The following is a 57,671-nucleotide window of genomic DNA, read 5'->3' as shown; positions in this document are numbered from 1 at the left end:
AATTAATAATGGAATTGCTCTTTGCAAAAATCATCATTGGGCATTTGATAGGGGTTGGTTTACTGTAGATAAACAATACAAAATCATAGTTAGTAATGATTTAGTAGAAGTATCTCCCCATGTTAAACCTATGAAAGATTTTCATGGTGAAACAATACTTCTACCAAATACAGAGCAACACTTTCCAGAACTAGAAGCACTGCAATGGCATCGCCAAAATATATTTCAAGCATAATTACAGGATAGGTGGAAGTCCTACCGCTTTCGGTTCAACAAGCTTGCCATCAAAACTTATAGTTTTATCTTCCACAGTCCTAGCATCCGCCAAAGCTTTACGAAGTTCAGCACGTTCCATCTGTTCCTGAATTCCACCCAGGATGTAAACCAATAACTTCGCCGCTAAATCTCGTCCAGCAACCTGCACCCGCTTTTTATTTGGGTCATACAAAACCCCATACCAGAGAGATTGGGGATATTCCATACCACTAAAGCCGCCTTGTTGGTCGAACTTCCGCAGCTTCTTAAAAATATCTGCTAGGGAAAAACCTTTTTTAAATACCAAAATTCCTAAAGCTTGCGCTAATGCAACTTGAGCAACCGGACGGAAAAGCATATTTCCTTCACCTCCATCTTTCTCAAAGCTAAAGCGCCGCAAAGCTGGTGTATCCTCGTGTTCTAAAATTTTATAACTTGAAAGACTAGCTAAATTATCAAATAGCTTGCTAAATTCCTGAATTCCCTGCTCAAGTTCTTCATCTTCTGGACGCATGGGTATTAGACCTTTCTCCAAGGGTTTCCAGTGGGGGAACTTTTGAGCCAAATATCGCTCAGACATATCTTGTAGAGCTTGCAATGTCGTCAAAACTGTAGAATTGGAAGCCACTGTTGCACTATTCCAATTAACGCGGGGATTGCGTTCTTGTCGTTGTTCTAATAGTGGATGTGTAACTGCAATTTTTCTAGCAACGATCGCAAAACCATCATCCTCATTCAACTGTGTTAGTTGCCCTTTAGTCAACGGTGCAGCCATCAGGTTGACATGAACAAAAATCGATCTTACCCTCCGCCTCGCCTGGGTGCGAGTTTCCCCAGCCGCTACCGCACAGATAAACTCAATACCAATTTTTTCCTTGGGTAAATTTTGCAAGTAAGCAAGGTCTACTTGGTACTTTTCTATCAAATCATTGACTGTAATAAAACTGTCATCAGCACCTTTATCTTTTTTATATCGCTGGAGTTTACGAGTTTTGATTAACTCCATCAACCCCTGAACCCCCATTAATCTGTGTTGCCCATCTAGTGCATAAATAGTTACATCATCCTCAGAAATATTTAGCAGACCTACCTTACCGTCTTTATCTAGGGGTATAAAATCAGTCGTAGACTTTGTAGCGCGTCCTTCACTATCCCACTCAGCAGCTTTGGGATTATCCACCCACGGTTGATTAATCACCACTAGCACCGGCGGAAACTTATGATTGTCTCTAGCCGCTAAATACTGGACTAGCGGTGCTTGACGTGACCAATCAAGCGGACGTTGCTGAATTTCATCAATACTATCTGCGTCAATCTCGACATTATCAGTTTCAGGATTGTACTTTTTTTGAAACAAAGGTAAGCCAGAGGCGAAGTGAACCCGACCTGCGAACCATTCCAATGTAACAGAGCTAACATAAGCCTCAGTACCACCCATCTCGGTTTTTTGAACGAGAATCTGATCTTTTCTCCCTAAAAACTTCTCTAGGAGTAATGCTAGTACCTGCTTTTCCTTGTTTTCCCGTTCCAGGTATTCTCTAGCAATGTCAGCAGTGGGGTCAGATGCGCTATCTTTCATGTTAATTTTAAAAACAGAATAGGATTATGTCGTTTAATTATCCAAAAATTTGGATATTAGTAGTAAAGTTTTTAAAAACTTTTCTTCAGCCCAGGTCGGTGGGTTTTGTCTATATAGCCGCGAATTCTATTCGCCCGAATATTACGCCAGGTTTCCAGAGAGAAGGAGAAATGACTACAGCACAACAAGCAGAAAATAAAGGTCAGCAAACACGTACTGTAGCAGAGTTAGTGGAATACATCCAAGCTCTCACCACTGAAATTCAAGAATTGTATTGTTTAGACCAGATACCTTGGGTAGTAGGCTATTCCGGTGGTAAAGATAGTACTGCCACTTTACAGCTTATCTGGAATGCGATCGCAGCACTACCAATTGAAAAGCGAAAAAAGACTATTCATGTTATTACAACTGACACACTGGTAGAAAACCCTGTAGTCTCTGTTTGGGTACGCAAATCCTTAGAAAGGATGAAAGTTGCTGCTCAAGAACAGAAAATGCCCATTGAACCACATTTATTACACCCAGAAATCAAAGAGACATTCTGGGTAAGCTTGATTGGTAAAGGTTATCCAACGCCGCGAGGAAAATTTCGTTGGTGTACAGACCGTCTAAAAATTCATCCTTCTAACCACTTTATACGTGATGTGGTTAGAGTAAATGGGGAAGTTATTCTTGTTTTAGGTACGCGCAAGGCTGAAAGTGTCAAACGTGCTATCTCAATGGAAAAGCATCAAGCAGGTAGCCTTAAAGATCGTCTTATTTCTGATTCAAGTTCACATACATCTCTGCTTTACCATAGTGCAAGCTTGCCTAATTCTTTAATTTATAGCCCTATTGAAGACTGGCGTACTGATGAAGTTTGGATTTACCTAAATCAATGGCAAAACCCTTGGGGATATAGCAACAAAGATTTGTTCACTATGTATCGAGGTGCTACAGCAGATAATGAATGTCCACTAGTTGTTGATACTTCGACTGCTAGCTGTGGTGATTCTCGATTTGGGTGCTGGGTTTGCACAATTGTTAGTAAAGATAAATCAATGGAGGCAATGATTCAAAATGATGAAGAAAAAGAATGGATGCAGCCTCTATTAGATATCCGTAATGAATTAGATAATAGAGATGACCGCGATAAAAGAGACTTCCGTCGCATCTGGGGAGAAGTCCAACTTTTTGAACGCCATGTAGATGGTGAAACCTCTATTGAACCAATTCACGGCCCCTATACTAAATTTTGGCGGGAACATTGGCTCAGACGATTATTAGAAGCGCAAACAAAAACTCGTCGTACAGCGCCAGAAAATATGCGCGACATCACCCTAATTACTCTAGAAGAAATGAGTGAAATTCGCCGCATTTGGCTAGAAGAAAAACACGAATTTGATGATAGCTTACCCCGGATTTATCAAGAAGTGACTGGTGAAGAATTTCAAGATCCCCGTCCTGGTGCTGACTATAGCTTACTAGGTCGTGATGAGTGGATAGTATTAGAAGAAATCTGTGAAGGTGACGCGATGCACTTGGAACTCATGGCGAAATTGTTAGACACAGAACGCCAGTATCGCAAAAAGACTCGTCGCGTGGGAATATACGAAACCCTAGAAAAATGTTTTAATACAAGTTCCCGTTCCCCAGAAGATGCGATTAAAAATGCTCGTTTGAAACGCGAGTTAAGCGAAGCAGTTAGTCAAGGTGATGTTGCAAAAGTCAAGCAGATGACTTTGGGCGATGTTGCACCAATCAATGAAGTAGATGAAGGTAAAAGTGAAAGCGATGAAGAGGTAACTTGGGCAAGTATGAAATTCAAAAAGGAAAACTCAGAATAATAGAAGATGGGAGTCAACAAACTACTTAAAGAACGCTTGACAAAGTTTGATCATTTTAAAACAAGCGAGGTTCTATGATTCAAGCCATACACAAATTAGTAACTTTTGAAGATTTTGCAGCTTGGCGGCCTGAAGGTGGAAGATACGAATTACATGATGGCGTGATTGTTGAAATAGCTCAACCAGTAGGAGATCATGAGGATGTTGTTGGTTTTTTGGCGCTAAATATATCTATCGAAATTGGGCGACAAAAACTTCCTTACTTCATTCCAAAAACTGTATTAGTCAAGCCATTTGAAGGTGAATCAGCTTATTCACCAGATATTTTAATAATCAATCGACCAAATTTAGTGAATGAGCCTTTCTGGAAAAAAGAATCAACTGTATCTCAAGCTACATCTATTCCCTTAGTTATTGAAGTTGTTAGTACTAATTGGCGAGATGATTACTACAAAAAATTAGCTGATTATGAGGCTATAGGTATTCCCGAATATTGGATTATAGATTACGCGGCTATAGGTGCTAGGAAGTTTATTGGTAATCCTAAACTGCCTACTATATCCATTTATGAATTAATTGATAGTGAGTACCAAGTTACTCAATTTAAAGGCGATACCCATATTGTCTCCCCTACTTTCCCAGAATTGAATTTAACCGCCGAACAGATTTTTCAAGCTGGAGGTGTGCAAATCTAGCCACGCTTACCAACACCGAGACAGATGCAATCGCATTTCTTAACAGTTAGTGATGGTATTATCTATATTTCATAGACAATATTTTTTCTCAATGCATCAGACAAAATCATCTAATTAATTTTATCTGATTCCTTTGATCGCAAAGTTTCTGCTTCTGCGATCGCCGTTGAACTCATGTTAATCTTAGGATGTTTTAAAAGTCGTGATTGATTTATCAAATATTTTACCCCACCCTAACCCTCCCCTTATAAAGGGGAGGGAACTTGATTTTCTTGTTTCCCCCCTTTATAAGGGGGGATTAAGGGGGGTAAAAAATCACACCATATAACTTTTCAAACACACTCTTAAAAATCAATGATATTTCTTGAACTCGTATTACAAAACTTTGGCCCCTATAGTGGAAAACAAGTAATCAACCTTAACCCAAAAATTGATGAGGAAACCTCACACCCAATTATCTTATTAGGTGGGATGAATGGCGGCGGAAAAACTACCCTTATGGATGCCATTCGTCTCGCTCTTTATGGCCCCCGCGCCCAATGTTCTACCCGTGGGAATTTAAGTTATAGCGATTTTCTCAATCAATGTGTCAACAACAAAATAGATCCAGTTGCAGACACCCGGATTGAATTACTTTTTGAACATATTGAAAACGATAAACCAATAAAATACCGTGTTGTACGTAGTTGGACAAAAAATCCTAAAGACGGGAAAGATACATTAGGTATTTTAGGTGACAGTGATACCTGGCCTGATGCTTTAGTTAATATTTGGGATGAATATATTGAAAATCTCCTGCCATTAGGTATTTCTAACTTATTTCTCTTTGATGGTGAACAGGTTAAAGAACTCGCAGAACAGGAAACACCACCACCAGTTGTAGTAGATGCAATTCGCGGACTTTTAGGTTTAGAGTTAGCAGATCGTTTAGCAGTTGATTTAGATATTTTAGTTAACCGTAAACTTAAAGAAGTTGGTAATAGTAAAGATTTAGCAAACCTAGAGGAAATTGAAACTAGGTTAACCCAACAGCAAGAAGATTATCAAACAACAGAAGAAAAGCTAGAAACTCTCAAAAATCAGGTAGAAGATTTAGAACAAAAGCAGCAAGAAGCCTTTGATAAATTCATTTCTGAAGGTGGGAAGATTGCCGCAGAACGCAATCAACTAGAACTACAACAGGATACAAAAACTGCGGAAATCGAACAAGTACGTCAATCGATGTGTGAATTGGCGGCTGATGTTTTACCTCTGGCATTAATTCCCAATTTGCTTAATCAGGTGCAAGCACAGGGAGAAAAGGAATTTCGCCATCAACAGGTAGAAATTTCTAAAGATTTGTTAATTGAGCGAGATCAGCGCTTACTCGCTTGGCTAAATCAAGGGGAAATTTCTCCGATTCAAGTTGAAAAAATTCAATCTTTTCTAGTCCAAGATGTAGATAATTTATATGCCAAGACTATCCAAATAGAAGCACCTTGGCTATTAGCTGATGATGAAAGCTTAAGTCAGCTAGATAATCTCATATATCACTTACAAAATTCTAAACTTTCTGCAAAAGAGAAATTAGGTATTCTCAAAAATAAAGAAGAAGAAATTCATACTCTAGAAAGACAAGTGCAAACAGCAGCAGCACCCGAAGATTATACAAAGCTGCGTCAAGCACTAGAAACGGCACAAAATCAAGTTGTTGAAGCTAAAGCAAATTATGAAACAATCCGTCGCCGTTTAGCTGAATTAGAAACTGTTATTGCTAAGTCTAAAAAAGAACTAAATGATTATACTGTAGAAAATATTAAACATAAAAATAGCGAACATATTATTACCTCAGCAGCAAAAGTTCAAGAAACGCTCAAGACTTTTCGGGAAAAATTAACTCTGCGAAAACTCAATAAATTAGAGGAGGAAGTTAAAAACTGCTTCCTTTATCTTCTCCACAAATCAGACTTAGTGCATCGCATCACCATTGATACTAAAACTTTTAGCCTTTTGCTTTACGATTTAAATGGTAAACCTGTGCCTAAACATCGTCTCTCGGCTGGCGAAAAACAACTACTTGCGATCGCATTCCTCTGGGGTTTAGCCAAAGTCTCTGGACACCGCTTACCAGTAGCAATCGATACGCCACTAGGTAGACTAGACTCCTCACACCGCAGCAACTTAGTTGAACGTTACTTTCCATCCGCCAGCCACCAAGTGATTTTGTTATCTACGGATACTGAGATTGGCAAAAAAGAAGTAGAAACACTGCGAGAAAACGAAGCGATCGCCCGCGAATATCTCCTCAAATACGACTCGTCCACCCGCCAAACAACTATTCAACCAGGCTACTTTTGGTAATTCGTAATTCGTAATTCGTAATTCGTAATTATTTACCTTTGAGTCGTTTGGTGGAAGCAACTAGAATTTTGCCAATTTCATTTGCCTCTTGGAGAAGTAGTTGAAATTTGTGTCTATCCACTAATTCGGATTCAATTAATATTTCCAACCAGTATTGTGTTTCTCTTGCTTCTTTCAAAGCGATTTCTAATTTATTGATAAAATCTCTATTAGATTGGGCAGACTGTGCTTCTCGAACATTTGCACTAATCGAAGTACCGGAACGAAGTAATTGTTTAGAGAGAATTCTATAAACACCAGGTTTTTCATCTAAAAAGCAACAAGCTTTAACAATTCTTACTGCAAAACTTCTTGTCCGATCAGTAATGCTACTATTAGTTACCATATTTCTCTTTTAAATCTTAATATCTATGTTTCCCCCATCTAAAATAAAAATTACAGTATCAGTCTAAATCAATTACGAATTACGAATTACGAATTACGAATTATTATGGAATCCCCAATCGAAAGAATAAAACTGTCTCAAACAGCCAAAGACCAACTTACCAAACTTAAGCGCAGCACCAAAATCGATCAATGGAATATCCTATGCCGTTGGGCGTTTTGTCGTTCCCTCGCAGAAGCAACCACACCCTCCCCCGTCCCAATTCCCCAGGATAGTAATGTCGAAATGAGTTGGCGCGTTTTTGGTGGCGAAATGTCTGATATACTCCTCCTCGCCCTCAAGCAACGCTGTCATAATGACGGTTATTCTATTGACAAAGAAACCCTTGCTACCCAATTTCGGTTACATTTGCATCGCGGAATTGGCTACTTAGCAGGCGATCCAAATATCAAGAAAATTGAAGATTTAATTGAACTTGCTGTTAAACCTTGAAAGAATATTAGCTGCTAACTGTCTTAATTACGAATTACGAATTACGAATTACGAATTAGTATTATGCCTGAAGCGCTAGAAATTGAGCGTCATAGAGCTGCGATCGCTCGCACTGACATATCTCGCCCCGTGCGATTGGCAATAGAATGGGCAATCCTGAATCCAGACACCACTTTTTTTGATTACGGTTGCGGCTACGGTGGTGATGTCCAGCGAGTTAAAAATTTAGGTTACACCAGTACAGGCTGGGACCCTTACTACTATCCCGATATCCCACGCACCCCCGCCGATGTGGTCAACTTGGGCTATGTCCTCAACGTCATTGAAGACTCAGAGGAACGCCGTCAAAGCCTAATCCAAGCTTGGGAACTCACCGGGAAAGTTTTAATTGTCGCGGCTCAAATACTAATTAACGCTCCCAGCAAAACCCAACTTGCTTACAATGATGGCATTGTGACGCGCCGCAATACTTTCCAGAAATATTACGAACAACAAGAACTCAAAACTTATATTGATGAAGTCCTAAATGTAGATGCAGTGCCGATCGCACTAGGAGTCTATTTTGTTTTTCGAGATGAAGCGGAAAAAGAAAGTTACAAAGCTATCCGCTTTTTTTCTAGCACTTCTACACCGCGAGTCCGCATCCCCACTAAGCGGTTTGAAGATTATCAAGAACAGCTGCAACCACTCATGGCTTTTTTTACCAAGCGCGGTAGACTACCTGTGAAAGGCGAATTGGAAAATGAGCAAGAATTACTGAGGGAATTTGGTAACTTTCGCCGCGCCTTTGGTGTAATTTTACAAGCAACTGATGAAGCAGAATGGGATGCGATCGCTTATCGTCGTTCTCTGGATATCCAAGTTTATCTCGCCCTGACTCACTTTGATAAACGTCCCGCATGGCAAAAACTAGCTCCAGAAATGCGTCACGATATCAAAGCCTTTTTTAGTAGCTACGAGGAAGCGTGCCTTGTAGCCGACCAAAAACTTTTCAGCTTAGGTAAATCTGGAGTAATTCAAACTGCGTGTGAAAAAAGCAAAATAGGTAAACACACACGCGGTGCGCTTTACGTCCATGTTTCAGCATTAGCAGCACTCGATCCCTTGCTACGAATTTGTGAAGGCTGCGCTAGCCGCACCATTGGGCGTGTAGATGGGGCTACATTAATAAAATATCACACTGATAAGCCGCAAATATCCTACCTGTTTTACCCCGACTTCGATACTAATCCCCACCCGGCGTTAAAAGCCAGCATAGGTATTGACTTAAAAACCCTATTCATCACTCACCGAGACTACGAAACTAGGGCAAATCCGCCGATTTTGCACCGAAAGGAAACATTTGTTACCAGCGACTACCCACGCTACGAAGAATTTGCTAAACTCACCCAACAAGAAGAGAAATTAGGATTGCTCAAGGGTAAAAGCGATATCGGCACTCGTGAAGGTTGGGAAAAATGCCTCACTGCACACAGAGTCGAAATCAGAGGGCATCAGGTTTATTCAATTTAAGAAAGTTAAGAAAACGCTGACCTATAAGGTTATCCTGAATTTGTATTTAACCCAAGTAAATCTTGGTAGTTTGTCATATTTGCGATAAATTACACAGCAGCTGTAGCAAATTTCAATCCCCGATCGGGATTATATAAGGAACTGCTGCCGCTCGGATAATTCAAACCTTTATAGGTAATAGTTACATGATATGCTTTTACATTTCCTCGTTGGATTTTATTGATATTTCCTCAAAAGAGGCAAAAAGTTGAGAATATGAGGAAAATTAAATCGCTGCTGGGAGTTTTCGGTAGTCGCAAGATGGCGGCTTTATTATTTTTAGGTTTTTCATCGGGTTTACCATTATTGTTAATTGGTAATACCTTAAAAGCTTGGATGACCGTAGAAAAGGTAGACTTAGCCGCTATTGGTTGGTTTAGCCTTGCTAGTTTGCCTTATTCCTTGAAGTTTCTGTGGTCGCCGTTCCTGGACAGATTCAGCTTACCAATTTTGGGACGAAGACGGGGTTGGTTAATTTTGACGCAGATTGCTTTGATTATAGCGATCGCAGTTATGGCTTTTCAACAACCCAAACAAGCATTACAGCTACTAGCAATCAACGCTATAGTCATCGCCTTTATCAGTGCAACTCAAGATATCGCTGCTGATGCCTACCGTACCGACGTTTTAGAAAAACTAGAAATGGGGGCTGGTGCAGCAGTTTTTATCTTAGGTTATCGAATTGCCCTGTTAATCGCAGGTGCTTTAGCTTTGATACTTGCTGACAAACTGCCTTGGTCATCGGTTTACTTGTTTATGGCAGGAACGATGGTAATTGGTATTCTTGCCACCTTGTTCGCACCAGAACCCCAGGAAATTAGCCCTCCAAGTTCTCTTGCTGATGCTGTCATCTTGCCGTTTCAGGAATTTTTTCAGCGTCAAGGGATTATCAAAGCTATTTTAATGCTTGCATTCATCACTCTATACAAGCTAGGCGATGCTTTGTTGAGCAATATGACCACGCCTTTTTTGCTGCAAACTGGTTTTACCAAAACCGACATTGGGGCAATTCAAGTGGGGATGGGGTTAATTGCGACGATTGTTGGCGCTTTAGCAGGTGGTTCAATTTTGAGTGCTATTGGCATCAATAGATCGCTTTGGGTTTTTGGTATTCTACAAGCAGTAAGTAATTTAGCTTACTTTTTTCTAGCATATATCGGTCAAAACTACCAAGCTATGGTACTTGCCATCAACGTAGAACAATTTTGTGGTGGATTGGGGACAGCAGCCTTTGTTGCCTTTTTGATGAGTCTTTGTAACCAGAGGTTTTCCGCAACCCAATATGCTTTGTTATCCAGCTTAATGGCTGTCAGTCGTGATATTCTGGCGGCCCCTGGAGGCGCGATCGCCCAAAGCACGGGTTGGCCTATATTTTTCTTAATTACCATCGCCGCCGCTGTACCAGGACTATTCCTATTGCCAGTATTTGCCCCCTGGAACCCTCAGCCAGTGGCAGTATCCAGACCAGGACTTGAGGACGAAGAAGAGGATATATGGGGAATCAAGTAGTTATTGCTGTCGGCACATTCATCCTCTTACTGACTGGTTTATTACTTGGCTATGTTCTCTCGCAGTTAGTTCTAGGATTTTTAGCATTTAACCTCTTAACTTTTTTTGGAACACTCAGCCTAATTTTAATTTTTGGTACGCTTTATTACGTTTTATTTTGGCAATTGCGAAGAGAACAATCCCGGCCATCAACTCCATCAACCATCAATCAAGGGATACCAACCCAGGTAGAGGAGGGTTTATCTGATAGCTATCTCAAAAACAGGCTAATAGCTAAATTATCTGGTGACACTGCCGCAGCCGAACGGTTAATTGAACAGGCAAAGGAAACTTATCCTGGGATGCCGGAGAACTGGTATTGCGAAAGAGTACTTGATGACTTGGAAAGCGATCGCCAGAGGGAGTAGGGGAAGCAGGGGAGGCAGGGGAGCAGGGGGGCAGGGGAGCAGGGGAGCAGGGGAGCAGAGAAGAATAATTAATCCCTAATGCCCAATTCCCAATGCCCCATTCCCATCTACAAAAAATTGCTAAAATCAATCAAGAATACTTCACAAATCTTTAGCTAGGTTCTCATAAAAGTTTCTAGCTTCTTGCAATTAAAATATGGCTATTTTTCGTCAATACATCGCCCCACTGCTTGTAGTACTAGTATTTGTTTTTGCCCTAGTGGCAGTCAGCGCCCGGATATTTTTACCATCCGATATGGCAGCACCCGCACCAATTGAAGAGGTACAGGTAACTTCTCAACCTACTCCAACTGATTTACCTCCAGCAACACATAACGCGATCTAGCTAAGTCAATAAATATCAGTAGTGTCTGAGCAACTATTACCTGGATACATTATTCGCCGTGGCTCCCTTTTAGAGCGATCGCTGCTGCTCAAATTCATGCAGCGAACTTACCAGGATCTCTTTCCCAACGAGGATTTTTCCCACTTAGAGCAAACAGTTAAGCAATACTTTTCTAGCGATACGCCCTTGTGGTGGGTAGAAGAGGAGGGGGAGCAGGGAGAAGGGAGCAGGGAGCAGGGAGAGCAGGGGGAGATGAGGGAGACAAGAAGAATAAGCAATGCCCCATGCCCCATTCCCAATGCCCAATTCCCAACGCCCAATTCCCCCATAGCCTGCCTCTGGGTTGGCAATGCCATAGATCAAGTACATGGGAACCGTCATGCTCACATCTTTATTCTCTACGTTGTACCAGAACATCGGCGGCGGGGTATTGGTACAGCCTTGATGCGATATGTGGAAAATTGGGCTATTCAAAGAGGCGATCGCCAGATTGGACTGCAAGTATTTCAATCAAACAAACCCGCATTGAATCTTTATAATCAGTTAGGCTATCAAACCCAATCCCTATGGATGGTAAAATTCCTGAGTGCAGAAAAATAAACTCAAGGATAGCGATAATATACTGTTGCATCTGAGTTATGGAGGTTCTCGTTTGCATAAAACTCAACGAGGAAGAAAGGAAAATGTATAAGAACCCAACTAATATATATAAATATAAAGATAAAGCTTTAACTTATTAGCGCGGGGGATTATGTGTTAATCCCTTTTCGGGATTGAAATCAAATTATGTATGACGAAGACGATCTAAGCCTACTGGATATTGAGGAGGAGCTAGAAAGCCCCTTAGATAAAATAGAGCCACTAACTGCCGAATCAGTTGTGGCCAAGCCCGATCCAGAAGTGATGCTAGCCTTGCTGGAAAATCCCCAGCCCCAGCAAAGAATGTTAGCAGCACGTGCTTTTTGTGATATAGAAGATGCCCGTGCTACCCCCCATCTGATTCGCCTGTTAACTGATACCTGTCCCTTGGTGCGGGTAAGTGCAGCTTATGGCATCGGACGCAATCCCAGTTTTGAAGCAGTGAGTCCGTTAATTGCTCAACTAAACAGTGATTGGAATGGCTATGTGCGTAAAGGTGTAGTTTGGGCTTTAGGAAACTGTCGCGATCGCCGTTCTTTAGCACCTTTAGCAAACGCTCTCAGAACCGACATTTCCGCAGTGCGTTTGTGGGCTGCTAGCGCCTTAGCACAAATGGCAGAAGTCGGTTATGAAGCAGTGATAGGCGCAATACCACCATTAATTGAAGCCTTAGTCCAAGATCCCGTGGCAGCAGTGCGGAGTAACAGTGCTTGGGCAATTGGTCAACTGTGCCGCGAATTGCCTTCTAATGTAGTTTATGCCACAGCGATCGATGCCCTAATTCAAGCCTTTGCCGAAGACCAAGATTTGGGAGTCCGAGAAGACGCCAAAGCCTCACTGTTAGGAGTGGGCGATCCCCGTGGCTTGCAGTTGATTGAAACCCTGGAACAAGAAGGGTGGTTTTGATTTGGGCATTGGGCATTGGGCATTGGGCATTGGGTATTAATCACTTGAATTCCAATTCCTAACTCCCAACTTCTAACTCCTAACTCAGCCCTTACTGTCCTTCAGCTACAGGTTTGACCAAATTTAAGTCATAAGGGCGCTCAGTATCATCCTCACCCAAATATTCACCATTTTGAATTTCCAGAATAACTAGCGGAATATGCCCAGGATTATCTACTTTATGTAGTGTTGCAGCCGGGACATAAGTTGATTCGTTTCGATTCAGTAATATTTCCGTATCGCCACAAGTCACCTTCGCCACGCCGGAAACTACAACCCAATGTTCATTGCGGTGATAATGAATTTGTGGTTTAATTCCGTGCCTGGGCTTAATTTCCACACGACTAATTCTATAAGTTTCTCCCTCCTCGATTACCTCTACCTCACCCCAATATCGTGTACCTGAATGTGGAGACAATTCGTTGATATTTGACTGGGTATTATTTTCATTGGGAGTCATAATTAATTTCTCAACCAGATAAGTATTAGTATTTATCAGTAATTTACCGTAAACGAGATAAACCTGGGTAGGGAGATGCAGTCACAACGTCTCTATTGATGACAACTGCTCTAACTTTACTTGAGGCAACAGATTCTATTCGTGAATTTTTAAATGTTTGAAGGCGTGAATTGTTCACTCCCCCGTATACTGAATCCGATAAATCCGATTATTGGCTTCTTCTGTTAGTAGTAAACTGCCATCTGGCAACACCAGTAAACCTACAGGCCGTCCCCAAGTGGTTGGTACAGAAGGATTTAGCAAAAATCCTGTGAGAAAGTCTTCGTAGTAGCCAAGCGATCGCCCTTTAGCATCAAAGGGAACAAATACAATTTTATAACCAGTGCCGCGATCGCGATTCCAAGAACCACGAAAAGCAGCAAAAGCACCGTTCTGGTATTTTTTGGGATACGTTTTACCATCATAAAACTGCAAACCCAATGCTGCGGAGTGCGCCTGAAACAGCACATCTGGCGTTTGAGTTCGGGCTACTAAATCAGGACGTTTACTTTTGTTATCCGTCTTTTGCCGCGGATCGAGGTTGTTTGGTGTTAGATAAGCATAGGGCCAGCCGTAAAATGCCCCTTGTTTAACACGTGTTAGATAGTCTGGCACCAAATCATCACCAATTCCATCCCGTTCGTTAACAGTGGTATAAAGTTCCTTAGTTACAGGATGAAAGTCTAAACCAACAGGGTTACGCAAGCCGGAAGCGAAAGTTTGCTGCTGGGAACCATCTAAATTCATCACCTGTATCGAAGCCCGTGGTAGGGGTTCTTCATCTACATTGGTTCCCGATCCAACTGAAATATATAATTTATTGCGATCGGGCGAGACAACGACATTGCGCGTCCAATGGTTGTTATAACCTTGAGCGGGCAAATCGGCAATTTTTTCCCCTTTACCTGTAATTTTGTTTTGCTCTTTCGTATAGGGAAAACGCACTACAGCATCTGTGTTTCCCAGAAAAAAGGAATTACCTGCAAAAGCCATTCCAAAGGGTCTATTGAGTCCGTTATCACTACTAGCAAAGGTTTCTCGAACGTCAGCGACACCATCGCCGTTGCTGTCACGCAATAGACGAATCCGATTTTGCCCGGTTTCAGTTACTAAAACATCACCATTGGGGGTTAAAGCTAACCAGCGTGGGGCATCTAAACCTTCAGCAAAGACATTTACTGTGAAGCCTGGTGGTACACGCAGCACCGGATTTTCTGGAATAGGCACAACTTCAGGCCGCTTCGAGGCGCTTTCGGTTGCAAAGGGTGCTGGTAAATTCTTTAGATTGATTCGGATGGGTGTAGGTGAAAGTACTTCAGTACGGACAATATTTTTTGGCTGTGTAGGATTCGGTGTCAGTTGGGTAGAAGGTACGGATTTTTGAGGGGTGGGATTATCTGAGTTAGCGCGAGTCTGGTTACAGGCTGCTGCCAAAATCATTAAAAAAACTGGCAGCAAAAAACGCGCAGGAACTTTCATGGTGGTAGACACTATACACAATGTTCCTACTCTAGACCTGAGGCTTAATAATTGTCGCCAGTCAAAAGTTTGATTTTTCTTAGTTGTCAACCTATTAATAATTCAAAAATAAAGCACTAGTAACTAGATTCTATTCCCGATGACCAATGCTCAATGTTTACACATACAAACATTTATTAGTGAACAAAAAATTTTCAAATTCTGCTGCTGGTAAGGGACGACTAAATAGAAAACCTTGCATAGAGTTACATTTGTATTGGCGTAAAAAACCTAGTTCTGGTTCTGTCTCTACACCTTCAGCCACTACATCTAAATTGAGATTGTGAGCCATCTGAATTAATGCCTTAGCGATGGCTGACTTTTGGGAATCATTAGCAACATTATGGATAAAATAACGATCTATTTTTAATGTATTAATTGGTAAGTTTTTCAGATAAATCAAAGAAGAGTAACCCGTACCAAAATCATCGATCGCAATTTTTATACCCAAAGATTGCAATTTGCTCATAGTAGCGATCGCACTATTGACATCTTGCATAATCATACTTTCAGTGAGTTCTAGTTCTAGGTCATGTGGTTCTATATTATTCACGGATATAAAATTAACTATATTATGAATGAAATCTGGCTGATTAAATTCAATGGCTGACAGATTTACAGCAACAATCAATGAATCAATTCCAGCATCACGCCAGCTTTTAATTTGTTCGCATACCCTTTTTAATACCCATTTACCAATTGGAACAATTAAACCTGTAGACTCTGCTAACGGAATAAATTCTGTTGGATAAATCATTCCTAACTCTGGACTTTGCCAGCGTAATAAACTTTCAGCACCTACTATTTTTCCAGATGTAATATCGACTATTGGTTGATAATAAATTTCAAATTCTTGAAAATTATGTTGTTTTATAGCTCGGTGTAAGCTAATTTCTAACAACTGTATTTTTGGAGACAAGTTATTAATGACAGTCTGAGAAGATAAATACCTTTTTAAAGTAGCGTATTTTTCCAACCTGTTCATAATGGCACTTAATAACTCAGCTCGAGTGAATGGCTTAGTTATATAGTCATCTGCACCCATATCCATACCTTGGCGGAAGTCAGATTTAGCAGATTTGGCAGTGAGAAAGATGAAGGGAATGGTTGCCGTAGATGGTTCTTGACGTAATGCTGTGAGCACACCATAACCGTCAATTTCTGGCATCATCATATCACAAAGAATTAAATCAGGAACTTCGGAGATAGCCAAATTTACCCCGATTCTGCCATTAGCCGCAGCAATAGTTTCAAAATCCTCAGCTTCTAGCAAATCTAAAATGTTTTCCCGGACTGCTTCTTCATCTTCTATTATTAATATTTTTGGCATAAATTACCTCATATTTCTATTTGTTTTCCGACATTATCCAGTAATACTTATTACAAAAAAATGTTTTTTATAATTTAAGTATTTTAACTTTGTAGATATCTCCACAATTTTTTAAAATTGTCATTTTTAATCTAGCATCTAGTATATTAACACCATTGATAGCGCGATAAAATGATTTAAGAATATTTCCTATGTTTTCTTGGAAAATACAAATTTGCCAATCTTTAATTTCAAATAAGGTTTGTCTATATTGGCTAAGTAAATTCAACTTGAAATTGCTATCACCAGAGAAAAATTTAATATAAATTGAAAACAAGTTAATCAAGATGTGTGCCAAAAGTTTTTCATTGATGCAGCAGGTTACAAATTTATATTTACTGATGAAAACAATCAAGCGCCGATAGCCCAGATTCATCTGTATTTGTTCTGGCGATTGTCGGCTGTATTCAACCAAATTGAAGTATGTTGGTCTATACTCTAATTTTCCTACTTCTAACTGGCCAATAATCAACACATCATTCAACATTTCAGTCATGATTATGTGATATTTGGGCTTCTTTGTCTGCATGACCCTATTAGACTTACGGTAAAAGTCCAAATCTCCCTCATAAAGTTCAATGAAGTGAGTGTATTTGCTTGTCGTAGCTTTACGTACTATAGCGCGTACTAGTAACCATTGGGGCTTGAGTAATTGTCTCTCAACGAAAATCTGATGTTCTACCTCCAAGGAACCAATACTAGCATTACCTCTAGTTTTCTCTGTTTTTTGTGCCAGTGCTTGACAGATATAGATGCTTTTAGGAGTAATATTACCGACAATGTTACGTTGCTTATCTACAACTTGAAGTAGTTCCAACTGATGCTGGCACAACCGTGATAGCACTGAGACTATCTTTGAAAATTCTGACATGTTAAATGTCATAACTAAGGTATGCATAACTTCAAAAGTATTGGCTGTTTTCAAGCTAGTTTCAGAAGCTATAAACAGTACCATATCATGCTTGCTGAAGTACCCTACTACCTACGAAGATGAAAAAACAAGATACTTTTACCCTGTGCTATACCAGTGCGTAAGCGTAGTCAATTGTATAAATAGCATCTACTTTAATAGTGATGTTTTTAACACAACCATCAGGAGCAAACAGTCAATTCTTAACTCTAAGCTTTGTAGGCTGATGAGCTGAGGTAAAGTTTGCATAGATTTTCACGATAGCTATCATCAAATAATAGTTATCTAAAGCTGCTTATCTAAGTATTTTCCAATATTTTGACCTTAAACAACTAGTAATTTTTGGGATACAAACACTACAAAAAGTGTGTTAAGAATTACAAACTAGCTTATATCCAGCTAGTTGGGTATTGAGTATTGGGCAAAACAGTTTTGAGTGCTGTTAGCGGAAAGCTAAGGTTTAGCCCGTGCTGAGTTAGGAGTTTTCTTTTGTCCCCTTGTCCCCTTGTCCCCTTGTCCCCTTGTCCCCTTGTCCCCTTGTCTCCCCGCTTCTCTGCCTCTTCACAAAGGACGTAACTGCAACCGCCGTTCGCCATAACGTAATAGCCTTTCTATAGTTACGAGCCGATTTTCCCAAACTTTGACTTGATAGGAATTCGACTTAATTTCTTGGCTCATCAATACCCGAAATTGTGACTGGAACCGAGTTAGAGAGGCTCTCGCCACGAGTAACTTACTAGCAGAAGGAGAAGCGGCAAGCTGATTTAAAGCACTGCGTAAAACTTCTGCCTGGTTGTTAAAATCTGAAATTTTTTGAGATGGTCTTGGTCGTTGGTCATTTTGGAAAACAAATTTCCATTCCCGTTGTAGCGCGGTGTAACGGATGGCGGCAGTTTGAAAAGGCTGACTCAGAGGAATCGGTTCACTTGTTGTAGATTGAATTCTACCTTGGGTGTTACTAAAGAGTTTTTGGAGATCGTTGTTAAAATTCTCTGCGGCAAATAGTGCATAACCACTAACTGGCAAGTCCCTTACCAACTGGAGTTGATCGAATGCCCCGATGGTTGGCAAAGAAAGTAAGCGAATTCCCGGCACCAACAAGGTAGCTCCCAATTGTTTAGAGGCAATCCAGGGTTGGGCCAGTCGTTGAAATCGAGAAGTATCAAGAGCATAAGTCATGGGAACAATTAAATCTACATCCCCCCGTTTTGCCCAAGTTTCCCAATTTTGTTGAATTTTCTGAATCCGTTCTAGTTCTGGCAAAGGAAATACTGCAACCGACAAAATCAAATTCGGTTGCTTTTGTCGCAACTGCTGTGATACTTGGGCGACAAAGCTATCAACTTGCTCGGTGCGAAATTTTGTCCATTTTTGCCACAAATCTGCTTGGCTAGGAGAAATATTCACTGGATCTACACCAGTAAGTTTCTGAAATTGCGCTCTTGCAGCTTTCCCATAGCCATAAGTTCGACCTGCTGATGGATCTTGGAAAGGGTAGCGAATGTAGTCTAGCTGTAAACCATCCACCTTATATTTAGTGACAATTTCCTCATACAGCTTGAGCAAGTATTGCCGCACTTCGGGGTTGGCTGGATCGAAGAATGGCTTGGTCTGACCAACGGGAATCATGTTGCCTAGATTATCGTAGTTTGCCCAATCGGGATGAGCCGCCAGTACTGGCCCTGGATAATTAGGATTAAGGTTGAGAATTTCATTATGACGTTGGTTGCCAGCAGCAAAAGTCCACACCCAAGCGTGTAATTCCATATCTCGCTCATGGGCTAGTTTCACCGCTTCTTCCAGTGGGTTCCACCCACGAATTAATGGGTTTTGCTCTTTTGCCACTTGGCTTGGATAAATTGGATAGCCAGCGTTAACAGTTTCAAAAAAGACGGTATTAATCCCGGCTTGGGCGAGGCGATCAAAAATCTGTGCCAGTCCCGCCTTACTACCAGCGCGAACAATTGTTCCCCGATCTAACCAAACTGCGCGAATTTCTGGTTGAGCTAGTTTCCGATCGACAGGAAACTGCTGCCACAAAGTTGTTTTAGCGATCAGCCACTGTTGACGAGCCAAAGCGTAGTTTTTTTGAGCAATCAATTGGGGTAAATTTTTAGCAATTAGCCTTGCTTGTGCTAACACTTGGTCTTTACTTATGGCTAACGCCCCCAGTTTGGTTGAGGCTAATTGTGTTGGCTGTTCTTTGACAGACTGGGGGGTGTTCAAATTCCTAGAAAACTGTTTTCCCTCACCCTCAGATATTGTTTCGCCAACATTAGCCGCATCAGCTAACACCGCTAAATGAGCGCTTTCCACGCGACCAATCAGATTTTCTAGTTCTTGCTGGAGAGCGATCGCTTGGTTGTTATCAATCGGCTCATTGGAGTTGGGTGCAACATCCAAACGCACCGCTTGTTCTAATTGGTCAATAGCCTCCTGAGAACTTGGGGGTTTGACCATAGGCAAAGGTCTAGGTATGGGAGCAGTGGCAGTTTTAGGAGGAGTCAATGAGGGAGATGAACTACCCCCCTGCCCTCCTGCCCCTCTGCTCCCCTGCCCCTCTGCGCCTCTGCTCCCCTGCACTAAGGGCGCGGCTGCAACAGTTGTAGAGCAGCTTTGGGAACCTCCTGGTATTTTTTTGGTGCGATTTGATGGCGCTAATGCTGTCAAATAGTGATTGATAGTAGTTTTTAACCAGGCATTATCCAACTCGGCTGCGGAGGCTGTATCTGTTCCCCAGCGCCAGCCCAAAAAGGTGGAACGCTCAGTTGTCACGACTGCGGCCGGACTATCTTTGGAATTCCAAACAGCAGGAGATTCAGTGCCCATATCATTAGGAATCACAACGCCGCCGCGCACTTTACCAAATAGTCCAGTTTGATTTGCCCATTCTGGAATCCTGGTTTTTGCAGCTTGAATCTGTTCTGTGTCACTAAGGCTGAATCCCCAATAACCTCCCAAGAGCGATCGCAATAATTGCCGCACTCCTGGCGATGACAAACTACCTACAGGCCCACTAGCAATCAAACGCCCTCCCTTACTCATCCAGTCTTCTAGAGCGATCGCTTGAGTTGGTGTTAATGTCTCGACGTTTGGCAAAAATAATACGCGGCGATCGCCCCAATCTGCCCCACTCTTGACATCATTTAGGGAAATTACACAATATTTCACTCCTGTTGTCTGTAAGCGATCGCTTATCCCTCTCCATTGATTTACATTTTCTTGCCCATACACTACGCTTAATACGGGTTCTTCAGTCGCTGCCGTTGCTGGCAAAATACTCAAAAAACTTAAAACTACAATTTCACAACTTAAAATAAATAATCTTTTAGCTTCTTTAACTTTTAAACTTATATCTTTTTGGTTTTCCTGATAATTCACCAGTGACTCCTCACTTCATTATTAATTAATTTAGTTATTAGTCAGAATTCATTAGTACAGAATATAGGACTTGAGCTTTATCCTAGTAAGTTTACTGAGATTCTCACTTGGCTTAAGTAAGCTAATCTTTTACTTTGCAAAAATCAAATATAATTCCTATAAGCTTTTCGTAGAAGTACTTAGTGAATGACTTTCATCAATCTAGCCTATCAAAAGCAGTAAAAAATGCCAAGATGGATACTCAAATTGCCCAGGCGATTCTATAGAAATTGTTAGCTATTACATTGTGAATTTCATTCCATTGGTGACTAGCTTTTTAGAAAATTTTGTGTTTACCAATTCCAATAGGCTTTTGAGCAATTGCAGAGATTTTTCATTTAAACCTAAAATAAAAAATGCCACTCTTATTCTGATTATCTATTTTTCAGGATTTTTGTGAGTTAAAAAAGTAATACTAGTGCATTTTAAAGCCCTCACCCTAAATCTCTCTCCCAAGCTTGGGAGAGGGACTTTCAAATTGGCTCGGCTCCCTTTTTGCCAAAATAGTGAGAACGGGTTGGCGGATGAAGACAGATTTTGTATTTGTGCAATAAGTCTAATTATTACTCTTGACGATCGCCAGAGTTAAACTAACAATAATTTTTCACGAATTTTTCCAGAAATTTTTAGATAAAATAAGATAATAATTTCAACAGTCGCAATTGCAATCACCAAAATTTATTAAATGTAAAACAATATTTTTAGATTTATTTATGTTTAATTAAAGCTTATCACTTTTGTATTTAACATTAAAATCTTTGGATACAAAAAAATTGCTTTGAGTTGAAATGCTTAAAATTATACTGATTCAAAAAACTTTTATAACAGATAACCACACCCCCAAAGCATTTTCTTGACAAGAATAGGGATCGGGGGTGAAATTTTGCTATGTACTTCATCCACCTGGAAACTACTATAAAACTAAAGGACTAACAAAAACAGCTTAAAGAATACAAGTATTGATTAAATCTTCAACTCCTCCTACTGGTAAAATTTTTGTCTCAAGTTTGCAGGCTAATTCTTCAATACTCATATCATCTAAAAATACCAATTCACCATGTTTGAGCATTACATTTGGTAGTAAAATTCCGTCTCCCAAATCTTGTCCTTGTAAGTTCAACAGCAAATCATGACCCGTTAGTAATCCCGTGACAGTGATACTCTGTCCCCAATAATCACTACATAAAGCACGCATATTTACTTTTAATCCTTCAACAGAATTTAACCGTTTCAAGATAGGTTCAAAGGCATTTTCTACTGCGTTGCCTACTACCCAAGTTAATTTTCTCTGAGGATAAACTTTTGACGGTAGTAATTCTGTTGCCGCGGCTGCAAATTGCTTGATAAACAACTGAATTGAACCAACACCATTATCAATTTGGGGATACTCTTCATATTCAGATTCGCTCGGTAATTCTTCACCTGCAATCAAAAACCACTCATCAGCTAACCAAGCGACGTTAGAGGAAAACTTTTGACGAAATTGTTGCGAGAGTATTTGCACTTGAGAAATTACTTCTTTCGCTTTTTCTCTAGTTACGGGTGTAAGTTCGTCTTCTGGAGGCCGAAACCTTGTCAATCCGACTGGCACAACTGCCACTGATGCCACCGTAGGCACTTCACCAGTATGAAAGGATGCTAAGTCTTTTAAGGTTTGCTCCAGGTGTTCGCCATCATTTATACCAGGACAAACAACTACTTGAGCATGAACTTGTAGCCGTCTTTTTTGAAACCACTTGAGTTGTTGTAAAATTTGTCCCGCACGAGGATTTTTCAAGAGTCTAATTCTAACTTCCGGCTCCGTGGCATGAACAGAAACATACAACGGAGATAAGCGCATTTGTTCAATCCGCTGCCATTCTCTTTCTGGTAAATTGGTCAGGGTAAGATAAGAGCCGTACAAAAAGCTTAAGCGGTAATCGTCGTCTTTAAAGTACAAGCTGGTGCGCTTACCTGGTGGTTGTTGGTCGATAAAGCAAAAAGGACAGCGGTTATTACACTGAATTAAGCCATCAAATAGGGCAGTTTCAAATTCTAGTCCCAAGTCTTGGTCGTAATCTTTTTCGATTTCCAAGCTATGAGTTTTACCAGTAGCGTCTAAAACTTCTAATTCTAAAATTTCATCAGCACACAAAAACTGATAATCAATTAAATCGCGGGGATGTGTACCATTGATTGCAACGATCGCATCCCCAACTTCAAAACCAATCTCTGCGGCTATTGAGTCTGGAAGAACCTTGGTAATTCGAGCAGGATGAATGGTAGTCATGGGGAATGGGGCATTGGGCATTGGGCATTGGGCATTGGGCATTATAGCGTTTCTTAGTTGAGTTTAATACAGACTTAACCTCAGCCTCTTCCCTAGTCGCGTTGGGGAGTAAAATTTAAAGCCTCTCTCCTTTTAGGAGAGAGGAATGGAAGTGAGGTTAGATTGTATTACATACAACCGAGCGATCGCTCTAGTCATTTGCTTTGGACAAAGGACAAATGACAAATGACTAATGACTAATGACTAATGAATATTATCCTTTCCAACCTGCTGCGATCGCTAGTAAGATTGCACTACCGAATGCTAATCTATACCATACGAAGACCAAAGTGTTTTTGGTTGCTAAGTATTTGATCAAAAATGCAATTGATAGGTAGGAAAAAATAAAGGTTGAAATAATTCCTACAATTAACAGTGCAACAATGTTATCTGGCAACTGGTGAGCTTGAAACAACTTGAATATTTTCAAGCTTTTGTACAGCGTCGCAATGGTAAGAGTTGGAAACCCTAACAAAAATGAGAATTTTGCTGCTGTAGCACGTTCTAATCCTAAAAATAAGGCAGTTGTCAACGTCGAACCAGAACGAGAAACGCCCGGAATCAAGGCAAGTGTTTGTCCCAATCCAACCAAAATACCATCCTGAATCTGCAATGACTCAAAACCGCGCTTACGAGTGCCAATTTTTTCTGCTAGAGCTAGTAAAAGTGCCATAATAATTGACATGATGCCAATAATTAATGCACTTTCAGGTAAAATATCTTTCAAAAGGAAGCCGAAAATTAAAGCCGGCAGTGTTCCGACTACAATACCGACAAGAATCTTCCATTCTTCGCGTTGCCAGTCTTTGGCTTTTAGTGCTTCGATTCCACCTTTGACAATACTATAAATCAGCGACCAAAAATACCCCACAATTGCGATAACGCTGCCAAATTGAATTGCGTCAACAAAATCTTTAGAACCTAGTTCTTTCCAACCAAATACCTTGGTAAAAATTATAAGATGTGCAGTACTACTGATTGGCAAAAACTCTGTAATACCTTGAACAATACCTAAAATAAAAGCTTGAATAAACTCCATATACAATTAATACCTTTTTCGTGTGATAGAGATCGTGATGAACATTGTTTGGCTGAGTTTAGCTGATGATGTTGCTTTATATACTCTCTATTGCACCCAATCTTATAGAAAACTCAATTTGACCGATCGAAAACATCATCGAAGACGCTGACTATGTTCTTACACCCGCCTCAATAAGTCAACGCAATTTGAAAAATTCATCAAATTTTAATATTTAGCAGACTCATAGCAGCTGACTTTTCACCTCTGTGTAATCCCTTATTTATAAGGAACTACAAAGGAGTTCTGTATCAGTGGAACTTTAATGGATTCGTCTGGCGCAGAATGTTTTGTTTGGTTTGCACCAGCGCTTGTGGAAATTTTAGTATAATTACAATGCCCCAGGGGGGGATTTGAAAATGTGATATCTTAAGTAAAATAAAGTTTAGTAACAAATATTAAAAACTTTGATTAATAATACACTGTCTTCCTACAGCGTTTCTACCCCTTCTATTGATACTGAGTTGGATTTAGCTGATACTGCGCAAAACGGTATCAGACAATTGGAATCTACACTTTCCCTTTCTTCCTCTTTACCCTTATCTCCTTCTACCCGACAAACTTGGTTAGTGTTTGCAGCAGCGGTGTTTTTGGTAACAGTGCCAGTATTTATAGAAGCGCCAATAGTGCGATCGCTACCAAGTCTGAGTTTAGCAATGACAGGATTTTGGGTATGGCTCAGTTTTGCATTAATGTCACGTCCTGCAACTTACGTCTGGGGCGATTTGCTCTTGGGGTTTAGCTGGAGTTGGTTAGCAGGAGCGATTTACTGGGGTTGGTTACGTTGGGAACCTTTATGGCATCTGCCTGTGGAATTTATCGGTTTACCGTTTGCTTGCTGGTGTCTGGCAAAGAATTGGGGCAAGGTAGGTAACTGGTTTTATTTAGGTTCTTTACTCGGTACAGTTTTAACAGATGTATATTTTTATATAGTAGATTTGATGCCCTATTGGCGGCAAATTATGAGAGTAGATGCAGATGTAGTACCGCAAATCTTACAAAATGCTCTCATACAAGTACAAGCACCTTGGGGACAAACTTGGGCGATAATTCTCGCCGTAGTGCTATTAACAGTAGGAATTTCAGCTTTAGGTCGAAATCAAAGACACTGGTATGCCTTTGGCGGCGCAGTTTTAAGCACAATTTTGGTAGACAGCCTATTTTTGTTAGCTGCGATCGCAGCGTGAAGAAGGTAGGAGACACTATATAGGAATCCATTTTGATTCGGAGAAATTATTTGCGTAGGGAGCGAACAGGGAAGAAGGAATAAAAGTGTACTGAGTTTTTTTCAAAAATCAAATACGAGTCTTATTATATGTTGATGTTGCAATGAGCGTGTGGGCTTCTCTTACTGAAACTTTTCCCAGCCCAATCTACGGCACATCAAAAATGATGCTGTAGATGATTAATTAGTTAAGAAATATTACATAAAAATTGATCGGCATCAAGTCTTTTTTGGCAAGGTTTTCGATCTTAGAAATCGTGCAGTTTTGTGTCTGCTTGAAAGGTAGAATCAGCCACCCCGAAAAGATTTCGTCAAGCAGAGAATGCTGCTGGAATCGTCGATGTAACGCTATTGCAGCCATACAGGCACTCTTTCCACGATGAAAATTTATGGCAAAAGTATAGTCAAACCCAGTAACGGTAAATATTGTGGATATTAATACGCTGTATATTAGTTTCTGATGACTGCTGTGTTGACTAAGCTATCAGCTTTTGTCCTTTGTCCTTTGTCCTTCGTCCTTTGTCAGTTGTCAGTTGTCCTTTGTCCCTTGTCAGTTGTCCTTTACAAATGACCAATGACCAATGACCAATGACCAATGACCAATGACTAATGACTAATGACTAATAACTGTTGTTAGCTTAAAACTTTTATTGCTGTTTGATGGAAAGAGGTAGAAAAATCGTGAAAGGATTGGCGCGTTTATTAACAGTGTTTAGCTTGTTACTTAGTTGCTGGGGATGGTTGGGAACAACTCAGATAGCCCAAGCTGCTAGTTTCAACAGTTTTGCTTTTCCCCAAGTCCCAGTTCTGGCAATTGAGCGGCAGAATCGGGCAGACGCTAAACTAAGAACGGAATTTGGTAAAAAAATCGATTTGAATAATACCAACGTCCGAGCTTTTCAACAGTTTCCAGGGCTTTATCCTACCTTGGCTAAGAAAATCATCACCAATGCTCCCTACCAAAAGGTAGAGGATGTATTGGATCTTCCAGGATTGAGCGATCGCCAAAAACAAACCCTGCAAGCCAACCTCGATAAATTCACCGTGACAGACCTAGAGCCTGCCTTCAATGAAGGAGACGATCGCTTTAACAACGGTATCTACAGATAACTGAATTGCAGTTAATGTAGCAAATAGCAGCCCACTCCTGATTCTAGGGAGTGGGAGATGATATGAGTTAGGAGTTAGGAGTTATGAGTTAAAAATTCAAAACTCCTAACTCCTAACTTCTAACTCCTCACTTCCCCCTACACATTACCTTGTCTCAGATAGATATTCCCAGCCAATTTGATGTCTTAGTAGTCGGCGCTGGTGCCGCTGGACTATACACAGCGCTATGTCTGCCAGAATCCTTGCGAGTCGGTTTGATTACCAAAGAAACCGTTGCTTTATCCGCTAGTGATTGGGCACAAGGTGGCATTGCCGCAGCGATCGCGCCAGAAGATTCTCCCACGCTGCACATTGAAGATACGATCCAGGCAGGTGCAGGTTTATGCGATCGCACCGCTGTTGAATTTCTCGCCGAACATGCCCCTAGCTGTATTCAATCCCTAGTTAACTTGGGGGTAGCTTTTGACCGTCATGGTCAAGCCTTAGCTTTAACTTTGGAAGCCGCCCATTCTCGCCGCCGTGTTCTCCACGCTGCTGACACTACAGGCAGAGAAGTTACTACTACCCTCACCGCTCAAGTATTACGTCGCCAAAATATTCAAGTCATTCAGCAAGCTTTGGCTTTGAGTTTGTGGATTGAAACCGAAACTGGTTGCTGTCAGGGAATTAGCCTGTTTTATCAAGGTAAAATCACCTGGATAAGAGCTGGTGCTGTGGTACTAGCAACCGGTGGCGGCGGTCAGGTATTTGCCCAAACCACTAACCCGGCAGTGAGTACCGGTGATGGGGTAGCGATCGCAGCTCGTGCTGGGGCTATCCTCCGCGATTTAGAATTTGTCCAATTTCACCCGACTGCTCTCACTAAACCTGGTGCCGATCGCTTCTTGATCAGCGAAGCTGTACGCGGTGAAGGGGCACATCTCATCGATAATGAAGGGCGGCGTTTTGCTTTTGACTATCACCCTGCGGGTGAACTTGCGCCTAGAGATGTTGTCAGTAGAGCAATTTTCAGCCATTTACAACGTACTGCCCTTGATTTGGCTACTGCTCATGTGTGGTTAGATATGCGCCCCATCCCCGCTGACAAAATTCGTCAGCGCTTTCCCAATATCATCAAAGTTTGTCAGCATTGGGGAGTTGATGTCTTCCACGAACCAATTCCTGTAGCGCCAGCTGCCCATTACTGGATGGGTGGAATTGTTGCGGATCTGATGAATCGCACAAATATCTCTGGTTTGTATGCAGTGGGTGAAACTGCTAGTACTGGTGTACATGGAGCAAATCGCCTTGCCAGTAATTCCCTGTTAGAATGTATTGTGTTTGGGGCCCAGATGGCTGATATTAAGTTAGAAAATATTGGGCTATCCTCAGAAATACCAGTGCTGCCGTTACGGAAATTTAATGCCGATCCTAGTGAGTGGCACATCCAACAAGCACAGCTAGAAGCACTCAGGGAGAAGTTACCGCGTCTAGTGTGGGAAAGTGCTGGTATTTGTCGGGAGCAATCAAGGCTGGAAAGTGCGATCGCGACTATTGAATCTTGGCAGCAAGATTTTGCCGCCTTGCCTTTAACTCAATTCTTGCTTGCTTTACGTCCAGCAGAACCCGCTAGTTTTGACCTACCAGATGTTGAACGGCAATTAGCACTTTGGGCAGAAACCCGCAATTTAATAGATGTAGCTGATTTAATTCTCAAAAGTGCTGCTTTTAGAACCGAAAGCCGAGGCGGACACTTCCGTTTAGATTATCCTCAATCAGACTCAAATTGGCAAGTTCACACACTTATACAAACAAATCATTGGTGGAAATCTCCACTATTGTCTTGAATAAACTACCTTAAATAGCCTGATGGTTTTCGCAACCCTAAGTACAACATCTTGGAATCAGCTGTTAAGTACAAAGATGTGGTGTCCAAGACGGTAGTTAATTCATCGCGTTGCTCACCAGAATCTAAAATTCAAAATTGCCATCAGCGAGTGCCGCTACCATTATGACTGTCGGGACCACCATAATTTGGTGGAATGTATATGTCTTGTAAATTTTGAGAATTGACCTTGCGGGCGATTAAGGTATTACTGCTAGTAGGGCCAAAAGAATTAGCACTTGCAGTACTGAATATACCTGTGCAATCGGCAATTTTTGGGATCAGTAAATAAGCACCTATGCAGAATATGATAAACTTTGTGATTCGGAAGTTACTCTTCATATATTTCAGTAAATTTACTAAATTTCTTATTTCAAAACGTATTTTTTAGTTACTACCGTATATTTACTGTACTTTTTCAAAAAAGTATTTTAACTTTATGAAATTATTGCTGGTACTGTACAAATCATTGTGGTATTTCCTTGTCGATTAACCTTAATTTGCCGATATTAAATAGTTTTCATACTTAAGTGGTATTTCAAATAGGCGATTTTTACATCAGTCTCAAGTTAGATATGTCAATGATTTACTGCCAGCTTTTTGAGTACTTCATTATTTATTAATAATATCTTAATACTTTTAAGTATAAACACTATGTTCCATAAATCATGAATTCAAAAAAACATGAAATAATACTTATCCAATTGTATAGTTTATAGATTTAATGAGTAAAGATATGTAAAGATAAAACAACATATCTATAGTAATAAAAGGATTTTAAAATTTTGTCTTGCATAATAACCGAATAAATACAAGTATAAAAATGTTTGTAAATTAAATTACATTAAATTTATTTTGAAAATTATTTTTGATCGCTAATTATTTTCTGACATAAATTAGGAGGTTTATCGTTCAAGCCAAAAAGCCTTGCCAGGTCTAGATTTTACGAAAAATTTACCTCGCAAGATATACGCTATATTTTTTCGAGACAGTGCCTTAGACGTGTCTCTGGTCTAAAGTCATAATTTGAATGTAAAAATTGTAACTACAGTGAAAAAAGTTGGAGGCTTGACTCTTAAATAATTAAGCAAACTCGTAGCGATTTTTACCAAGGCGCTTGGCACGGTACATTGCTGTATCAGCTTGTTTCATCAAAGTTTCACTGTCTTGACTGTTGTATGGATAAACACTAATGCCAATACTGGCAGAGACTCGGATTGTATAGCCATCCAAAACAATTGGCTTGGTAATACTGCTTAAAATTTTTTCAGCGACTTTAGCAGCTATTTGGACATTAGGTATTGCCCGTAAAATCACAGTAAATTCATCGCCACCCAAACGAGAAACTGTATCACTAGCGCGTAAAGAGTTGCTGAGTCTTCCAGCAATAGTCATTAGCAAGCGATCGCCCGTCTCGTGTCCTAAAGTATCATTGACTTGCTTAAAGCCATCTAGATCGATAAACAGCAGTCCCAACAACAAGTTATTGTGTTGTGCCCAATGTAAGGACTCGTAAAGTTGTTCGGCAAAAAATTCGCGATTAGATAAACCAGTGAGGGGGTCGTGATATGCTAAATAACGTAAGTGGTCTTCTTTGAGTTTTAATTCATTGTTAGAGCGGGATAGTTCAGCAGCAGTACGCTTCAGCTGTTCTTCCATCAGCTTGCGCTGAGTAATATCTCGGATGACACCAACTAAAAAGAAATTGCCGGCTGAGTCTTTGTGGAGCGATCGCTTAGTGGCAATTAGATGAGTCTGGCCATCAGCATTTGTAAATTCTTCTTCATGTTCTTGGGGTTGCTGAGTCCGAAAAACAAGATCGTCTTGTTGTCGAAATACATCAGCTTCATGTTTTGGGAAAAAGTCATAGTCTGACTTTTCAATTAAAAACTTATTTGGATAACCGATAAATCGACAATACGCCTCATTTAAAACAATCCACTGATGTTGTTCATTTTTCACAAAAATTGGATCGGGGATCGTGTTGATAACGTGATGCAAAAATTCCTTGGAACGTTTCCACTCTCCCTGCATGTGAGCAATATGACTAGTCATCCAAATAGCTGAAGTGCCAAAGCAAACCAATGAGGGAATGAGTGGTATCCACCAACCGTATAAGAAGAAAGCAAGGTATGCACTCAGGGTCAATACAAAGCAACAAATTAGGATACAGAAGAGACTCCTAGTTGCGTGTCGTATCTGCCATATCGTCACGGCTCCCAGATAAGACCAAACAAAAATCCACAAGTATTCCACCAAGTCAGGCCAAACTTTCAGTAATGGTCTTCCATCAACAGCAGCAGAGATTAACTGACTAATAAAATAAGCCTGCAATTGAATACCAGGTAGAGGCTCAGGCTTTGCTATACCCATTACACTGCTGGAATAGGGAATAAATACAGAATCTTGGAGACTGGGCGCAGTTGAACCAACAAGTATAATCCGATCTTTGATTAAGTTTGCTTTGACTTTATCTGCCAGTACATCTCTCATCGATACCTGGCGAAAACTACAAAATTCTCCAGACGAACTTTGACATTTAGGTTTGGGAAAATTGCTCAAAATTTGATAGCCTTTATCATCAGCTCCCACATAAGCACCATCATTAGCCTCAAAACGAGTAAATGCTGCCTTACCCAATTGCAAATACTCAGGGTTGCTTTTTGCTTTGGTGGGAGTAATTCCCTTTGACTTTAAATACAATAAAGCCAACTTCAGCGCAAAACTTTCGTGTACTTCATTTTTAACGTGCCAATACAACAAACTGCGACGCACTTTACCATCAAGATCGTACAGCACGTTATTAAAGCCCACTTGATTTTGATTCAGTCCCACTGGAGGCGGAACACTAAAGTTTTTGTTTTTTGACAGTAGTTCAATACCAATTAAGTTGGGCATTGACTGATAAACATTACGCAATTCTTGATTACCAGGCTCTACTGGCAAATTTCTGTAGATATCTAAGCCAATCGCACGGGGTTTGTGGACATTTAATTTTTGCAACAACTGGACAATCTTCGCATCTGAAATCGGCCACGAACCTACTTCGTTTATATAGGTTTCATCAATTACTACGATCGTAATCCGATCTTCTGGTGGTTCATTTGGACGTAAGCGAAAAAATTGATCCAAAGCCGCTAACTCCAAAGATTGCAATAATCCAAAGGAGTGCAAAAGCAGGACGCAGACTGCAACGCTGGCCGCAGTAATCAATTCTCTGTGTCCTCGACTAAGCGATTGTTTCAGTCCAAAGGTTAACTTCACAAAACGCTTGCCTAGCTGCTGATTCATTGCCATTACCTAGTAGGCAGAAATATTCTCTATTTCCTATAGCTATTAACTATCGGACTAACATAGCTCAAGTAAGAGCTAAATAGAGTTTCTAAAAATTTTTTTAACTCAGCAAGGTTCTTTAAGACATCGTGATATTTGTGATGTATTACCATATATTGAGGCTAATTGTCTGACTAAAAGGCAACTGTGATTGTGGCTCTCAGCACAGATTAATCAATATTGTTGGAAGTGAATTCAGTAAATTTAACTCTCAAAGCCTTCTCTAGTAGAGCCTACTTAATTAAACTCACATTTGCGATCGATTAGGTATTTTACTGAGAATTACGTTAACTTCCAACAGAAACAGCTCTCGGTTCGAGCCTGACATGATTACATCCCAAGGTGGCTCTCAAGTGTTATAAAAAGAAATTAAAATATACAATTTTTAAAGTAAATGTACTTAGCTAATTTCCTTGAGCTTAAGTATTTACAGATCAAAGCCGAAATAAAATTAGTAATTGGGCATTGGATAAGACCTATTATCTGTTACCAAAAACAAAAAAGCCAACTGGAAACAGATTTTACTGTATTCATCCAGTTGACTATGGGGTGTGAACTACTGAATATTCAGTGTAGGTACTTTACTTAAAATACTTGAAGTTCTGAGGCCCTGTGTAACCAGAAACTTTCGCTAGTTCCTCTAAGTTTTGGACTCCGCTATAGCTTTTACCATTAACGATCCAAGTGGGGAAACCTTCAATTTTTGCAGCTTTACATACTTCTGGTTGAGCTTTGAATCCATCGGGGGCGCACTCTACCTTAATGCCATTATTGATTATTTCCTCAGCTTCTTTACCAAAAAGTAGCTTTTGTTCGTGACAGTGAGGACACCAATAAGCACTGTATTCCTTTGCACCTACCTTTGCCAGATGCCTTGCTAAGGCTATTTCTGCCTCACCAGAAGTAGTGGTAACTTCCCAACCGAACGCTGGGTTGGGGTTTTCTTTGGGAGTAAAGGTAATTTTAGTGGGTTGTCCAGGAGTGCCAGGTGTCACACCTGATTGATTCACGCCAGCATAGACGCCTAAAGTACCAATCAGCGTTACCATCCCGACAATCAGGGCGGTAAACAAGATTTGTCCAATATCCTCCCAAGTCCGACCGATAATCGTTAGTACCAAAAGACTTACAGAGAACAAAGCTGAACCGATACAGTAAAGACAAATCGCTTTGATTTGAGATGTCAGCACATACATTAAGTAGCCGCTAAAGACAGACATAGCGATCGCACCTACCAGCAGCAGCCACCACGTCCAATTTTCCAATTGTTTGCGGTTATTGTTTTCCCCTGAGTTGAATACCAAGGGAGCCAAAGCCAATATCACCATACTGGTGTATGCCAAAAACCCAAACAAAGCTAATGGCTGTCCAAAAACCGTTGCCCAAGGACTGGAAAGCACATCATTACAGCCCTTAGCGCCAGCCTGTGCCACACAAGCGGCACTGCCTCCGGTTAACTTTTCTATAGTGAGATAACCTGTTATCAGGGCACCACATCCAGCGATCGCGGCAATCAATGGACGTGACCATTTATGAATCCAAGGAGTAGAACGGCGGCGAATCATAAATTGTTATTGGTTAATGGGCATTGGGGAGGCAGTTGCTCCACTTGGGGTCTCCTCAAGTGGAGCAACTGCTGTCATTGGGCATTGGGCATTGGGCAATTGAGTATTAATTATTTCTTCCCATGCCCCATTCCCCATGCCCCATGCCCCAATTAAGAATGTAACTTCACTTGTTCTGCTGATTTGCTTTCACCTTTGGAGTTCCAATTGCGACGGGCAACTTCCACAAATTGACTGACGCGAATTGGGTCAATTGGTTGCTCTATGCGTCCATGACGTTTTAGGGAACTGGAAACTATTACACCATCTGCTGCTTGCATCAATGTATCAATATTTTCCCAATTAGCCCCACTGCCGATGAACACTGGCGTGCCATTTGCTGCACCACAAGCTAGTTCCAAATCTTCTAAATTAGGAGGACTACCTGTAGCCCAACCAGATAAAATCACTCCGTCTGCTAAACCCCTTTCAATGGTGTCTTTCACGGCGACTGTGAGATTTGGAGAACTCAAAGGACGGGCGTGTTTCACCAACACATCGGCCAGGATTTTAACATCACAGCCCAACTCCCGTCGATAGCGGAGTAGTTGATGGGCTTCTCCCTCAATTAATCCCTGGTCGGTTGCCATCACCCCTGTGAGGACGTTGACGCGGATAAATTGCGCCTGTACGCAGCTAGCGATCGCTATTGCACTTTTGGCGTCATTTCGCAAAACATTTAAGCCTATAGGCAAAGTTACCAAATTTTGTATCCGCTGCACCACAATGGTCATGGCACTCACAACTACTGGATCGACTTGGTTTTTGGTAAACGGCGCGTCGAAAAAATTCTCGACAATCAGACCGTCAACCCCTCCACTTGCTAAGGCTGCGGCTTCTTGTTCGGCACGGTCAATGACCGCTTTTAGGCTACCTCCCCAACGGGGTGAGGTAGGCAGTGGTAGCAAGTGAACCACGCCAATAATTGGTGAGCGAGTTTTAAATATCTGATATAAGTCCACGTCTTTAATCCGCCTCGCACAGTCCAGAGTCCAGATTTTTTTGACTATTGAACGCCAGTTCAACACCACTCCCCTGAAGGTTGGGAACCTCTATATAAGGGTGGCTCTTCAACGGGGAAAACCCCACACGTGACTGGCTTTTCTTGACCCTTGACTCATGACTTTTCATTAACTAGTCAAATGTGTTTTATGATAGTCGGTTTATTGCCTCTTTCCTCAGATGGAAATTGGCGTGAAACCTCCCATAAGATATGTTAAGATAAAACCTGGCTACAAGAGGAGTTTGCCACTCACTAGACGCAAGGCAGCTTTCCGTGGTTTAGGCGTCTTGTCCGCGCACAGTCGTAGGACTTGCCAATCGCCAGGGTAGCATTACTGCTTTATAGGCGTAGTCGCTTTCGTCGATTTCTCTGAGGGTAGCGACTTCTCACAACAAGCCCTTTGGGCGGCTTCCCGATGGGTAGGTTAACAACGCACACGCTGTGGTAATGTAAAATATCAATAGGCAAATTGTTAAAAAAGATTACAAGTGTCAAATGTACCCAAAGACACTTCAATTTACCCTGGGGAACAGATTGATAAAAGTATCATAACATGACCTCTATTTTTATTATTTGATAGGGTCATAAGTCTATGGACAGTTGCTGACAGTGAGAATCTGTTGTCGTACTGTTATTAGAAGGATAGCGATCCCAAACAAGCAAAATTAGCGCCAGAATGTTGACTACAAGAAAAAAATGAAGATATTTTCAAAATATGGGTGACAAGCCAACAATTGCCATTTCTCACCTGGGCTGCGAGAAAAATCGAATTGATACAGAACACATGTTGGGAATGCTCGTAGAAGCAGGCTACGGTGTAGATACAAATGAAGAATTAGCAGATTACGTTATTGTTAATACTTGTAGTTTTATTGAAGCGGCCCGGCAAGAATCTGTCAGAACTTTGGTAGAACTGGCAGAGGCAAACAAAAAGATCGTAATTACTGGCTGTATGGCGCAACACTTCCAAGAACAACTTTTGGAGGAGTTGCCTGAAGCAGTAGCCGTTGTGGGTACAGGCGATTATCACAAAATTGTAAATGTAATTGAGCGTGTTGAACTTGGCGAGCGGGTCAAACAGGTTAGTATTGAGCCAACCTACATCGCCGACGAAACTACACCTCGCTATCGCACGACAACGGAGGGCGTAGCTTACCTCCGAGTTGCGGAAGGATGTGATTATCGTTGTGCATTTTGTATAATTCCTCATCTTCGAGGAAACCAGCGATCGCGTACTATTGAATCTATCGTCGCCGAAGCGGAGCAATTAGTTAGTCAAGGGGTAAAGGAAATTATTTTAATTTCCCAAATCACTACTAATTATGGTCTAGATATTTACGGTCAGCCAAAATTAGCCGAATTACTTCGCGCTTTGGGGAAAGTAGATATACCGTGGATCAGAATGCACTACGCTTATCCCACGGGACTGACCCCAGATGTGATAGCGGCCATCCAAGAAACACCCAACGTCCTGCCTTATCTGGATTTGCCCTTGCAGCATTCTCATCCAGAGATTCTCCGCGCCATGAACCGCCCTTGGCAAGGGCGCGTAAATGATGGGATTATAGATCGCATCAAAACGGCGCTACCAACAGCCGTACTGCGGACAACATTTATTGTTGGTTTCCCAGGAGAAACACAAGAGCATTTTGAGCATCTACTAGAGTTCGTCCAGCGGCATGAATTCGATCATGTTGGTGTCTTCACCTTTTCCTCTGAGGAAGGAACTCCAGCTTATAAGTTGCCAAATCAGTTGTCCCAAGAGGTGATGGACGATCGCCGATACCAACTGATGGAACTCCAGCAACCGATTTCTCAAAAGAAAAATCAACAGGAAGTAGGCAAAATAGTCGATGTCCTGATTGAGCAAGAAAATCCTGAAAGTGGTGAACTAATAGGTCGTTCAGGTAGATTTTCCCCAGAGGTTGATGGTCTGGTGTATGTCAAAGGCCAGGCAAAGTTAGGAACCATCGTGCCAATAGCGATTCACCACGCTGATACATACGACCTCTATGGTCAAGTAGTCAATAACTAAATTGTCCTTTGTCTTTTGTCCTTTGTCTTTTGTTAAATGACCCTTACAGATTTACCCTTATCCCAATATCGACGCTGCATTAATGGCAGTTTTAATGAGGGTTTACCTGAAATTCGGGGACTCACTCGTGGGCATAGCTTCTCTAAAAGTTGAGGCTTTGCTATCGCCCTTGGCTGACTAACTAGCCAATAACTTAATGACTAATGACTAATGACTAATGACCATTGTACAGACGCAATTAATCGCGTCTCTACTGACTAAATGACTAATCCAAAAATCCTTACATAAAATTTAGGACGAATTAATGACTCTTTCATTTCAAGAATTAGGCATTTCCCAAGAACGTGTCGAACAACTAGAAAAAATTGGTTTTACCGAACCAACCAACATTCAAGTGCAAGCAATTCCCCAATTGCTAGCCGGTCGTGATGTGGTAGGTCAATCTCAAACTGGAACAGGTAAAACGGCAGCATTTTCACTGCCAATTTTAGAACGGCTAGATATTAATCAAAGAGCCGTGCAAGCCATAGTTTTAACACCAACTCGTGAATTAGCGATGCAAGTTCACGATGCGATCGCTCAATTCATCGGCAATGAAGGATTGCGGGTGTTAGCAATCTACGGTGGTCAATCAATTGACCGTCAAATGCTGCAACTCAAACGTGGCGTTCACATGGTCGTGGGTACTCCCGGACGGGTAATCGATTTGCTCGATCGCGGCTGTTTAAAGCTCGATCAGGTCAAGTGGTTTGTATTGGATGAAGCTGATGAAATGTTGAGCATGGGCTTTATCGACGATGTGATCAAAATCCTCTCGCAAGCGCCCGTAGAACGCCAAACAGCTTTATTCTCGGCAACAATGCCACCATCGATTCGGATGTTGGTGAACAAGTTCTTGCGATCGCCGGCGACTGTCACCGTTGAGCAACCAAAAGCCGCTCCCAACAAAATTAATCAGGTAGCTTACCTGATCCCTCGCCACTGGACAAAAGCCAAAGCTTTACAGCCGATTCTGGAAATGGAAGATCCAGAAACAGCTTTAATCTTCGTCCGCACTAGACGCACAGCCGCAGAACTCACCAGTCAGTTACAAGCAGCTGGTCACAGTGTCGATGAATACCACGGTGACTTGTCGCAACAAGCGCGAGAACGGTTATTAAGCAGATTCCGTAACCGTCAAGTTCGCTGGGTGGTAGCAACTGATATTGCCGCACGAGGCTTAGATGTCGATCAACTGTCCCATGTGATCAACTACGACTTACCCGATAGCGTAGAAACTTACGTCCATCGCATTGGTCGTACTGGTCGTGCTGGTAAAGAAGGAACAGCAATTTCTTTAGTACAACCATTTGAGCGGCGTAAACAGCAAACATTTGAACGTCATAATCGCCAAAGTTGGCAATTGCTGTCCATTCCTACACGCGCCCAGATTGAAGCAAGACACATTCTGAAATTGCAAGAACAGGTACGGGAAGCTTTGATGGGTGAGCGTTTGGCTTCATTCTTGCCAATTGTTAGCGAACTAATTGAAGAATATGATGCTCAAGCGATCGCCGCAGCTGCACTGCAAATCGCTTACGATCAAACTCGTCCCGCTTGGTTGAGTTCAGACGTAGAAATTCCTCAAGAGGAAAGCTCAACTCCCAAACCAAGACTCGGTAAACGTCGCGAATCTTCTAGCGATCGCCCCCGTGCTGCGTGGAAATCAGATAGCAACAATGGTGAAGAAAGACATTCTTCTCCCAAGCCCAAACTGCGGACAAGTGGACAGGATTCTTCTGCATCTCCTAGTAAAAAGATAGGTTCACCTACAGCTAGGGAATCAGCTTCTTAGTCAAGAGTTAGAAGTTAATCAATTTTGGATTTTAGACTTTTCCTTTAATCCAAAATCAAAATCTAAAATTCGGCAAAGTTAAGAGTTGAGAGTTAAGAGTCAAGAGTTAAGATTTTGACTTTATACTCTTGACTTTTTGGCTTTTTTAGAGGGTTAAAAATACTACAGCCAAGGACGACTAACTTGTTCTAACTCTCTAATTTCATCCTCGTTCAATTTCCAGCCCAAAGCACCAGCATTCTGACGTACCTGTTCGGCTGTCTTCACCCCAGCAATGGGAATAACGTTTCCCTGAGCAATTAACCAGTTGAGAGCAACTTGGGCAGGAGTGCGATTGTATTTTTCTCCGAAATTGCGTAGCAAAGATATGACTGGGGTAATTTTTTGCAGACCTTCTTTCTTAAATCGTGGGTCTATTTTCCTTGCACCAGTGGGGGTTTCGGTACTATCAATACTATACTTCCCTGTGAGTAATCCTTGAGCCAAAGGACTGTAAGCCAAGATAGTCACACCCAACTCACGCGCAGTTGCGATAATACCTTTGCTTTCAACTTGGCGAGTGAGTAAAGAATAGCGCACTTGATTGACAGCCAAAGGTACTCCACGGGTCGCCAATATTTGATGCGCGTCTCGCATTTGCTCTGCTGAGTAATTACTCACACCGACTGCGGCAATTCTGCCTCGCTTCACTTCATCTGCTAGGGCATTTATCAAAGTTTCTTGGCTTAAAAAGAAGGCAAAAGGCCAATGCACTTGATACAGGGCGATTCGTTCAAGTTGTAGGCGTTTGAGACTGGCTGTTAAAGCATCAGAGACGGATTGGGCTGTAAATCGCCACGGTAGTGGGCCAAATTTTGTAGCGATTTGTACAGGTTGTTGTGTCTGTTGCAGAAATTGCCCCAAAAATTTCTCTGATAGTCCCATTCCGTAGATTTCGGCAGTGTCAAAGAAGGTAATACCAGCTTCTAAGGCTGCTGTAAATGCTTCTTGTAACTGTTCTGGGCCGTAGGCACTGCCATAATTCCAAAATAGTTTATCACCCCAAGCCCAAGTGCCGATGCACAAAGGTGTAACAACTGGGCCATTTTGCCCCAATGTGATGTTTTCCACGGTTGCAAAATTTAGTTTATTTACATTTCTTTACTTTTATAGTCTATCGTTACAGACAAGATTGGGTGCGATCGTCATCATTTGCCGCAATTCTTGTTGTGCGTAGGCGTAGCCCCTCGTAGACATCGCAGTTTGCATCAAGATTTACAAATTACACTTGACAATATATCTATTCTCAGAATTAAGGGAGGCTAATAACCTCCCTTTTATAATAGTTGAGTGTATTTACTTGTATTTAAGAATTAGATGATTTATCCTGCTTGGCTTTTTTGATTAATTCCATGTAGACATTAATCTCACTAATTTCTACATCATGCTCAACTCTAGTTACTTTCCATTTCTCCTTTTTTAGGTAAACTTCCTCTCCTACTCTGGGAGTAAATTGGAGGTCATAAAACTTTTTTAGAAAATCTTTTTGATTTTCTTCCCATAATATTACTTTGACTACTTCTTTGCTCATTGCTTATGCCTTTTTGGTTACTAGATGAAGCTAAGTACTTTGATGACATATACACGGCAAGTTTATCTTACTAATTCAATTGAATAGCGTAGTTAAAACCACATTTTAATATTGATATTTTTATGTGGTTTGATTGCGTCCGATAAAGTTACAGGGCAATGCGATAACTTTAGTAAATTTTACTATTGGGTATATTTGAAAATATTTCTCCGTGTGTTGAGGTTAGAAAAATAAATAAAATCTGTCAAACTAAGAGTTATTGCCGTTGCTCAATACTGATTAATACAGTCATTTAGCAACACCAAAATTTTTATACTCCCTAATATACTTAAATGGAAAAGGGATTACGGTACTTTGCCCTGTGCGGACAAAATCAACATCCATAGTTTCAAGGAGTTGTCTAAATATCAGTTTTGAGTTATCCACCGCCACGATTTTACGAAGATGACAGGCATCTTTGAAAGAGAATTGTATCTTTTCTTTTCGATCGCCAACAAGGTAATAAGCTTCTTTTTCAGTTTCACCAAAATATTTTATGTTGAGAGAAGCGTCGAATAAATCTTCTTTGCTCTGGTTATCCTGCGGGAATTTCAATCGAATTTGATGTTTGTCAAGAAGGTAATCTCTAAAACCAATAGCTTCACTTGTACTACTAACATCAATATCCTTATCTCTTACCTTCTTTGTTGTCCCCAAATACTGCGCGATTAAACGCTTAAAATCTCGTTTTGATATAGATTGGTTCCCAATTTTTCTAAGTTCCGATGAGAATGATTCAAATTTTTCAAGATTAAGGTCAGATGCTTCTTGTAAGAATTCTTCAACTAGATCAGCTAGCTCATCTCCACTTCCCTTATCTTCAGGAAGTTCAGTTTCGACTTCCTTGAGAATAGCTTCAATTTTAGAAAGGTCAGGAATACTGATTTCATCAGTTATAAATATCTGATTTATATCACCAGCATCAGAAATAACAAGACCTTCTAATGTCTCGATTTTATCTCCTGAGCTATCCTCTGTCATAAATTTTCTATATTTCTCAAACTTTTGCCAGTTAAATAATATATCTTGACCATCTATTTCGTAAAATTCAAAATTACCATTTGGTTGAATTTCCATAAAAATTACGTGGTCTCTATCTTCATCCCAAGCAGCAAAAGTCCAAATTCCTTTTAGTTGAAGTTTAGCCCAATCAAACAAGTTCAATGTTCGAGAGCTAATATCACGCTTTATAAGCTGTTCCTTTAGAATTGTTTTAACAATAGACTTAGAGACATTTTTTGTTGATTCAATTGTCAGATGTTGCCGCTGAAATTTATCTGTTGAAGGGAGGTATTCGTCCTTTTGTCCTCTTTTTTCATAAAATTCAGCATCATGTATAATTCTAAAATTTAGAGTGTTTTCTTTATCACGTTTACTAACGGTGATTAGTTTTTCATCAGTGATATAAGGAAGAAGAAATTCTTTCAGTGTAATTACTAAATTAGTAGAATCTTCATCATTCACTCTATCAACTATATGTATTGCCTGACCATCTAGTTTTGAGTAAAGTTGTTTTGGACTTTTAAGCAAAGTATTTTTGAGTTCAATGCTGCAATCAATTTCAAGAGTGGAAAAATTAACATTCATGTATTCCGATAGATATTGTTGAATACTATTGAAAACTTGAAACAAAATACCTGCTCGGCTTTTCTCAAATTTATCTATACTTTCAAACTCAAGGAAATTGGTATGAAGCTTTTTACCTTGTTTACTGCATTGTATGTAAGACTTTGTAGGATCTGTATTTTTACCATCAGATGGAAGCGACCTTTTCAGAGTTCCTGTGCCACTATGGAACACATATTCAGGTCTTTTAAGAATTTTTTTTAATTCTGCTGTGCCTTTATATTCTTTTAATATGGAAACCTTTTTTCGATAAGAGACTACACTAACTTTTAATAAGAATTCGTTTGTTTGGCTCTCATCACGACTAAGAGTGATTTCAGCAACACCAATTGCATCATAAAGTTTATTGTTTAAGGGAGGGACTTTAAGTAATGCTCCAGTCAGATTTGAGAAATGTAGATGTTTAAATCTAGAGCGTGATGAACCTAGAGAGTTAACTAATAAACGGGCAAGTGTTACTTCACATATACATTCATCATTTCCAGTATAAACAGCCTGGGGTTTTACCTCAATTGCAGATACACTAGCAAATTTAGGATCGGTTCTAAGTTTTTGAAGTAATACGTAAGTATCATTCGATTTTTTATCAAACATAGCATAGGCATATTGAGCATATCCAACAGACATGGCTTTATAATCTTCACCTATAATACAATCCAGTTCTTCTGCTCCCCACCATTTGCCATTTTTGCCTCGTTTAAAGCGGATAAAAACAAAATCTCTTTCAATAGCATCAATATGAAAATTTATATTTAGTTTATTTGTAAGAATGCTCATGTTAAAAATTCATTCACAATAAATTTAAGTGCTAAATTATCGATTGTATCATTTTTACAGAGATAGGGAACTTCTATAATTTTTCCGCCAAATGATGGAATCGGTTGAAAGGGAGTGTTGGAAGAACCAAGAATATTGATGACAAAAACCCTTTCTGCTCGAACAATCGCCATTTTCTCACAGATTTTATCAATTATTTCATCAGCTTTTACTGCAACCCGATCATTCCATAGCTTGAAGTCTATATAAATATTTTGCTCTGTTTTAAAGTCAAAGAGTTCAAATTCATCTATATTCAGTTCTAGTAAGGGAATATTTAAGAGGTTTTGAAAAATATGTTTCCCACAGACTTCGCCTAATGCCCCTTTATAAATATTGTTAAACATGGGAGGGGTCAGCATTAGTTGAGATTTAGTAAATGTTGTTGCCCAATTATAATCAGTGAATAATTTATGTAGAGTATCGATTTTCATCAACTCTGTAAGACGGGCAGTTTGTTCGCTCACTTCTTTAACTTCTCTTTTACCGTAGTCATCAGAAAAGAAAACTTCGATATCATCATAGTCATTTTCATGCGAGAAATAATATGAATCGGCAGGTTTTGGCAAATGCAGGTAAATATTATTCCAGTTAATATTGCATTCTGACTCTTTGACAATACTTGGTTGATAAAGAACTTGTTCTCTTAGTTCTTGCCACTTTTTAACACTCTGTTTTGTCCACGGCGTACTCAGTTGGCGACGTATGTAAACAGCAGTTTGATTACTTTTATGGGATGCACGGTTTTGTGCTTCTATTAAATCTTCAGATTGGTTAGTCGATTCACCTGCTGATTCAAGGAGAGCAGTATATTCACGAATAGGAATTACATCTTCTGGTAGAGAAAACCCGATTAAATGTTTTCGGATAGAAGCGTCAGCAAGAATATGAATTGTTGGAGCCTTCATATTAGTACGACATATTCGACCTAGTGCCTGAATAATAATTTTATTTAAGTAACGTGAATAAGCATTTGTATTGTATGGGCTGATGAAGTCCTCAGCCTTTCGTCTAGGCTTATATCTTCCTATATATTTATGAAAAGCTTCATCTAGCTTGCTCTTAAACTGGTTTAGTGAAAAATCTCCATTCTCCCGAATAAATTCCAATTGAAAAATATATTTTATAAATTCATCATCATCTATATTATTTTTAAATATATTAACAATAATATTTCTTGGGTTATCTAAATATATCCCGTTAATATCCATGTTTGAATGCTTGGGTAAGCTATTAATATGTATTGGCTCTAGACCAGAAGAAACAGGAAATTGTAAATTTTGTCCAACACCAATCGTTTGGTATGCAGAAATAATAAATCGGCGTTTATTATCTTTTAGCTCATTGAGCAGTTTTTCTTTATTTGCTTCAAATTTATTTGAACTAAGCACAAAAAATGTATCAGCCACAGAACCTTCAATAGTATTTTGATGGCTATCCAATAAAAAATCCGCATATTTATGCAATATATGCAGGTCGAACTTTGGGTCGGAAGGCTTTGGTAATTTACTAAAAAGACAAAGGAACGCATGACAATCAGGATTATCCAAAAAATATTTCCATGCTGTTAAAGCTCTTACATAACGGCAAAATGAAAATTCAATACTTTCTTCATCATCATTAGTAATTGTATGGCGAAGAGTATTCCATAAATCCTGGGCTACTTCTCGATCATTGAAAAGGTCTTCAAGCTGTTTGATTGCTTCTTTTTGTATATCTGTCCCAATAAATTTAGTTTTTATAGAGACTTTATTATATCCTTGAGTTGCTTCGTTATATGCGTTTTGAAGTTTAATAAGAGCATCATCTTTAATACGTATAAATGAATCTCCTAAACGAGATTTCAGATACTTAAGATCATAATTACCAATGTTTGTATAAAGCCCAGCCGTAGCTGAAATACCTACTACCAAAGCTTTTGAGCAAACTCCAGCTAAAAAAGATTCGGGTGTACGGCTGAAGTTAAACATATATATTTTTGATAATGTATCATGCTCATCACTATCGACGATATCATAGTAACGAAACCCCCTATCATAAAAAGTCTGATTTTGGATTGTTCCTTGATAGGATTGCAAGCCATACGGCAAATCATCTTCAAGAATTTTACGGGTTAAAAATTCCACATCTTTAAGGTGAAAATTATTAAGAACTGTCTGAATAGCTAATTTAAAAGGAAAAGTTTCCTGTCCGCCTTTATCTTCCTCTTTTAAATGGCGATAGTTATTTGCTAAATATTTAATTCCTGTCTGAAAATATGATAAATAGCCAGTAATTGTACTCAGCAATTCCTGTATGTCAATACCCGTCTTTTTATATTTAATATTAAAAGCATTAATCCAATTTGTACGGCTATTTATATCTCCAATAATCTCTACACGTTGATTACGATCCAGCACATTATGAAATTTATAATCATAAAAAAGAAAGTTTCTTTCCTTAGTTGAAAAATTCTCGTGAGATTTACAGATATGCTGTAATTGATATTTTTTGAATATATAATTAGCTTTCTCTCGTAATGATTCAATCTGTTCTCGTAGAGATGGCCAGTTTTTACCTGAAGATTGCTGCTTTCGCCATTTTGATTCTTGTAAAAGTACTTCAGGGCACTCGGTTTGCATCAGATGATTATGAATATTTAAGAATAAATCAATAAGATCCACTCGATTTCTTAACCCAGATTCAATAATATTTTTGAGTACAGTTTCTTTGGTAGTATCAAACTCATCAATAAAAATAAGTGATTTATTAATAAACCGCTCAGAGAAGTAATATGATGGTTCAATAAGTGTTGTGTTTTGAGCAACAAACTTATCTATACTAAGAAATAAAATAGTTTTATCATCTGTAAATACTGCGGGATAAAGTTTTCCAATCCATTGGTAATCTTGATTATTCTTGATAGCTGACAGACGAGCCTTTTTCGTTTTAAAATTTTCTGACAATATTCTTTTAATAATGTCTCTGAATGCTGGCTCAATATTTTTACGAATATCTGTTTTAATGTTTTCTTTAAAGTCGCTAGGTAATTGCTCACTTTGGAGCATTTCTATATATTTTTTTAGTTGTAAATATATTTTATTTTTAAATATATCAGGAATTTCTTGGTCAAGTTTTAGTAAGTTGTTGATAACAGGATCGACATTAGAATCAATAAAAAGAACATATTTTTCAAAATCTTCCTCATTTCCATCGGCGATAAAATGTTTTTTTAGTTCGTCAATAGGTAAGTTTTTTTTAAGGTTAGTAATAAACAGAATTTTTCTCTTTTGCTTGGCAAATTCCTTGTAATTAGAATGTATAAACTTTAGAACAATGTATGTTTTACCCGAACCAGTTGCCATACTTAGGAGAAGCAGCCCAAGATTGTCTTGTTTGCAGTATTGGTTTAATATTTCTTCCATATCCCTGATAACCTCATTAAAGTTGAAAAAAGTTGGACGTGAATGTTAAATCTAGATAGCGATCGCCAACTATGACACCACTATTAGCAGTAAAAGTAGAAGTAAAGTAGACTACTATCTCAGTTAGCTCCTATTGATGCCCAGCAAGATTTAAGCCAATGCTTACAAAACAAGCTCTAAATTATCCAAAAGGTGTCATTTACGGTTCTTTTGGGTGGAATAGAGGGGCTATGCAAAGGTTAAATACTGGGATATTCTGCTATCAAGTCCCAGCCCCGATGGAGTAATGAGTATCTTACATCCATCTGTAACATTTTGGCGCGATCGCATCATCGCCATACAAAAAGTTAGCTATGGTAAGCGGTGAAGTATTTGATACCAAAACAAAATTCTCTAACCTCTGTAGCTTCTGCTTTTCAATGAAGTGAAGAATTTAGCAGCTTAAACAGAGGATTTATTTACTCTTTGATAAAATTATGAGCATCTTAATTTGTCATATTTTGGCGCGATCGCTCTGGAAACCATAAAAGGGCAATTGAGGATTTTAATCAAGCTCTTGTCATTTTGCAAAAATATGACAACAGACATAAAATGCCCATTCTATGTATTTTGTTGTGCGGCAATCTGGACAGCTTCTATATCAACATTGAGGTGTTGAGCAATCTGCTCCACACTCATCCCTGTTTTTAGTAACAGAGGGACGGTAAGTTTCAACATTTCAGCTTCCCGTTCTTCTCGACCTTCTTCTCGACCTTCCTCTCGACCTTCTTCTCGACCCTCGGCTTTCGCTTCCTGATAAACCCTTGTTTGCTCTAAAGTCAATCCCAGCATAGCTTCAACTTCCTCTCTACTCAAGGTCGAAAACTTATAAACGGCAATTGTGGTTATGATATTGAGTATTTCGTTTTGCGGCAGTGTGTCCGTTTCCTCTAATTTTACCCGCTCAATCAATTGCTTTGCCTGCTCTGCCATCACTTCATCCGATGCTAGAGTCAACTGCATCAAGTTGATGCCTATTGGCTGCTGATTAGTCGCGCCTAACTCATCTAAATAGATTCGCTGCACTTGGTCGCTATTGAGAAATATTCGATGAGTTTTTTGATCGCTTGGTTCCAAAGAGCGTGATGAAAAAATTACCACACAGAACCAGTCATCATACTGAAAACGATTCCGGTTCAGGTACATCAGCGACTCGGTAAAGAACCGATGGTAAAGAGCTTCATCTCTTTGGAATTGAACTTCAGCAAAAAAGATAACTCTGGATGTTGCATCCTCTGGAGGTAAAAAAACACCATCGATGCGGAAAGCCGTTTCTTTGACTTCAAGTGATTCAAATCGATAGTTTTGTGCTTGAGGAGGAGGGACATCAATCAGTTCAAAGAGTAACCCAGGAAAGCGCTTAAAAATTTGATAGTAAATTGAGTCTCGTTTCACTATTTCATCCTAAAATTCTCTGGTTATGCGTAGGCGTAGCCCGTCGTAGACATCGCACATTACAACCAAGTCCTAAAAATTAATCGTAACTTGGCTGAAGCCTACGCTAATCAAGGTGTATAATCGCTTGCCAAATCGCAACTTCAACTTTTCGTTCGCTGATTTGGAGTGAGTAGGGTTTATCTTTATTTAAAGAGAGAAATTAAATCCTATAAAGCATACGAAAAAGTAGCTATGGCAAGCGGTGAAGTATTTGATACCAAAACCAAATCCCTATCTGTGCCAAGGGTAAACCTGCTGACCATGTTCCGCCTGGGTTTATTTCAAATGGGGTTGAGCATGATGTCCATCTTGACTCTAGGCGTACTCAACAGAGTCATGATTCAAGAAATAGCAATTCCGGCGACGCTGGTATCGGTAGTTCTAGCACTGCCTTTATTTGTTGCTCCTTCGCGTGTCTGGTTCGGACAGATTTCCGATGCCAAGCCGTTATGGGGATACCACCGTACAGCTTATGTTTGGGTGGGCGCGGCAATATTTGCGATCGCAGCATTTTTAGCTATACAAGTGATATGGCAGCTTAATATTGCTGGAAATAATGCAGGTACTTGGGTATGGACAACCCAAACAATTGGCTGGACAGGTCTTTTGGCTTTAGTTTTTGCTGTATACGGTCTAGGAATTTGTGCTAGCGGTACTGCTTTTGCTGCTTTGTTGGTGGATATATCTGAAGAAGATAACCGTTCCAAAGTAGTCGGTGTGGTTTGGTCGATGCTAATGGTGGGGATTATTGTTGGGGCGATTATTAGTGCCAGCTTGCTGAAACAGTTAACCCCAGAAGCAACTGTAGAAACTTTGCAGCCAGCAATCAACCGATTGTTTACTATCGTCCCAGCAATTGTATTTGGTTTAGCGATCGCAGCGACATTTGGCGTAGAAAAAAAATACTCTCAATACTCAACCCGTTCTACATTGGTGAATCGGGAAGATAGCATCACTCTAGGCAATGCTTGGAAAATTTTGACAGCTAGTCCACAAACAGGTATATTTTTCACCTTTTTATTGGTGATGACTATCAGTTTGTTTATGCAAGACCCGATTTTAGAACCTTATGCGGGTCAAGTATTTAAAATGCCCCTAGCGGAAAGTACCAAATTAAATATTTTTTATGGAACAGGTCTATTGATTGCTTATGGCGTTACGGGCTTTTATATTATCCCGCGTTTGGGTAAGCGCAGAACTGCACGTTTTGGCTGTATGTTGGTAGCATTCTGTGCAATATTGCTAGGTATCTCAGGATTCACAGCTAATGCAGCAGTTCTTAAACTAAGTTTGGTCTTGTTCGGTTTAGCCACAGGTTTCTTAACTACAGCCGCAATTAGCTTGATGTTGGATCTCACAGCAGCAGAAGCCGCAGGTACGTTTATTGGAGCATGGGGATTAGCGCAGTCCATCTCTAGAGGAATCGCCGTGGTAATTGGAGGTACAGTTTTGGATATTGGACGCAAGCTGTTACCTAGCGCAGAGTTAGCTTATGGACTGGTATTTGTTCTAGAAGCGGTAGGAATGGTGCTGTCGATTTGGTTTCTGAATCGGGTGAACATCACAGAATTTCAAACAAGTACCAAGCAAGCGATCGCTTCAGTTTTAGAAAGCGATTTAGATTAAACTGTATAGGGCATGGGGCATGGGGCATGGGGCATTGGGCATTGGGCATGGGACAAATGACCAATACTTCGGCTTCTCTACGAGACGCTATGCGTTAGCGGAGCTTTCGCTTTAGCGATACGCTCAGTACAAATGACAAATGACTAATAACCAATGAATGATTTTTGGACAACAATTCTTGATTTTGCCCAAACTACCACTACCAGAGTGGGCAAGCAACTAATGCAAGATTTTGGGCAAGTACAGGCTGACCAAAAAGCTGATGGTAGTTTGGTGACGCAAGCAGATAAATGGGCAGATCGGGAAATTCGGGATGCGATCGCTTCTACTTTCCTTGGCTACGGCATTTTGAGCGAAGAGAGCGATCAGTCATTTCCCGGTACTGAGTGGTGCTGGGTAATCGATCCTCTTGATGGTACAACGAACTTCACACGCGGCATTCCCATCTGGACAATATCTCTGGGTTTGCTGTATCGAGGTACGCCCATTTTTGGGTATATTTACGCCCCAACTCTGAATCAAGCTTTTCATGGGTTTTGGGCAGGTTCATCTGGGTTAACACCCCCAATAGGAGCATTTCTCAACAACCACCCCATCCACACCAGTGTAGATAGTCCTAGCAATAATCACTTTTTTAACCTCTGTTCTCGTAGTACCGCAGTTATCAAAAATGGCTTTCCCTGCAAAATTCGGATGTTGGGTGTAGCTAGCTATAACTTTTTGACAGTTGCTACTGGGGCTACTCTCGGTGGGATTGAGGCGACACCAAAAGTTTGGGACTTAGCCGGGGCTTGGGTAATTGTCCAAGCTGCTGGTGGAGTCTGGGCTTCGCTGAAGTCAGAACCGTTTCCATTGTCACCGGGAGAAGATTATAGCGATCGCTCTTTTCCCACCCTTGTGGTTAGTCGTGCCGAATTAATTCCGGTATTTCAACCTTTTCTCGAAGGCGTAAAAATTTAATTTGCAAATTTATACCTTAAGGAAGCGCTTTTGTCAATCAGCCTCTCGGAGTATTGCATAAGCGATATTAAACTTAACAAAACCCAAGTCAAACAAAGAATTGAGTATAAATAAAGCTAGTAATAATCCTGATTTAAGTGCAAAACCAGTGTAGTTATTAATTTAAGTATAATTGTGACTTTCATCACACTGGTTAATTTAGTATAAAAAATTTTATGTTGTCTAATCTAGATTTAATTCGAGAGTTTGTACAAAACTCTATTCAAAAAAAAGACGTTTTGTTGTCAAATCCTGTTTTGACAGCGCAAACAGTGTATAAAATAAACCAACTAACAGCAAAATCTGAAGGCGTAATTGCCACTGCTCAACTATCAAATACCCTATCTGAATTCTCGATTTCTCCAAAATCAACCCAGTGGGAATTGATAAATCAGGCATTAGCAGAATATAGTTATATTCTCAAAGGAGAAGTAGATAGTCGGGGTTTCTATCAGTATCAATACTGCGAAGTTCCCAAAGGCTATCAGATGAATTGTACTAAATGTGTCATTCTATGGCGGGCCTGGTGGAAATATTGCAAACATAGTTCAAGACCAGGGATTCCGTTGGAACTTCTGATTAGAACACGAGATTCATGGTACCCAATTAGAGATTTAATTATCAGTGACGGACTTCTTTATATCAAAACCTTGGGAAGTGAGATTGCACTTGGCTCAGACGATTTAGTTACTTGGTTAAGCAAAGTTGATGTAACCAAAATTAAAGAAATACCTTCTACAGAGACATAGGTGTGGGTATGGGGTTACGGATGTATACCCCTATATTTATTTGCAAACATTTTTCAAAGTGATATTGACAACATAATTAGGCAAAGGACGTGAAGAGAAATGAAAGGACTTTGGCTCGAAAATAAGCAGTTGCAATTACGCACAGATATTCCGGTTCCTGAGCCGCCACAGGGAGAAGCCTTAGTACGCGTCTTGCGTGCAGGTATCTGTAATACCGATCTGGAACTACTTAGAGGCTACTATCCCTACACTGGTATTTTAGGGCATGAATTTGTCGGCATTGTCGAACGAGGGCCAGAACACTTAGTTAACCAACGCGTAGTTGGAGAAATCAATGCTGTATGTGGGCATTGTCGGTTTTGTCGTAGCGGACAACCAACTCATTGCGAAAATCGTACAGTTTTGGGTATTGTCAATCGCAACGGTGCCTTTAGTGAATATCTTTGTTTGCCGGTAGAGAACCTGCATTTAGTACCTGATAATGTGCCAACAGAAGTAGCAACATTTACTGAACCTGTAGCAGCAGCTTTGGAAATTCAGCAGCAAGTGCCATTGCATCCAGACCATCGGGTGCTAGTGGTTGGAGATGGCAAACTAGGGCAGTTAGTAGCTCAGACACTAGCTCTAACTGGCTGTGAACTCGTAGCTGTGGGGCGTCATCGAGAAAAACTGGCTAACTTAGAAGCACGGGGAATAAAAACGAGTCTAGCTGATGATGTTACAGATGGATATTTCGATATCTCAGTAGAATGCACTGGCAATCCAGAAGGATTTGCGATCGCCCGCCGCGCCCTCCGTCCCCGTGGTACGCTTGTACTGAAAAGTACTTATGCTGGCAACCTCAGCCTAGATGTTTCTTCTTTAGTAGTAGATGAAATCACCCTCATCGGCTCCCGTTGTGGCCCCTTTACCCCAGCCCTCCAGCTACTAGCCACAGGACAAGTTGATGTGCAACCTCTGATTCATGCCACCTACCCTCTCATTGAAGGGCTTGCAGCTTTTGAACACGCCCAGAGTCGGGGTGTTTTAAAGATATTGTTAGAGATTAGTTAATTGTCATTGGGTATCGGGCATTGGGCATTAGGAATGCTGAGTGCTGAGTTAGGAGTTAAGAGTTAAGAGTTAGGAGTTTTGTTTATCTCCTTGTCCCCTTGTCCTCTCATCTCCCTGCTCCCCTGCTTCCCCACTCCCTAATATAGATAAGGATTAGTCTTTGGTTGATAGTCACGACAATAGATTGCTTCTTCTGTATTGGCAATAGATGGGCGTACAGTACATTTAAGACGGTAATTGTCGGTAAAAAATTGGCAACCAGTACAGGGAATTTGATGCATTTGCTTGGCTGTACTAACACTATCTCGTGCGGCCGTCCAGAGACTCAACACAACCAGAATAGTTACAGTCCAAGCAACTACAAAACAAATCGGGACTAATAAAGGTTGAATCCCATTAATTAAGAAAAATATCAATTGAAGCATAGTATGTCCTGATACAAATTAGGAGTTAAAAGTATATTAACTCTTAACTCCTAATTCTTAACTTCCCACTATGGAGGTACAAATTAAACGCCAGCATGACCCAGGGCTAAACCTGTTACCAGCATTCCCAGAACAAGGAAAGGTTGGGCACTAGCTTGGTACTTAACATCATTTTTTACGGGGTCACGTAGGAAATACATATCCTGCAAGGTGATTTGCGGGATGATTAACAGTACTAGTATTGCTGCATACAAATTTTCGTGGATGCTGACGAGGTAAGCTGCAATCAATCCTTGAAATATATCAATTGTCGCTACACAAATCCATGCCGCAGTGGTGATGCCAAACATTACGGGTAGTGAATTTAATCCTAGCTGGCGATCGCCTTCTACACTCTTGAAGTCATTGACAATGGCAATACCCAATCCAGCCAAGCTGTAGAACATTGTCAAGATCACAATTGTGGAATTCAGTTCTCCAAATAAAGCGTGTCCTGTAGACCAAGGTAGAGTAATGTAGCTTGCACCCAAGGCGTAGCTACCTAGCCAGCCGTTTTGCTTGAGTTTCAGGGGAGGCGCAGAATAAATATAAGCGATGAAAGAACCGATAATCGCGATCGCTGTAATTGTCGGGAATTCATGACCAGACCACACATCTAGCGCAAATGCCAAACCATAGCCAGCAATCAGTAATACCCAAATCTGAATAATTACCTGGGGTAAGGGAATTGCTCCAGAGGGAATCGGGCGATAAGGTTCATTGATGGCATCGATTTCGCGATCGTAGTAATCATTAAGGATTTGGGTGTAACCTGTCATCAATGGCCCAGCCAATAACATACAGGCTGCTACCTTCAACACATTTTCCAGCGTCCAAGTATAGTTACCAGAAGAAGCCGCACCACAGACTACACCCCAAATTAAGGGAATCCAGGTGATGGGCTTCATGAGCTGTAAACGAATTTTCCAAATCGAAGTTTCTCCAGACGCTGCACCTTTCATCCCCAACATCTGCCTAGTTTTCGCATTGCGATCGGCAGATGCGATCGCTTGCTCATTGAGATTATTTGCCACTGAGTCTAGTGCTTCAGATCGGTTAGGGTCTGGGGGAATGGGAGTTGATTCTGACATAAGGCGTATTTTTTTAGAGTGAGGAGTTAGGAGTTAGAAGTTATGAATTATTAGTTAGGAGTTAGGAGTTATGAATTACGTCTAATGTGAATTAAGTCTAGAAACCCTTGTAATTTCGTGGGTATTCCCAATCATACAATTTTGGGCGAGTCTAGAAACCCTTATGCGATAAGAGGCTTTTCTAATTCACATCAGGCGTGAATTATTATTTTTATTCCTAACTCCTCACTCTTAACTCCTAACTTTGTTCCTACTCCTAACTAACTTAAAACGAAATTATCAAATAATGATTCTGAAACTTTGCTCCAGCAACGGGTCTGCCACTCAGAGCCGGGGGTAAGGGAATATTGCGTCGCTGATCTCCTGCTTCTACCGTGACTTCTGGCCCATATTGGGTAAGTTTGACTTGCTTTTTGTCAAATCCTGGTAAGAATAAGCGTACCTGACGATTGTGGATGTCTATTTCAATAGGTTTGGGAGCCTGTAAAGCTTGTGCTTCAAAGTTGGGTAGAGCGTCTATCAGTGGTTGCCAATCACCCGTGGGCGAGTTGGGAACGACGCTTACAGGTAAGGGTATAAATTCCTCTGACAGATTGATATTTGTCTCAGTAGACACAAGCAAAACACCACCGACAGTTAAACCGATTTGTTGAGCGCTACCCCATAAATAACGAGCATTTGCTACCTCAATCGGATCTCCTGTAGTCACTAAGAAAGCAGCGAGACGCTTGGGATCGGCCAGAGCGGCTCTCCCCTTTTCTAAGAAATTATTGACTTGGTTAGTGGGAGCGGCAAAGTTATCTGCTGTCCAGTTGATATTGAAAAAACTGCTAATCAGAGGTTGAATCAAAGGTGATTCAGTAATTGTCTTCCCCAAGTCGGAGTTGACAAACAATTGCCGAAATCGCCGGACATACCAACTCAGAGATTCTGGCAAACCCAACATTCGCAGCGTTAAAGAGTCGCCCGTGCCATCGTAGACGATCGCATCATATTTGCCACTGGCATCATATTCGCGAATAGCGTTCAGCGCTAGGGCGTTGTCCATCCCCGGCAAGACTACCAGTTCTTGACCAAAAACGTCTTTGAAGATGGGCGTGCGGAGATATTGCGCCTCAAGTTTTTTCACTTCGTCCCAGTTGCGCTCAAGCAGTACAGATGCTTGAAACTGTACCGCCTGTAACTTGGGAGAGATTTCTTGAGGATCGGCAGCAATGGGAGTCCCTAACAGGATTGACAATGTTGGTTCTGCTTGTCCTGCTAGAAGTACGCGCTTGCCTTGACTTGCCAATAATTTGGCGGCGGCGATCGCAATTTTGGTACGAGCGGTTCCGCCTTTGCCCAAAAATGTCAATATTTGAGCCATTAGTTGATTCCTATTTTCACCGCCGATCTTTTCAACTCCAACTTAGCACTCAATATAGACTCTCAACCTGTGCTTTCAACTTCAGAGCCAAAGAAAAATCCGGATCTGAGTTTTTTACTACTACACAGGTTTGATTTCATCTTCAAAAAACCAAGTAGAATAATTGTCTTCAAACAGAACCACTACACCGATTCCACCACCATCAGTGACTTTGTAGCCTTGGATGATACCCACTTGTCCGAGTTTTTTTACAACTGGGGCAGAAACGCGATCGCGTAAACGAAAAACTTTAACCTTTTGTCCGATTTCCATGCCTGATTACAATTTCAGATAAACCAAGTCTCAGTGTAGCGGAATCCGTGACTCTGCTCTCATCAATTCAGGGCAGATGAGGGAGAGATGAGAAAGAATAACTCCTAACTCCTGACTTAACAGCTTAAAATTAAATCGGCAACCAAACAGGTAAATACTTAATGTTTGTCTTTTTTGTTCAAAGACACCCAAAAGCGATCGCGTACTTCTAACAGAGAAAATTGCTATTGTCGGGCAACAATAGACACCGAAAGCACAATTGCGGTTGTCACAGGAACGGCTGCGATCGCACAACTTCGCTAGATAGAGCAGCGCTTCGATCGTTCCATGAACAAATATCTGAATAAAAGCATTTTTATTGACTATAAAGCAATTATATGGTAGAAGTCCTAATTATTTGCGATCGCTCAGTTCTAGGAACCAATTGATAAATTCATTGGTCTTGCCCGGATAGGATGTGATTAAGAGTATAAAAATGGTAACTATTAGGACTTCGATTTGATTTCTAAAAACATACTGAGACTGAAAAGCTTATTTTATAAGGGTTTTATCTAAAATCTTGTTCAAAAATCAGATATGAGTCCCATAGTAACTTATGTTTAACAACGCTTTTTAAAATAAAGTTTTTATTGTTAAAGTAATGCGGTAAAGTAGCCACCAATAGTATAAAATCTGCAAATAATTTAGCTATGAACTGTAGCGGTGTGTAAGGATGAAGCTTTCGGTTAAAAGTAATTCAACTTGGTTGCAAGTGTGGCGCTACTGGGAATTGCTGCACGTCTTGGTAGCGCGAAATCTTAAAGTGCGTTACCGGGGTTCATTTCTAGGGGTTTATTGGTCGCTATTGAACCCGTTGATTATGACCGGGCTATACACTGCAATTTTTGGAACAACGTTTTCGTCGTATTACAATAACTCAATCCCAAACTATGTATTAGCAGCATTTACAGGACTGGTGGTAATCAACTTTTTTTCAGCTTCCACTTCTCAGGCACTGAGTAGTGTAGTAGGTAACGGCTCACTTTTAAATAAAATTCGTCTGCCAGTCAGTATTTTCCCAGTATCAATGATTGCAGCAAATGTGTTTCAGTTTGCCGTTGGAGTGTTGCCTTTATTAGGAATAATAACTTTTGTTAAATCCAAAAGTTTATTAAACGTGGTAGCATTGCTGGTTCCATTTTTAGCGCTGGTTTTAGTCTGTATGGGAGTTGGTTTTTTGGTCAGCGCTTTATATGTATTTTTTAGAGATTTACCTTATTTTTATGAGCTAATTGTATTTGTAATTTGGATCGGTAGTCCTGTATTTTATCCGCCAGACATTGTTCCAAAAACAGTAAAAGCATTTTTAGGATTAAATCCTTTATCACCAGTTATTGAAAGTATCCGGCAGATTACACTATCGGGAATGCTACCAGATTTAAGTTTAATTTGGGGAGCCTTGCTGAGTGGCATAATTATTTTGTCACTGGGATGGGTTTGTTTTCAACTGTGGCGGCATCAATTTATGGATTTGCTGTAAATAAATGGAAGTAATTCGCCTAGATCGAGTTTCGCTGTGGCGACGAACGCAAGAAGAGTTTTCTTATGACCTAAAGAAAACACTCCTATCTTTTTTGGAAGGTAAATATCACCAGCCTGCGAAGAAACAGGTGCTAAATGAAATTGATTTAGTTGTTGAAAAAGGTGAAAAAATAGGTATTATAGGGGCAAATGGCTCTGGTAAATCAACATTATTAAAGATAATTTCTGGGATTTTACAACCTACTAGCGGATTAGTGCGAGTACGAGGTCAAATTGCGCCATTGATTGAACTTGGAGCGGGGTTTGATGCAGAAATTTCTGTGATGGATAATATTTTGTTGTATGGCGTATTACTGGGATATTCCCGAGCAGAAATGCGAAGAAGAACGCTTTCAATATTAGAGTTTGCAGAGTTAGAAGATTATGCATTAGTACCAGTGAAGGGATTATCTTCTGGAATGGTAGCGCGATTAGGGTTTGCGATCGCCACCGATATACAGCCGGATATTTTGATATTAGATGAAGTATTGTCGGTAGGAGATGAAAGTTTCAAAAACAAGTGTAAGCGAAGAATTGAGCAATTTTGGAATCAGAACGCTACTGTATTAGTAGTTTCTCATGATTTAAAATTTATCAAACAATCTTGTGTTAGAGGAATTTGGTTAGATCAAGGAAAAGTGCGTTTTATGGGAAACGCGGATGAAACTGCCGACTACTATTTAAACTCAGTAAGTAAAATTTAATTTAAATTATCTAAATTTCCTTATCAGTAGTAATTTTGCCTGAAGGAAAATGATTTGATGAACTACGTGAATCGAAAGACTATATGATTAGATATACTTAGGCAAAAATTTTAGTTAAGCTTTAAACAAAAATGTATTCTATTGTAAAGAATGATTGATGATAAATTTCAGGAGAATCAGATGGATTACGAAAAAATACTAGAGCGTATAAGTGATGTTTATCAACAATCCGTTAGATTTTATCGTCCGGCTGGAAATGAGGAAGAAGAATCAAGCAAAACTCTACCTCATCAACTACTAAATAATAGTTATGTTACAGAAATTGATGGTAACTATTTATTATTTTTTAATGATATATATACAAATACTATTCGAAAATGGCTAAAAAATATTTTAAAAAAAATATCATGGCCTATCTTTAAAAGACAAGTTTATTATAATTCTGCTGTTAGACGAGTTTTATACAATTTAATTCAAAAAACTGATCAATATTCTACAAGGGATAAAGAAGTAAATAATAAGCTTTCTCAGTTTGAGCAGAAAATAGACCAACTATCTCAACTTAAGCAGAAAATAGACCAACTACCTCAACTTAAACAGAAGATAGACCAACTACCTCAACTTGAACAAAAAATAGAACAGCTTTCTCAACTTGAGCAGAAAATAGAGCAAATTTCTCAACTTGAGCAGAAAATAGA

Annotated in this window: 45 protein-coding genes (1 of these 45 running past the window's edge); 24 read left to right on the top strand and 21 right to left on the bottom strand. The window is 40.2% G+C overall.

Annotated elements, in window-relative coordinates; all coding sequences use genetic code 11:
- Positions 1-235 carry the 3' end of an HNH endonuclease gene (locus RMZ42_RS02565; RefSeq protein WP_322669920.1) on the top strand. It extends 707 nt beyond the left edge of the window, so 235 of the gene's 942 nt are visible here — the last part of the coding sequence; its start codon lies off the left edge, out of view; its stop codon occupies positions 233-235.
- On the opposite strand, the gene RMZ42_RS02560 is transcribed toward RMZ42_RS02565, so the two are convergent.
- The gene (locus tag RMZ42_RS02560; RefSeq protein WP_322669919.1) at positions 236-1,834 is read right to left on the bottom strand and encodes a DGQHR domain-containing protein; all 1,599 of its coding nucleotides are present in this window, start codon (positions 1,832-1,834) and stop codon (positions 236-238) included.
- Positions 1,835-2,004: 170 nt separating this feature from the next.
- Between RMZ42_RS02560 and dndC the strand changes: the two genes are divergently transcribed.
- The 3 genes from dndC to dndD all read left to right on the top strand — a co-directional run bounded on the left by dndC (position 2,005) and on the right by dndD (position 6,695).
- Entirely contained in the window at positions 2,005-3,660 is a 1,656-nt protein-coding gene (gene dndC, locus RMZ42_RS02555) for a DNA phosphorothioation system sulfurtransferase DndC (protein WP_322670044.1), read from the top strand.
- A 74-nt stretch (positions 3,661-3,734) separates the two neighbouring features.
- A complete protein-coding gene (locus tag RMZ42_RS02550; RefSeq protein ID WP_322669918.1) occupies positions 3,735-4,355 on the top strand; it encodes a Uma2 family endonuclease in 621 nt (206 codons plus the stop codon).
- A gap of 354 nt (positions 4,356-4,709) precedes the next feature.
- A complete protein-coding gene (gene dndD / locus RMZ42_RS02545) occupies positions 4,710-6,695 on the top strand; it encodes a DNA sulfur modification protein DndD (RefSeq protein ID WP_322669917.1) in 1,986 nt (661 codons plus the stop codon).
- A 28-nt stretch (positions 6,696-6,723) separates the two neighbouring features.
- Here dndD and RMZ42_RS02540 read toward each other — a convergent pair whose 3' ends face one another.
- Positions 6,724-7,080: a four helix bundle protein gene (locus RMZ42_RS02540; RefSeq protein WP_322669916.1), complete on the bottom strand. Its 357-nt coding sequence runs from the start codon at positions 7,078-7,080 to the stop codon at positions 6,724-6,726.
- Between the two features lie 105 nt (positions 7,081-7,185).
- Between RMZ42_RS02540 and dndE the strand changes: the two genes are divergently transcribed.
- The 7 genes from dndE to RMZ42_RS02505 all read left to right on the top strand — a co-directional run bounded on the left by dndE (position 7,186) and on the right by RMZ42_RS02505 (position 12,969).
- The gene (gene dndE, locus RMZ42_RS02535; protein WP_322669915.1) at positions 7,186-7,572 is read left to right on the top strand and encodes a DNA sulfur modification protein DndE; all 387 of its coding nucleotides are present in this window, start codon (positions 7,186-7,188) and stop codon (positions 7,570-7,572) included.
- Positions 7,573-7,635: 63 nt separating this feature from the next.
- Entirely contained in the window at positions 7,636-9,084 is a 1,449-nt protein-coding gene (locus RMZ42_RS02530) for a DNA phosphorothioation-associated putative methyltransferase (RefSeq protein ID WP_322669914.1), read from the top strand.
- A gap of 255 nt (positions 9,085-9,339) precedes the next feature.
- The gene (locus tag RMZ42_RS02525; RefSeq protein ID WP_322669913.1) at positions 9,340-10,632 is read left to right on the top strand and encodes an AmpG family muropeptide MFS transporter; all 1,293 of its coding nucleotides are present in this window, start codon (positions 9,340-9,342) and stop codon (positions 10,630-10,632) included.
- Positions 10,617-11,039 carry an ABC transporter permease gene (locus RMZ42_RS02520; RefSeq protein ID WP_322665288.1) on the top strand — a complete coding sequence of 141 codons (423 nt, stop codon included), beginning with the start codon at positions 10,617-10,619 and terminating at the stop codon, positions 11,037-11,039. Before RMZ42_RS02525 ends, RMZ42_RS02520 begins: the two co-directional genes overlap by 16 nt.
- A gap of 196 nt (positions 11,040-11,235) precedes the next feature.
- The gene (locus RMZ42_RS02515; protein ID WP_322669912.1) at positions 11,236-11,424 is read left to right on the top strand and encodes a hypothetical protein; all 189 of its coding nucleotides are present in this window, start codon (positions 11,236-11,238) and stop codon (positions 11,422-11,424) included.
- Positions 11,425-11,445: 21 nt separating this feature from the next.
- Positions 11,446-12,024 carry a GNAT family N-acetyltransferase gene (locus RMZ42_RS02510; protein WP_322669911.1) on the top strand — a complete coding sequence of 193 codons (579 nt, stop codon included), beginning with the start codon at positions 11,446-11,448 and terminating at the stop codon, positions 12,022-12,024.
- A 186-nt stretch (positions 12,025-12,210) separates the two neighbouring features.
- Positions 12,211-12,969, top strand: coding sequence for a HEAT repeat domain-containing protein (locus RMZ42_RS02505; RefSeq protein WP_322669910.1), 759 nt, complete (start codon positions 12,211-12,213; stop codon positions 12,967-12,969).
- Positions 12,970-13,060: 91 nt separating this feature from the next.
- Here the strand turns inward: RMZ42_RS02505 and RMZ42_RS02500 are convergent, their stop codons facing one another.
- The 7 genes from RMZ42_RS02500 to RMZ42_RS02470 form a co-directional block, all read right to left on the bottom strand.
- Entirely contained in the window at positions 13,061-13,468 is a 408-nt protein-coding gene (locus RMZ42_RS02500; protein WP_322669909.1) for a phosphomannose isomerase type II C-terminal cupin domain, read from the bottom strand.
- A gap of 174 nt (positions 13,469-13,642) precedes the next feature.
- Positions 13,643-14,986: a sorbosone dehydrogenase family protein gene (locus RMZ42_RS02495; protein ID WP_322669908.1), complete on the bottom strand. Its 1,344-nt coding sequence runs from the start codon at positions 14,984-14,986 to the stop codon at positions 13,643-13,645.
- A gap of 157 nt (positions 14,987-15,143) precedes the next feature.
- Positions 15,144-16,355: an EAL domain-containing response regulator gene (locus RMZ42_RS02490; RefSeq protein WP_322669907.1), complete on the bottom strand. Its 1,212-nt coding sequence runs from the start codon at positions 16,353-16,355 to the stop codon at positions 15,144-15,146.
- 67 nt (positions 16,356-16,422) lie between these two features.
- On the bottom strand, positions 16,423-17,349 hold the full coding sequence (locus RMZ42_RS02485) for a hypothetical protein (RefSeq protein WP_322669906.1): 927 nt from the start codon (positions 17,347-17,349) through the stop codon (positions 16,423-16,425).
- Between the two features lie 516 nt (positions 17,350-17,865).
- Complete coding sequence (locus RMZ42_RS02480) at positions 17,866-20,688, bottom strand: family 10 glycosylhydrolase (RefSeq protein ID WP_322670043.1); 2,823 nt, start codon at positions 20,686-20,688, stop codon at positions 17,866-17,868.
- Positions 20,689-21,667: 979 nt separating this feature from the next.
- Entirely contained in the window at positions 21,668-22,993 is a 1,326-nt protein-coding gene (locus tag RMZ42_RS02475; RefSeq protein WP_322670042.1) for a TIGR03279 family radical SAM protein, read from the bottom strand.
- A gap of 253 nt (positions 22,994-23,246) precedes the next feature.
- The gene (locus RMZ42_RS02470) at positions 23,247-24,071 is read right to left on the bottom strand and encodes an undecaprenyl-diphosphate phosphatase (protein WP_322669905.1); all 825 of its coding nucleotides are present in this window, start codon (positions 24,069-24,071) and stop codon (positions 23,247-23,249) included.
- A gap of 446 nt (positions 24,072-24,517) precedes the next feature.
- Here RMZ42_RS02470 and RMZ42_RS02465 point away from each other — a divergent pair, with 446 nt between their 5' ends.
- From RMZ42_RS02465 to nadB, 3 genes are all read left to right on the top strand, one after another.
- Entirely contained in the window at positions 24,518-25,297 is a 780-nt protein-coding gene (locus RMZ42_RS02465; RefSeq protein ID WP_322669904.1) for a DUF3120 domain-containing protein, read from the top strand.
- 719 nt (positions 25,298-26,016) lie between these two features.
- On the top strand, positions 26,017-26,445 hold the full coding sequence (gene psbU / locus RMZ42_RS02460; RefSeq protein ID WP_322669903.1) for a photosystem II complex extrinsic protein PsbU: 429 nt from the start codon (positions 26,017-26,019) through the stop codon (positions 26,443-26,445).
- 149 nt (positions 26,446-26,594) lie between these two features.
- A complete protein-coding gene (gene nadB, locus RMZ42_RS02455; RefSeq protein ID WP_322669902.1) occupies positions 26,595-28,271 on the top strand; it encodes an L-aspartate oxidase in 1,677 nt (558 codons plus the stop codon).
- Between the two features lie 1,121 nt (positions 28,272-29,392).
- Here nadB and RMZ42_RS02450 read toward each other — a convergent pair.
- The 3 genes from RMZ42_RS02450 to btpA form a co-directional block, all read right to left on the bottom strand.
- The gene (locus RMZ42_RS02450; protein WP_322669901.1) at positions 29,393-31,600 is read right to left on the bottom strand and encodes a CHASE2 domain-containing protein; all 2,208 of its coding nucleotides are present in this window, start codon (positions 31,598-31,600) and stop codon (positions 29,393-29,395) included.
- A 623-nt stretch (positions 31,601-32,223) separates the two neighbouring features.
- Positions 32,224-33,207 (bottom strand): vitamin K epoxide reductase family protein, encoded by a 984-nt coding sequence (locus RMZ42_RS02445; RefSeq protein WP_322669900.1) that lies wholly within the window; start codon positions 33,205-33,207, stop codon positions 32,224-32,226.
- Positions 33,208-33,359: 152 nt separating this feature from the next.
- On the bottom strand, positions 33,360-34,208 hold the full coding sequence (gene btpA / locus RMZ42_RS02440; protein ID WP_322670041.1) for a photosystem I biogenesis protein BtpA: 849 nt from the start codon (positions 34,206-34,208) through the stop codon (positions 33,360-33,362).
- Positions 34,209-34,964: 756 nt separating this feature from the next.
- Between btpA and rimO the strand changes: the two genes are divergently transcribed.
- Both rimO and RMZ42_RS02430 read left to right on the top strand, forming a co-directional pair.
- A complete protein-coding gene (rimO, locus tag RMZ42_RS02435; RefSeq protein ID WP_322669899.1) occupies positions 34,965-36,284 on the top strand; it encodes a 30S ribosomal protein S12 methylthiotransferase RimO in 1,320 nt (439 codons plus the stop codon).
- Positions 36,285-36,588: 304 nt separating this feature from the next.
- Positions 36,589-38,118 (top strand): DEAD/DEAH box helicase, encoded by a 1,530-nt coding sequence (locus RMZ42_RS02430; RefSeq protein ID WP_322669898.1) that lies wholly within the window; start codon positions 36,589-36,591, stop codon positions 38,116-38,118.
- Positions 38,119-38,280: 162 nt separating this feature from the next.
- Here RMZ42_RS02430 and RMZ42_RS02425 read toward each other — a convergent pair whose 3' ends face one another.
- The 5 genes from RMZ42_RS02425 to RMZ42_RS02405 form a co-directional block, all read right to left on the bottom strand.
- The gene (locus RMZ42_RS02425; RefSeq protein ID WP_322669897.1) at positions 38,281-39,228 is read right to left on the bottom strand and encodes an aldo/keto reductase; all 948 of its coding nucleotides are present in this window, start codon (positions 39,226-39,228) and stop codon (positions 38,281-38,283) included.
- 235 nt (positions 39,229-39,463) lie between these two features.
- A complete protein-coding gene (locus RMZ42_RS02420) occupies positions 39,464-39,688 on the bottom strand; it encodes a hypothetical protein (protein ID WP_322669896.1) in 225 nt (74 codons plus the stop codon).
- A gap of 288 nt (positions 39,689-39,976) precedes the next feature.
- Positions 39,977-42,130 (bottom strand): hypothetical protein, encoded by a 2,154-nt coding sequence (locus tag RMZ42_RS02415; protein ID WP_322669895.1) that lies wholly within the window; start codon positions 42,128-42,130, stop codon positions 39,977-39,979.
- Positions 42,127-45,573, bottom strand: coding sequence for a DEAD/DEAH box helicase family protein (locus tag RMZ42_RS02410; RefSeq protein ID WP_322669894.1), 3,447 nt, complete (start codon positions 45,571-45,573; stop codon positions 42,127-42,129). The genes RMZ42_RS02415 and RMZ42_RS02410 overlap by 4 nt, the downstream gene beginning before the upstream one ends.
- A gap of 600 nt (positions 45,574-46,173) precedes the next feature.
- Positions 46,174-47,007, bottom strand: coding sequence for an Rpn family recombination-promoting nuclease/putative transposase (locus RMZ42_RS02405; protein WP_322669893.1), 834 nt, complete (start codon positions 47,005-47,007; stop codon positions 46,174-46,176).
- A 234-nt stretch (positions 47,008-47,241) separates the two neighbouring features.
- Here RMZ42_RS02405 and RMZ42_RS02400 point away from each other — a divergent pair, with 234 nt between their 5' ends.
- The 4 genes from RMZ42_RS02400 (at position 47,242) to RMZ42_RS02385 (ending at position 51,476) form a co-directional block, all read left to right on the top strand.
- The gene (locus RMZ42_RS02400) at positions 47,242-48,675 is read left to right on the top strand and encodes a BCD family MFS transporter (RefSeq protein ID WP_322669892.1); all 1,434 of its coding nucleotides are present in this window, start codon (positions 47,242-47,244) and stop codon (positions 48,673-48,675) included.
- A gap of 153 nt (positions 48,676-48,828) precedes the next feature.
- Entirely contained in the window at positions 48,829-49,635 is an 807-nt protein-coding gene (locus RMZ42_RS02395) for an inositol monophosphatase family protein (protein WP_322669891.1), read from the top strand.
- A 215-nt stretch (positions 49,636-49,850) separates the two neighbouring features.
- A complete protein-coding gene (locus RMZ42_RS02390; RefSeq protein ID WP_322669890.1) occupies positions 49,851-50,423 on the top strand; it encodes a hypothetical protein in 573 nt (190 codons plus the stop codon).
- 99 nt (positions 50,424-50,522) lie between these two features.
- Positions 50,523-51,476, top strand: a complete 954-nt coding sequence (locus RMZ42_RS02385; protein WP_322669889.1) for an MDR/zinc-dependent alcohol dehydrogenase-like family protein — start codon at positions 50,523-50,525, stop codon at positions 51,474-51,476.
- Between the two features lie 137 nt (positions 51,477-51,613).
- Here the strand turns inward: RMZ42_RS02385 and RMZ42_RS02380 are convergent, their stop codons facing one another.
- The 4 genes from RMZ42_RS02380 to RMZ42_RS02365 form a co-directional block, all read right to left on the bottom strand.
- Positions 51,614-51,901, bottom strand: coding sequence for a hypothetical protein (locus RMZ42_RS02380; protein ID WP_322669888.1), 288 nt, complete (start codon positions 51,899-51,901; stop codon positions 51,614-51,616).
- Positions 51,902-51,984: 83 nt separating this feature from the next.
- The gene (gene chlG, locus RMZ42_RS02375; protein ID WP_322669887.1) at positions 51,985-53,031 is read right to left on the bottom strand and encodes a chlorophyll synthase ChlG; all 1,047 of its coding nucleotides are present in this window, start codon (positions 53,029-53,031) and stop codon (positions 51,985-51,987) included.
- A gap of 265 nt (positions 53,032-53,296) precedes the next feature.
- Complete coding sequence (locus tag RMZ42_RS02370) at positions 53,297-54,397, bottom strand: ArsA family ATPase (RefSeq protein WP_322669886.1); 1,101 nt, start codon at positions 54,395-54,397, stop codon at positions 53,297-53,299.
- A 120-nt stretch (positions 54,398-54,517) separates the two neighbouring features.
- Positions 54,518-54,709 carry a DUF2862 domain-containing protein gene (locus RMZ42_RS02365; RefSeq protein ID WP_322669885.1) on the bottom strand — a complete coding sequence of 64 codons (192 nt, stop codon included), beginning with the start codon at positions 54,707-54,709 and terminating at the stop codon, positions 54,518-54,520.
- A 165-nt stretch (positions 54,710-54,874) separates the two neighbouring features.
- On the opposite strand from RMZ42_RS02365, the gene RMZ42_RS02360 reads away from it, so the two are divergent.
- The 4 genes from RMZ42_RS02360 to RMZ42_RS02345 form a co-directional block, all read left to right on the top strand.
- Complete coding sequence (locus RMZ42_RS02360; protein ID WP_322669884.1) at positions 54,875-55,012, top strand: hypothetical protein; 138 nt, start codon at positions 54,875-54,877, stop codon at positions 55,010-55,012.
- 409 nt (positions 55,013-55,421) lie between these two features.
- A complete protein-coding gene (locus tag RMZ42_RS02355) occupies positions 55,422-56,228 on the top strand; it encodes an ABC transporter permease (RefSeq protein WP_322669883.1) in 807 nt (268 codons plus the stop codon).
- Positions 56,229-56,232: 4 nt separating this feature from the next.
- A complete protein-coding gene (locus RMZ42_RS02350; RefSeq protein WP_322669882.1) occupies positions 56,233-56,973 on the top strand; it encodes an ABC transporter ATP-binding protein in 741 nt (246 codons plus the stop codon).
- Between the two features lie 180 nt (positions 56,974-57,153).
- Positions 57,154-57,671, top strand: a 518-nt coding sequence (locus RMZ42_RS02345; protein WP_322669881.1) for a hypothetical protein, incomplete at its 3' end; no start/stop codon positions are given.

Source organism: Nostoc sp. DedQUE05 (genome assembly GCF_034530955.1).
In the GTDB taxonomy this organism is placed as follows: domain Bacteria; phylum Cyanobacteriota; class Cyanobacteriia; order Cyanobacteriales; family Nostocaceae; genus Nostoc.
The sequence above is the reverse complement of the archived record's forward strand: the minus strand, read 5'-3'. Positions and strand labels throughout refer to the sequence as shown.

What these genes read in the sequence shown, in the direction of transcription:
- rimO (WP_322669899.1), top strand. Translation starts at nt 34,965, where the DNA reads ATGGGTGACAAGCCAACAATTGCCATTTCTCACCTGGGCTGCGAGAAA.
- RMZ42_RS02550 (WP_322669918.1), top strand. Translation starts at nt 3,735, where the DNA reads ATGATTCAAGCCATACACAAATTAGTAACTTTTGAAGATTTTGCAGCT.
- RMZ42_RS02365 (WP_322669885.1), bottom strand. Translation starts at nt 54,709, where the DNA reads ATGGAAATCGGACAAAAGGTTAAAGTTTTTCGTTTACGCGATCGCGTT.
- RMZ42_RS02485 (WP_322669906.1), bottom strand. Translation starts at nt 17,349, where the DNA reads ATGGTACTGTTTATAGCTTCTGAAACTAGCTTGAAAACAGCCAATACT.
- RMZ42_RS02500 (WP_322669909.1), bottom strand. Translation starts at nt 13,468, where the DNA reads ATGACTCCCAATGAAAATAATACCCAGTCAAATATCAACGAATTGTCT.
- chlG (WP_322669887.1), bottom strand. Translation starts at nt 53,031, where the DNA reads ATGTCAGAATCAACTCCCATTCCCCCAGACCCTAACCGATCTGAAGCA.
- RMZ42_RS02540 (WP_322669916.1), bottom strand. Translation starts at nt 7,080, where the DNA reads ATGGTAACTAATAGTAGCATTACTGATCGGACAAGAAGTTTTGCAGTA.
- RMZ42_RS02475 (WP_322670042.1), bottom strand. Translation starts at nt 22,993, where the DNA reads ATGACTACCATTCATCCTGCTCGAATTACCAAGGTTCTTCCAGACTCA.
- RMZ42_RS02400 (WP_322669892.1), top strand. Translation starts at nt 47,242, where the DNA reads ATGGCAAGCGGTGAAGTATTTGATACCAAAACCAAATCCCTATCTGTG.
- RMZ42_RS02530 (WP_322669914.1), top strand. Translation starts at nt 7,636, where the DNA reads ATGCCTGAAGCGCTAGAAATTGAGCGTCATAGAGCTGCGATCGCTCGC.
- RMZ42_RS02505 (WP_322669910.1), top strand. Translation starts at nt 12,211, where the DNA reads ATGTATGACGAAGACGATCTAAGCCTACTGGATATTGAGGAGGAGCTA.
- dndD (WP_322669917.1), top strand. Translation starts at nt 4,710, where the DNA reads ATGATATTTCTTGAACTCGTATTACAAAACTTTGGCCCCTATAGTGGA.
- RMZ42_RS02525 (WP_322669913.1), top strand. Translation starts at nt 9,340, where the DNA reads ATGAGGAAAATTAAATCGCTGCTGGGAGTTTTCGGTAGTCGCAAGATG.
- RMZ42_RS02445 (WP_322669900.1), bottom strand. Translation starts at nt 33,207, where the DNA reads ATGATTCGCCGCCGTTCTACTCCTTGGATTCATAAATGGTCACGTCCA.
- RMZ42_RS02490 (WP_322669907.1), bottom strand. Translation starts at nt 16,355, where the DNA reads ATGCCAAAAATATTAATAATAGAAGATGAAGAAGCAGTCCGGGAAAAC.
- RMZ42_RS02420 (WP_322669896.1), bottom strand. Translation starts at nt 39,688, where the DNA reads ATGAGCAAAGAAGTAGTCAAAGTAATATTATGGGAAGAAAATCAAAAA.
- RMZ42_RS02470 (WP_322669905.1), bottom strand. Translation starts at nt 24,071, where the DNA reads ATGGAGTTTATTCAAGCTTTTATTTTAGGTATTGTTCAAGGTATTACA.
- RMZ42_RS02450 (WP_322669901.1), bottom strand. Translation starts at nt 31,600, where the DNA reads ATGAATCAGCAGCTAGGCAAGCGTTTTGTGAAGTTAACCTTTGGACTG.
- RMZ42_RS02385 (WP_322669889.1), top strand. Translation starts at nt 50,523, where the DNA reads ATGAAAGGACTTTGGCTCGAAAATAAGCAGTTGCAATTACGCACAGAT.
- RMZ42_RS02395 (WP_322669891.1), top strand. Translation starts at nt 48,829, where the DNA reads ATGAATGATTTTTGGACAACAATTCTTGATTTTGCCCAAACTACCACT.
- RMZ42_RS02415 (WP_322669895.1), bottom strand. Translation starts at nt 42,130, where the DNA reads ATGAGCATTCTTACAAATAAACTAAATATAAATTTTCATATTGATGCT.
- RMZ42_RS02370 (WP_322669886.1), bottom strand. Translation starts at nt 54,397, where the DNA reads ATGGCTCAAATATTGACATTTTTGGGCAAAGGCGGAACCGCTCGTACC.
- dndE (WP_322669915.1), top strand. Translation starts at nt 7,186, where the DNA reads ATGGAATCCCCAATCGAAAGAATAAAACTGTCTCAAACAGCCAAAGAC.
- RMZ42_RS02520 (WP_322665288.1), top strand. Translation starts at nt 10,617, where the DNA reads ATGGGGAATCAAGTAGTTATTGCTGTCGGCACATTCATCCTCTTACTG.
- RMZ42_RS02355 (WP_322669883.1), top strand. Translation starts at nt 55,422, where the DNA reads ATGAAGCTTTCGGTTAAAAGTAATTCAACTTGGTTGCAAGTGTGGCGC.
- RMZ42_RS02380 (WP_322669888.1), bottom strand. Translation starts at nt 51,901, where the DNA reads ATGCTTCAATTGATATTTTTCTTAATTAATGGGATTCAACCTTTATTA.
- RMZ42_RS02430 (WP_322669898.1), top strand. Translation starts at nt 36,589, where the DNA reads ATGACTCTTTCATTTCAAGAATTAGGCATTTCCCAAGAACGTGTCGAA.
- RMZ42_RS02560 (WP_322669919.1), bottom strand. Translation starts at nt 1,834, where the DNA reads ATGAAAGATAGCGCATCTGACCCCACTGCTGACATTGCTAGAGAATAC.
- RMZ42_RS02515 (WP_322669912.1), top strand. Translation starts at nt 11,236, where the DNA reads ATGGCTATTTTTCGTCAATACATCGCCCCACTGCTTGTAGTACTAGTA.
- dndC (WP_322670044.1), top strand. Translation starts at nt 2,005, where the DNA reads ATGACTACAGCACAACAAGCAGAAAATAAAGGTCAGCAAACACGTACT.
- RMZ42_RS02410 (WP_322669894.1), bottom strand. Translation starts at nt 45,573, where the DNA reads ATGGAAGAAATATTAAACCAATACTGCAAACAAGACAATCTTGGGCTG.
- RMZ42_RS02390 (WP_322669890.1), top strand. Translation starts at nt 49,851, where the DNA reads ATGTTGTCTAATCTAGATTTAATTCGAGAGTTTGTACAAAACTCTATT.
- RMZ42_RS02495 (WP_322669908.1), bottom strand. Translation starts at nt 14,986, where the DNA reads ATGAAAGTTCCTGCGCGTTTTTTGCTGCCAGTTTTTTTAATGATTTTG.
- RMZ42_RS02350 (WP_322669882.1), top strand. Translation starts at nt 56,233, where the DNA reads ATGGAAGTAATTCGCCTAGATCGAGTTTCGCTGTGGCGACGAACGCAA.